At 68.9% G+C, this 56,118-nt stretch carries 52 protein-coding genes (2 of these 52 running past the window's edge); 33 read left to right on the forward strand and 19 right to left on the reverse strand.

The features are described 5' to 3' along the window. Window positions 1-427, forward strand: partial view of an MFS transporter gene (locus tag OSC27_RS03925; RefSeq protein ID WP_267180095.1) — the 3' end only. The gene continues 1,391 nt to the left of window position 1, outside the view; the window shows 427 of its 1,818 coding nt (coding positions 1,392-1,818); its start codon lies beyond the left edge, outside the window; the stop codon is at window positions 425-427. 10 nt (window positions 428-437) lie between these two features. Here OSC27_RS03925 and OSC27_RS03930 read toward each other — a convergent pair whose 3' ends face one another. Beyond that, window positions 438-743: a hypothetical protein gene (locus OSC27_RS03930; RefSeq protein ID WP_267180096.1), complete on the reverse strand. Its 306-nt coding sequence runs from the start codon at window positions 741-743 to the stop codon at window positions 438-440. 26 nt (window positions 744-769) lie between these two features. Further along, a complete protein-coding gene (locus OSC27_RS03935) occupies window positions 770-1,282 on the reverse strand; it encodes a hypothetical protein (RefSeq protein WP_267180097.1) in 513 nt (170 codons plus the stop codon). Between the two features lie 94 nt (window positions 1,283-1,376). Between OSC27_RS03935 and OSC27_RS03940 the strand changes: the two genes are divergently transcribed. Then, window positions 1,377-2,324 (forward strand): quinone oxidoreductase family protein, encoded by a 948-nt coding sequence (locus OSC27_RS03940; protein ID WP_267180098.1) that lies wholly within the window; start codon window positions 1,377-1,379, stop codon window positions 2,322-2,324. A 136-nt stretch (window positions 2,325-2,460) separates the two neighbouring features. On the opposite strand, the gene OSC27_RS03945 is transcribed toward OSC27_RS03940, so the two are convergent. The 4 genes from OSC27_RS03945 to OSC27_RS03960 all read right to left on the reverse strand — a co-directional run bounded on the left by OSC27_RS03945 (window position 2,461) and on the right by OSC27_RS03960 (window position 6,156). Continuing rightward, window positions 2,461-3,477: a glycine betaine ABC transporter substrate-binding protein gene (locus tag OSC27_RS03945; protein ID WP_267180099.1), complete on the reverse strand. Its 1,017-nt coding sequence runs from the start codon at window positions 3,475-3,477 to the stop codon at window positions 2,461-2,463. Beyond that, complete coding sequence (locus tag OSC27_RS03950; protein WP_416348822.1) at window positions 3,478-4,182, reverse strand: ABC transporter permease; 705 nt, start codon at window positions 4,180-4,182, stop codon at window positions 3,478-3,480. Between the two features lie 104 nt (window positions 4,183-4,286). Next, entirely contained in the window at window positions 4,287-5,519 is a 1,233-nt protein-coding gene (locus OSC27_RS03955; RefSeq protein WP_267180100.1) for an ATP-binding cassette domain-containing protein, read from the reverse strand. Next, window positions 5,506-6,156 (reverse strand): ABC transporter permease, encoded by a 651-nt coding sequence (locus OSC27_RS03960; protein WP_416348807.1) that lies wholly within the window; start codon window positions 6,154-6,156, stop codon window positions 5,506-5,508. The genes OSC27_RS03955 and OSC27_RS03960 overlap by 14 nt, the downstream gene beginning before the upstream one ends. A 270-nt stretch (window positions 6,157-6,426) precedes the next feature. Here OSC27_RS03960 and OSC27_RS03965 point away from each other — a divergent pair, with 270 nt between their 5' ends. The 12 genes from OSC27_RS03965 (at window position 6,427) to ligD (ending at window position 19,859) form a co-directional block, all read left to right on the forward strand. Beyond that, window positions 6,427-6,747 (forward strand): DUF3311 domain-containing protein, encoded by a 321-nt coding sequence (locus OSC27_RS03965; RefSeq protein ID WP_267180101.1) that lies wholly within the window; start codon window positions 6,427-6,429, stop codon window positions 6,745-6,747. Beyond that, window positions 6,744-8,492, forward strand: a complete 1,749-nt coding sequence (gene mctP / locus OSC27_RS03970; RefSeq protein ID WP_267180102.1) for a monocarboxylate uptake permease MctP — start codon at window positions 6,744-6,746, stop codon at window positions 8,490-8,492. Before OSC27_RS03965 ends, mctP begins: the two co-directional genes overlap by 4 nt. A 389-nt stretch (window positions 8,493-8,881) precedes the next feature. After that, a complete protein-coding gene (locus tag OSC27_RS03975; RefSeq protein WP_267180103.1) occupies window positions 8,882-10,417 on the forward strand; it encodes an acyl-CoA dehydrogenase family protein in 1,536 nt (511 codons plus the stop codon). Next, on the forward strand, window positions 10,414-12,084 hold the full coding sequence (locus OSC27_RS03980; protein WP_267180104.1) for an ABC transporter substrate-binding protein: 1,671 nt from the start codon (window positions 10,414-10,416) through the stop codon (window positions 12,082-12,084). The genes OSC27_RS03975 and OSC27_RS03980 overlap by 4 nt, the downstream gene beginning before the upstream one ends. Continuing rightward, window positions 12,074-13,039, forward strand: a complete 966-nt coding sequence (locus OSC27_RS03985) for an ABC transporter permease (RefSeq protein ID WP_267180105.1) — start codon at window positions 12,074-12,076, stop codon at window positions 13,037-13,039. The genes OSC27_RS03980 and OSC27_RS03985 overlap by 11 nt, the downstream gene beginning before the upstream one ends. Next, complete coding sequence (locus tag OSC27_RS03990; protein ID WP_267180106.1) at window positions 13,036-13,854, forward strand: ABC transporter permease; 819 nt, start codon at window positions 13,036-13,038, stop codon at window positions 13,852-13,854. Before OSC27_RS03985 ends, OSC27_RS03990 begins: the two co-directional genes overlap by 4 nt. Continuing rightward, window positions 13,851-15,758 carry a dipeptide ABC transporter ATP-binding protein gene (locus tag OSC27_RS03995; RefSeq protein WP_267180107.1) on the forward strand — a complete coding sequence of 636 codons (1,908 nt, stop codon included), beginning with the start codon at window positions 13,851-13,853 and terminating at the stop codon, window positions 15,756-15,758. Before OSC27_RS03990 ends, OSC27_RS03995 begins: the two co-directional genes overlap by 4 nt. Next, window positions 15,724-16,548, forward strand: coding sequence for an MBL fold metallo-hydrolase (locus tag OSC27_RS04000; RefSeq protein ID WP_267180108.1), 825 nt, complete (start codon window positions 15,724-15,726; stop codon window positions 16,546-16,548). The genes OSC27_RS03995 and OSC27_RS04000 overlap by 35 nt, the downstream gene beginning before the upstream one ends. A 121-nt stretch (window positions 16,549-16,669) precedes the next feature. Beyond that, window positions 16,670-17,638, forward strand: a complete 969-nt coding sequence (locus tag OSC27_RS04005) for a hypothetical protein (RefSeq protein ID WP_267180109.1) — start codon at window positions 16,670-16,672, stop codon at window positions 17,636-17,638. A 45-nt stretch (window positions 17,639-17,683) separates the two neighbouring features. Next, a complete protein-coding gene (locus tag OSC27_RS04010) occupies window positions 17,684-18,472 on the forward strand; it encodes a formate/nitrite transporter family protein (protein WP_267180110.1) in 789 nt (262 codons plus the stop codon). Window positions 18,473-18,576: 104 nt separating this feature from the next. After that, window positions 18,577-18,759, forward strand: coding sequence for a hypothetical protein (locus OSC27_RS04015; protein ID WP_267180111.1), 183 nt, complete (start codon window positions 18,577-18,579; stop codon window positions 18,757-18,759). A 68-nt stretch (window positions 18,760-18,827) separates the two neighbouring features. Next, entirely contained in the window at window positions 18,828-19,859 is a 1,032-nt protein-coding gene (gene ligD, locus OSC27_RS04020) for a non-homologous end-joining DNA ligase (protein WP_267180112.1), read from the forward strand. Window positions 19,860-19,892: 33 nt separating this feature from the next. Here the strand turns inward: ligD and OSC27_RS04025 are convergent, their stop codons facing one another. Continuing rightward, window positions 19,893-21,068, reverse strand: coding sequence for an alcohol dehydrogenase catalytic domain-containing protein (locus tag OSC27_RS04025; protein ID WP_267180113.1), 1,176 nt, complete (start codon window positions 21,066-21,068; stop codon window positions 19,893-19,895). 152 nt (window positions 21,069-21,220) lie between these two features. Between OSC27_RS04025 and OSC27_RS04030 the strand changes: the two genes are divergently transcribed. After that, window positions 21,221-21,835 carry a hypothetical protein gene (locus tag OSC27_RS04030; protein ID WP_267180114.1) on the forward strand — a complete coding sequence of 205 codons (615 nt, stop codon included), beginning with the start codon at window positions 21,221-21,223 and terminating at the stop codon, window positions 21,833-21,835. A gap of 38 nt (window positions 21,836-21,873) precedes the next feature. Here OSC27_RS04030 and OSC27_RS04035 read toward each other — a convergent pair whose 3' ends face one another. Together OSC27_RS04035 and OSC27_RS04040 are read right to left on the reverse strand one after the other, a co-directional pair. Then, window positions 21,874-22,338: a hypothetical protein gene (locus OSC27_RS04035; protein ID WP_267180115.1), complete on the reverse strand. Its 465-nt coding sequence runs from the start codon at window positions 22,336-22,338 to the stop codon at window positions 21,874-21,876. Then, window positions 22,335-22,574 carry a DUF2249 domain-containing protein gene (locus OSC27_RS04040; RefSeq protein WP_267180116.1) on the reverse strand — a complete coding sequence of 80 codons (240 nt, stop codon included), beginning with the start codon at window positions 22,572-22,574 and terminating at the stop codon, window positions 22,335-22,337. The genes OSC27_RS04035 and OSC27_RS04040 overlap by 4 nt, the downstream gene beginning before the upstream one ends. 105 nt (window positions 22,575-22,679) lie before the next feature. Here OSC27_RS04040 and OSC27_RS04045 point away from each other — a divergent pair, with 105 nt between their 5' ends. The 7 genes from OSC27_RS04045 (at window position 22,680) to OSC27_RS04075 (ending at window position 31,175) form a co-directional block, all read left to right on the forward strand. Continuing rightward, window positions 22,680-23,867 (forward strand): hypothetical protein, encoded by a 1,188-nt coding sequence (locus OSC27_RS04045; RefSeq protein ID WP_267180117.1) that lies wholly within the window; start codon window positions 22,680-22,682, stop codon window positions 23,865-23,867. Then, window positions 23,864-26,650 carry a multicopper oxidase domain-containing protein gene (locus tag OSC27_RS04050; protein ID WP_267180118.1) on the forward strand — a complete coding sequence of 929 codons (2,787 nt, stop codon included), beginning with the start codon at window positions 23,864-23,866 and terminating at the stop codon, window positions 26,648-26,650. Before OSC27_RS04045 ends, OSC27_RS04050 begins: the two co-directional genes overlap by 4 nt. Before the next feature lie 112 nt (window positions 26,651-26,762). After that, on the forward strand, window positions 26,763-27,155 hold the full coding sequence (locus OSC27_RS04055) for a ChaB family protein (RefSeq protein WP_267180119.1): 393 nt from the start codon (window positions 26,763-26,765) through the stop codon (window positions 27,153-27,155). A gap of 77 nt (window positions 27,156-27,232) precedes the next feature. Further along, entirely contained in the window at window positions 27,233-27,685 is a 453-nt protein-coding gene (locus OSC27_RS04060) for a PPC domain-containing DNA-binding protein (RefSeq protein WP_267180120.1), read from the forward strand. A 3-nt stretch (window positions 27,686-27,688) separates the two neighbouring features. Then, window positions 27,689-29,158, forward strand: a complete 1,470-nt coding sequence (locus OSC27_RS04065; protein WP_267180121.1) for a phytoene desaturase family protein — start codon at window positions 27,689-27,691, stop codon at window positions 29,156-29,158. Then, window positions 29,155-29,610 (forward strand): SRPBCC family protein, encoded by a 456-nt coding sequence (locus tag OSC27_RS04070; protein ID WP_267180122.1) that lies wholly within the window; start codon window positions 29,155-29,157, stop codon window positions 29,608-29,610. Before OSC27_RS04065 ends, OSC27_RS04070 begins: the two co-directional genes overlap by 4 nt. Beyond that, on the forward strand, window positions 29,607-31,175 hold the full coding sequence (locus OSC27_RS04075) for an alpha-amylase family glycosyl hydrolase (RefSeq protein ID WP_267180123.1): 1,569 nt from the start codon (window positions 29,607-29,609) through the stop codon (window positions 31,173-31,175). Before OSC27_RS04070 ends, OSC27_RS04075 begins: the two co-directional genes overlap by 4 nt. An 18-nt stretch (window positions 31,176-31,193) precedes the next feature. Here OSC27_RS04075 and OSC27_RS04080 read toward each other — a convergent pair whose 3' ends face one another. The 3 genes from OSC27_RS04080 to OSC27_RS04090 all read right to left on the reverse strand — a co-directional run bounded on the left by OSC27_RS04080 (window position 31,194) and on the right by OSC27_RS04090 (window position 35,131). Next, on the reverse strand, window positions 31,194-32,714 hold the full coding sequence (locus OSC27_RS04080) for a SulP family inorganic anion transporter (protein WP_267180124.1): 1,521 nt from the start codon (window positions 32,712-32,714) through the stop codon (window positions 31,194-31,196). A gap of 72 nt (window positions 32,715-32,786) precedes the next feature. Beyond that, on the reverse strand, window positions 32,787-33,836 hold the full coding sequence (locus OSC27_RS04085) for an ATP-dependent DNA ligase (protein ID WP_267180125.1): 1,050 nt from the start codon (window positions 33,834-33,836) through the stop codon (window positions 32,787-32,789). Continuing rightward, on the reverse strand, window positions 33,833-35,131 hold the full coding sequence (locus tag OSC27_RS04090; RefSeq protein WP_267180126.1) for a cytochrome P450: 1,299 nt from the start codon (window positions 35,129-35,131) through the stop codon (window positions 33,833-33,835). Before OSC27_RS04090 ends, OSC27_RS04085 begins: the two co-directional genes overlap by 4 nt. 98 nt (window positions 35,132-35,229) lie before the next feature. Between OSC27_RS04090 and OSC27_RS04095 the strand changes: the two genes are divergently transcribed. The 3 genes from OSC27_RS04095 (at window position 35,230) to OSC27_RS04105 (ending at window position 38,394) form a co-directional block, all read left to right on the forward strand. Further along, the gene (locus OSC27_RS04095) at window positions 35,230-36,042 is read left to right on the forward strand and encodes an SDR family oxidoreductase (protein ID WP_267180127.1); all 813 of its coding nucleotides are present in this window, start codon (window positions 35,230-35,232) and stop codon (window positions 36,040-36,042) included. Between the two features lie 172 nt (window positions 36,043-36,214). Next, window positions 36,215-37,981 carry a cytochrome c oxidase subunit I gene (gene ctaD / locus OSC27_RS04100; RefSeq protein WP_267180128.1) on the forward strand — a complete coding sequence of 589 codons (1,767 nt, stop codon included), beginning with the start codon at window positions 36,215-36,217 and terminating at the stop codon, window positions 37,979-37,981. Further along, window positions 37,978-38,394 (forward strand): cytochrome c oxidase subunit 4, encoded by a 417-nt coding sequence (locus OSC27_RS04105; protein ID WP_267180129.1) that lies wholly within the window; start codon window positions 37,978-37,980, stop codon window positions 38,392-38,394. Before ctaD ends, OSC27_RS04105 begins: the two co-directional genes overlap by 4 nt. 60 nt (window positions 38,395-38,454) lie before the next feature. Here OSC27_RS04105 and OSC27_RS04110 read toward each other — a convergent pair whose 3' ends face one another. After that, on the reverse strand, window positions 38,455-39,477 hold the full coding sequence (locus OSC27_RS04110) for an LLM class flavin-dependent oxidoreductase (RefSeq protein WP_267180130.1): 1,023 nt from the start codon (window positions 39,475-39,477) through the stop codon (window positions 38,455-38,457). 88 nt (window positions 39,478-39,565) lie between these two features. Then, window positions 39,566-40,009 (reverse strand): hypothetical protein, encoded by a 444-nt coding sequence (locus OSC27_RS04115; RefSeq protein ID WP_267180131.1) that lies wholly within the window; start codon window positions 40,007-40,009, stop codon window positions 39,566-39,568. 129 nt (window positions 40,010-40,138) lie between these two features. Here OSC27_RS04115 and OSC27_RS04120 point away from each other — a divergent pair, with 129 nt between their 5' ends. Continuing rightward, window positions 40,139-41,560 (forward strand): MFS transporter, encoded by a 1,422-nt coding sequence (locus OSC27_RS04120; protein WP_267180132.1) that lies wholly within the window; start codon window positions 40,139-40,141, stop codon window positions 41,558-41,560. Window positions 41,561-41,600: 40 nt separating this feature from the next. On the opposite strand, the gene OSC27_RS04125 is transcribed toward OSC27_RS04120, so the two are convergent. The 4 genes from OSC27_RS04125 to OSC27_RS04140 all read right to left on the reverse strand — a co-directional run bounded on the left by OSC27_RS04125 (window position 41,601) and on the right by OSC27_RS04140 (window position 48,462). After that, window positions 41,601-42,308: an endonuclease/exonuclease/phosphatase family protein gene (locus OSC27_RS04125; RefSeq protein WP_267180133.1), complete on the reverse strand. Its 708-nt coding sequence runs from the start codon at window positions 42,306-42,308 to the stop codon at window positions 41,601-41,603. A gap of 107 nt (window positions 42,309-42,415) precedes the next feature. Continuing rightward, window positions 42,416-45,949: an error-prone DNA polymerase gene (locus OSC27_RS04130; protein WP_267180134.1), complete on the reverse strand. Its 3,534-nt coding sequence runs from the start codon at window positions 45,947-45,949 to the stop codon at window positions 42,416-42,418. 38 nt (window positions 45,950-45,987) lie between these two features. After that, window positions 45,988-47,721: a DNA polymerase Y family protein gene (locus tag OSC27_RS04135; protein WP_267180135.1), complete on the reverse strand. Its 1,734-nt coding sequence runs from the start codon at window positions 47,719-47,721 to the stop codon at window positions 45,988-45,990. After that, window positions 47,722-48,462 carry a hypothetical protein gene (locus OSC27_RS04140; protein WP_267180136.1) on the reverse strand — a complete coding sequence of 247 codons (741 nt, stop codon included), beginning with the start codon at window positions 48,460-48,462 and terminating at the stop codon, window positions 47,722-47,724. It lies immediately after the preceding gene. A gap of 69 nt (window positions 48,463-48,531) precedes the next feature. On the opposite strand from OSC27_RS04140, the gene OSC27_RS04145 reads away from it, so the two are divergent. The 5 genes from OSC27_RS04145 (at window position 48,532) to OSC27_RS04165 (ending at window position 52,096) form a co-directional block, all read left to right on the forward strand. Beyond that, window positions 48,532-48,975, forward strand: a complete 444-nt coding sequence (locus tag OSC27_RS04145) for a helix-turn-helix transcriptional regulator (protein ID WP_267180423.1) — start codon at window positions 48,532-48,534, stop codon at window positions 48,973-48,975. Window positions 48,976-48,984: 9 nt separating this feature from the next. Continuing rightward, entirely contained in the window at window positions 48,985-49,389 is a 405-nt protein-coding gene (locus tag OSC27_RS04150) for a VOC family protein (protein ID WP_267180137.1), read from the forward strand. 85 nt (window positions 49,390-49,474) lie between these two features. Further along, complete coding sequence (locus OSC27_RS04155) at window positions 49,475-50,185, forward strand: SDR family NAD(P)-dependent oxidoreductase (RefSeq protein ID WP_267180138.1); 711 nt, start codon at window positions 49,475-49,477, stop codon at window positions 50,183-50,185. Window positions 50,186-50,269: 84 nt separating this feature from the next. Further along, on the forward strand, window positions 50,270-50,968 hold the full coding sequence (locus OSC27_RS04160; RefSeq protein ID WP_267180139.1) for an SOS response-associated peptidase: 699 nt from the start codon (window positions 50,270-50,272) through the stop codon (window positions 50,966-50,968). 156 nt (window positions 50,969-51,124) lie between these two features. Next, window positions 51,125-52,096: a J domain-containing protein gene (locus OSC27_RS04165; RefSeq protein ID WP_267180140.1), complete on the forward strand. Its 972-nt coding sequence runs from the start codon at window positions 51,125-51,127 to the stop codon at window positions 52,094-52,096. 149 nt (window positions 52,097-52,245) lie between these two features. Here OSC27_RS04165 and fdhA read toward each other — a convergent pair whose 3' ends face one another. Continuing rightward, on the reverse strand, window positions 52,246-53,463 hold the full coding sequence (gene fdhA / locus OSC27_RS04170; protein WP_267180141.1) for a formaldehyde dehydrogenase, glutathione-independent: 1,218 nt from the start codon (window positions 53,461-53,463) through the stop codon (window positions 52,246-52,248). A gap of 251 nt (window positions 53,464-53,714) precedes the next feature. Between fdhA and OSC27_RS04175 the strand changes: the two genes are divergently transcribed. Together OSC27_RS04175 and OSC27_RS04180 are read left to right on the forward strand one after the other, a co-directional pair. After that, window positions 53,715-54,821, forward strand: coding sequence for a hypothetical protein (locus OSC27_RS04175; RefSeq protein WP_267180142.1), 1,107 nt, complete (start codon window positions 53,715-53,717; stop codon window positions 54,819-54,821). Between the two features lie 57 nt (window positions 54,822-54,878). Further along, window positions 54,879-56,118, forward strand: the 5' portion of a protein-coding gene (locus OSC27_RS04180; RefSeq protein WP_267180143.1) for a hypothetical protein. The gene runs 326 nt beyond the window's last position; the window shows 1,240 of its 1,566 coding nt (coding positions 1-1,240); its start codon is at window positions 54,879-54,881; the stop codon falls past the right edge of the window.

Here is a 56,118-nt window from a genome sequence, read left to right on the forward strand (position 1 = left end):
GCTCTCGATCGGCATCTTCTTCTCGCTCATGATCGCCGGCCTCGCGCACTCCCTGCCGCACGCGCTGCAGACGGGCCTCGTCGCACAGGGCGTTCCCGCGGATGCCGCCGCGAAAGTCGCGGCTCTGCCACCCGTGAGTGTGCTGTTCGCGTCGCTTCTCGGCTACAACCCGGTTCAGACTCTGCTCGGCGCCCACGTTCTCGCCCAGCTGCCGGCGGCCAACGCGCACTACCTCACGGGGCGCGCGTTCTTCCCGTCGCTCATCTCGGGGCCCTTCGCCGACGGCCTCGGCGTGGCGTTCGGCTTCGCCATCGCCGCGTGCCTGATCGCCGCCATCGCGTCGGCCCTGCGCGGGGGCAAGTACGTGCACACCGAGACGGATGCCGCATCCGCTCCCGACCGGCAGAAGGAACCCGCGCGCCGCTGACCGCGCCCGCTCACTCCGCCCGAAGCTCTGCCGACGGCCTCGCGAACGTCACCTCGATCGAGCCTTCCACGCTGCCGGAGGCGATGAAGGCGATCTTGCCCTCGGCGGTAAGCGTGAGCTTCACCACGATGGACTCGAGCCGCATCGCGTCGGAGGTCTGGCCGGCGAATGCGGTGCCGAGGTCGCCGCTCAGCTCGGCCAGCTGCGCGGCGACGGATGCGGCATCCAGATGCGCGATCGACAGTGCACCGTGCGCCGTGACCGCTCGTGCTTCGGCGCCCGGATCCCGCGGAACCACTAGGGGAAACTCAGCCATACTCGCACTCCTTCGTCGTCGGGAAACTAGTGGTCTCCGGGCTTGCCCTTGCCATGTCCCGAATTCTGGCCGGGCGGGGTTCCGTTGTTGCCGCCGGGCTTGCCCGGCGCATCCGCCTTCGTATCGTCGTGCGTGTCGTTCGCGGCATTCTTCTCGCGCTGAAGCTGCTGGGCGAGCTGCTGCTGGGCCTCGGTGAGCTGCTGTTGCTGCTGGTTCAATGCGGTGAGCTTCTCGTCGAGAGTGGTCTGGCGAGCGGCCGCGATCGCGGAGTTGAGGTCGCCGCGCACGCGCTCGATCGAGGCGCTGATGCGCGCGCTCCGCTCGCTGGGGATGCGCCCGGACGCCTGCTCGCTCGCGAGCCGACCCTGCAGATCGTCGAGGGCGGCGAGCGCCTTCGAGAAGTCGCCAGCGGCGGCATCCGTGGTCACGACAAGCACGCCGTGCTCGAGAGACGCGGCGAGGGAGGACTCGTACGACGGGGTCGCCGCGCAGCCGGTGAGTCCGGCCGCCAGCAGCATCGGGAGAAGCGTGATTTTCATGTCTCTTGTGAGTGTCATCGCTTCCGGGAGAATTGCAATGGTGCCCCCGAGTGCGGCCTCGAACCATCGGGCAGTGGGGCGATAGCGTGGGGGCATGGCAAAAAGATGGGTAGCCGCGGATGTCGGCGGGCTGGATCGGTTGCGCATGATCGACGCCGAGGTGCCGCCGCCGGCCACCGGCAAGGTCACCATCGACGTTCGTGCGGTGGGCATGAACCCGGCCGATTTCAAGCACATCTCGGCCGCCCGCAACCCCATAGGCGCGAGCGCGACACCGCTTCCCATCGGCTATGAGGTCGCGGGCGTCGTCGCGGCACTCGGAGACGACACCGAGATTGCGTCAGGTGGTGGGGCCGTGGGGGATGAGGTGCTCGCCTTCCGCGTGACCGGCGGATACGCCACTCGGCTGAATGTTCCCGCTCGTGACGTGTTCGCCAAGCCCGCCTCGCTCGATTTCCCGCAGGCGGCGAACCTTCTGCTGGCGGGGGCGACTGCCGCCGACATGCTGCACACGGCCGAGGTGACGGCGGGGGAGACCATCGTTGTGCACGGGGCTTCCGGGGCGGTGGGGGTCAGCATCCTGCAGCAGGCTCACGAGATCGGGGCGCGTGTCGTCGGCACCGCCGGGCGAGGGAGCTTCGACGTCGTGCGGCGCTACGGTGGCGAGCCGGTTGAATACGGTGATGGCCTGCTCGATCGGCTGCGCGCCGCGCTGCCAGGCGGCACGGCCGCGGCCGCGCTCGACTGCGTCGGCACCGACGAGGCCGTCGACGCCTCGCTCGCGCTGGTAGGTGACCGGCGGCGCGTGATCACGATCGTCGCCTCGGGTCGAGCAGCCGACGAGGGGTTCGTCGCGCTGGGTGGCCGCGCACCCGATAGTGCCGCCTATCGCGATCGGGTTAGGCCGCAGCTCATTCGGCTGGCCGCGGAGGGCAGGCTCGAGGTGCCGATCGCCAGGACCTTCGGGTTCGACGAGGCGGTCGCCGCGCTTCAGCTGCTGTCGACCGGGCACCCCGGCGGAAAGCTTGCGCTGATCCCGTAGCCCATGGTCCCGTAGCCGAGGTCGGCGCCGGCTCAGCCGTGAGGTCAGGCGCCGCGCGACGTCGCCCACAGGTCGATGCCGAAGCTGTGCCGCAGACCGAGGGAGAGGAGTCTCGTCTCCACCCGGCCTCCCACGTTCACGGTTTCGTGATGAAGCCCTGCTTGACCATCCAGTCGAAGGCGACATCGGCCGGCTCCTCGCCGCCCACGTCGACGCGCAGATTCAGCGCGCGCAGCTGCGTGTCGGTGAGCTTCGGCGAGATCTGGTCGTAGACCGCCTTCAGGTGTGGGTACTCCTTCAGCGTCGCGGTCGAGAGCACGGGCGCCACGTTGTACGCGGGGAAGAACCCCTTGTCGTCCTTCAGTACCGTCAGGTCGAGCGAATTGATGCGCCCGTCTGTGGTGAACACCTCACCGAAGTTGCATTTGCCCCGATCGGTGGCCGTGTAGACCGTGCCCGTGTCGAGGATCTTCACATTGCTCGTGGGCACGCCATCCGCCGCCCCGAGAGTGAGTCCGTAGTGCTTCAGCATGGGCTTGAAGCCGTCGGCCCGCGAGTTGAACTCTGCTTCGACGCAGAAGGTGCGATCCTTCACCGGCAGGTCCTTCAGCTGAGAGAGGGACGTGATGCCGCCGAGCTTCGACACGGCCTCACTGCGCACCGCCATCGCGTACGTGTTGTTGAGCGGTGCCGGGTGCAGCCAGGTGAGCCCGTTCTTCGCGTCGGCGTCGCGCACCGCCTCGTACTGCTTCTCCTGATCGGGGATCCCCTGCTTGCGCCCGAGATAGGTCAGCCACGCCGTGCCCGTGTACTCGTACGTCATGTCGGCGCCGCCGTCGAGCATGAGACGGCGCACCGCCACGCTGCCGGGCACGTTCGTCATGTCGGTCACCTGGAACCCGGCGGCCTTCGCCGCGAGCACCGCGATCTTGCCGAGGATCAGCTGCTCGGTGAAGTTCTTTCCCGTCACGGTGATCGACGCGCCATCCGGCAGGTCGGCGCTGGGCTTGATCGTGCCGGGCTGGGCGGCGGGCACGAACGCCGTCGCCGGCTCAAGCCCGCAGCCCGCGAGCGGCAGCACACACACGAGCGCGGCACCGATCAGGGCGGCGCGGCGGGCGCCACGGCGACGGATGCGCGCATTCTTCAACATCTACAGTCCCTTCGGGCGGGCGAAGTGCTCGACGACGCGGCCGACCCAGTCGATGAGTAGCGCGAGCAGGGCGATGAGCAGGGCTCCCGTCACCAGCACGCGCGGCAGAAACAGGTTGACGCCGGTCGTGATCAGCAGCCCGAGACCGCCTGCCCCGATGAAGGTGGCGAGTGCGGCCGAGCCGACCAGGAGCACCAGGGCAGTACGGATGCCGGCGAGCATCACGGGCACGGCAAGGGGCAACTCGACCTTCATCAGCACCGAGAAGGCGCTCATGCCCATGCCTCTGCCCGATTCGACGAGCCGGGAGTCGACGCTCTGAATGCCGATCATCGTATTGCGCAGCACCGGCAGCGCGGCGTAGGCGACGAGCGCGACGACCGCGGCCCAGAATGAGAAGCCCAGCCAGAAAGCGAGCAGCACGACGAGGCCGATGGCCGGGGCGGCCTGGCCGAAGTTGGCGAGCGCGAGCACGACCCCACTGATGCGGTTGAACGGCCGGCGAGTCAGCAGCACGCCGAGGGGAATCGCGATCACCAGCACGATCGCGGCCGACACGAAGGTGAGCGCCAGGTGCTGGCCCGTGTATGCGAGAAGATCGGGCGGGTTCAGCGTCGAGCGCTCGGTGGGCGACAGGTCGGCCAGCATGAGCCACGCGACGAAGGCGGCGAGCACAACGAGCACGGCGATGGGCTGAACGAGCAGGCCCTTCCACGTGGTCGCTGCGCCGGCATCCTCGGTTCTCAGAATGTCCTGCTCTTCGTGCTCGGCGTCGCGCTCGGCGTGCTGCTCGGAGGCGGTTGCGGTGCTCACTGCGTGCCGCCCTGGACCGTCTCGATGACGCCCGTGTTCGTGCCAACGGGCGTGTACTCGGCCTCCTCGGCGGCGGCCGCGCGGGAATGTGTGATCGCGTCCATGACGACCTCGACGGTGATCACGCCGAGGAACGCGTCGCGGCGCCCGGTGACCAGGGCCGCGCCGGCACTGGAGACGAGCATGGTGTCGAGCGCGTCGTTGAGGGTGGCGCCGCGGCCGACGACCGGCAGGTTGGGGTCGACGGTCGCGGGGATTGACTCCATGCGTGAGAGCTGGCGGCGAGACGGCCAGCCGATGGGTCGGTTGCGTTCGTCGACGATGACGGCGTGACCGTCTCCGGCGGCCTTCACGCGGTCGAGCACGGCAGAGGCGCTCTCGCCCGGCACGGAGGTGACGGCAGGGGCCAGGTCGACGTCGTTCACCCGGTTCAGGGTGAGCTGTTTGAGCCCGGCGCCGGAGCCGATGAAGTTCTCGACGAACTCGTTGGCGGGCTCTGCCAGGATGCGCTCGGGTGTGTCGTACTGCACGATGTGCGCACCCTCGGAGAAGATGACGATCCAGTCGCCCAGCTTCACGGCCTCGTCGAAGTCGTGCGTGACGATGACGATGGTCTTCTGCAGCTCATCGTGGATCTTGATGAGCTCGTCCTGAAGGCGCTGGCGCGTGATGGGGTCGACGGCGCCGAACGGCTCGTCCATGAGAAGCACGGGCGGGTCGGCGGCGAGCGCGCGGGCGACGCCGACCCGCTGCTGCTGCCCGCCGGAGAGCTCCTTGGGGTAGCGGTCGCGGTACGTGTCGGGGTCGAGGGAGACGAGCTCGAGCAGTTCGTCGACGCGGGCGCTGATCTTCTCCTTCGACCAGCCCAGCATTTTTGGAACGATCGCGATGTTGGCTGCGACGGTCATGTGCGGAAAGAGGCCGCCCGCCTGGATGACGTAGCCGATGCGGCGGCGCAGCTCGTCTCCGTCGATCGAGGTGACGTCGTCGTCGCCGAGCACGATGCGACCCTCGCTTGGCTCGATCAGTCGGTTGATCATCTTGAGGGTGGTCGTCTTGCCGCAGCCGGAGGGGCCGACGAGCATGACGATCTTGCCCGCCGGGATCTCGAGTGTGATGCCGTCGACCGCGGGTTCGGCCTGGCCTGGGTAGCGCTTCGTGACCTGGTCGAGCAGGATGCTGCGGCCCGACTGCTCGGTGGCGATGGGGGTGGAGTTAGTTGCTGACACGGATACCTCGCGAGATAGTCAGGCGGCCGAGGCCGACAAGGAGCAGATCGAGAATGAAGGCGAGAATGATCACGCCGATGACGCCGACGGCGACGGAAGCGAGCGAGTTGGCCCCGCCCAGGCGGGAGAGTCCCGAGAAGATGAAGCCGCCGAGCCCCGGGCCGAGGCCGTACGCGGTGACGGCCGCGACTCCCATCACCATCTGTGCCGAGATGCGCACGCCCGTGAGGATGATGGGCCACGCGAGCGGCAGCTCGATGGTGAGGAACGTGCGGGTGCGGCTCATGCCGATTCCGCGTGCCGACTCGACGACCGAACTGCTGACCTCGTTCAGGCCGACGACCGCGTTGCGCAGAATCGGCAGCACCGCGAAGAACGTGACGACCACGACCGAGGGCGCGACGCCGAACCCCATGGGGGCGATCAGCAGGCCGATCAGTGCGAATGACGGGATCGTGAGCCCGACGGCAGAGACGCCGTTCGCCACCGAACTGAGCCTCGGGCTCCGGTAGACGATGAAGGCGATCACGAGCGAGATGGCGATGGCCAGAATCAGGCACTGCACCACCAGCGAGAAGTGTTGCCAGGAGGCGAACCAGATCTGATCCCACCGGTCACGCAGGAAGCTCCACAGCATCGACTCTCCTCATCGTCACGTCATTCACATCGGTTTCTTGGCACATCGCACTCGTCGACCCACGAAAGGTAAACGGCACCTACCCTAACGAGGTGTGCGGGCCGGTCGCACCCTCGGGTGGGCGGATGCGCGCATCCATGCATATGAATCGTTATCAAACAGCGAGCGGTGAAAAAGCCGGTCAGAAGACATAAGTAGGTGGCCTGTGGAAAGTTTTGATAACGATCTGGCGGCAGGGGAGTAATCTCACCCTCCGGAGAGGAATCGTCAATGTCGACACCTGCAAACCCTGCCCCGGCGGCCGACGCCAGGCCCACCAGAGGTCCGGCTCGCCCGGCGCCGTACGTGATCAGCGCGATCCTCATTCTGATCGCGATCGCCCTGCCCCTGATCCCGCCCATTTACGCGCGCGCCGAGCCTGCGCTGTTCGGCATCCCGTTCTTCTACTGGTACCAGATGCTCTGGGTGCTCATCGACGCTGGCTTGCTGTGGATCTGCTACGCGCTCATGACGCGTGAGGACCGACGGCGTCGCGAGGTGGTGCGCAGGGCAGCGGATGCGCCTGCCACGGGTGCGGAGGGGCAGCGATGAGCGGCGGGTACTTCGGGGCCTCGGCGACGACCGCAGTCTCGGCTGCCTCGCACCCCGTCGCGGCCTCGGCGACCTCGCACCCCATCGACGGGGTCGCCCTGACGGTCGTCATCGTCATCTTCGCGATTGTCGCGGTGATGGGTTTTGTTGCGGTTCGCTGGCGGGTCAAGCCGGAGGAGCGCGGGCTGAAGACGCTCGACCAGTGGGGGCTCGGGGGGCGCGGCTTCGGCAGCTGGATCACGTGGTTCCTGCTGGGCGGGGACCTGTATACGGCGTACACGTTCATCGCCGTGCCCGCGGCGATGTACAGCACCGGCGCGGTGAGCGGATTCTTCGCGGTGCCGTACACGGTCGTGCTGTACCCGATCGTGTTCCTGCTCATGGCGCGGCTGTGGTCGGTGTCGCACCGGCACGGTTACGTGACGCCGGCCGATTTCGTGGGCGGGCGCTATGGCAGCAAGACGCTCTCGACCGCCATCGCCGTGACGGGCATCGTGGCGACGATGCCGTACATCGCGCTGCAGCTCGTGGGCATCAAGGCGGTGCTCGCCACGCTCGGCCTGGGCAGCGGGGCGAACGCGTTCCTGGCCGACCTTCCGCTCATCATCGCGTTCGTCGTGCTCGCGGCGTACACGTACACAGCGGGCCTGCGGGCGCCTGCCGTGATCGCGGTGGTCAAAGATCTGCTCATCTACATCGCCGTGATCGTCGCGATCATCTGGCTGCCGTCACAGATCGGCGACTGGGGCAGCATCTTCGATGCGGCCGCCAAGAAGATGTCGGCCACGAATCCGGCCACCGGATCGCCGGTCGGCAGCATCATTCCCGGGGCATCGAGCTTCAACGCGTACTGGACGCTCGCGCTGGGAAGCGCCATGGCCCTGTTCATGTACCCGCACTCGGTGACGGGCGTGCTCTCGACCAGGAGCCGCAACACGATCCGGCGCAACGCCGTTGTGCTGCCGATCTACTCGCTCATGCTCGGCTTCCTCGCGCTGCTCGGGTACGTCGCGATCAAGGCGGGCACGAACCCCGTCGATCTGAACGGAAAGATCAACCCGCAGCTCGTGGTGCCGCAGCTGTTCCTCGATCACTTCCCGTCGTGGTTCGCGGGCGTGGCGTTGGCGGCGATCGCGGTAGGTGCCCTCGTTCCCGCGGCGATCATGTCGATCGCGGCATCCAATCTGTTCACCCGCAATATCTACCGTGACCTGTTCAAGCCGAAGGCGACGCCGCAGCAGGAGGCGAAGGTCTCGAAGCTGGTGTCGCTGTTGGTGAAGCTCGGCGCGCTGCTGTTCGTGCTCATCATGGACCAGTCGGCGGCGATCAACATGCAGCTGCTCGGCGGCGTCTGGATTCTGCAGACCTTCCCCGCGATCGTCGCCGGGCTGTACACCCGCTGGTTCCATCGGTGGGCGCTGCTCATCGGCTGGGCGGCGGGCATCGTCTACGGCACGGTCGCCGCGTACAACGTGGTCAACCCGGTGACGGGGGCGCACTTCGGTGGCTCCATCTCGGCGTTCCCGTTCACGAACGTGCCGGTGTACATCGCCGTGAGCGCGTTCGTGATCAACGCGGTCGTCTCGGTTGTGCTCACGCTGGTGTTCCGGGCGCTGAAGGTGCGTGACGGCCGCGACGCGACCACGGCGAGCGACTACGGCGCCGACGAGAACGACCCGAAGGTGCGCGTGGTCGAGGACGAGTCGGCGACGAACGAGCCGGGCCCGGCGGCACCCGTGGCGTGAGGCCGGCACTGTTGCGTGACGTGGCGCCTATGGCGTGAGGCCGGCGCGGTGGCGTACGGGTGCCGGCGTGGCCCTTCTCGCGCGCGCCGGTCGCCGAGAGTGGGTGTTCGCGACGAAATCGTGATGTGCACCACGCCAGTTCGTCGCGAACATGCGATCTCGACGCCCCGCCGCCGAGATCGCAGCCTGAGGGCGTGTGTTTCTGTGACGCCGCGTGGCGCTGTGTGACGAAGCGCGTCGCTCGGTTTCGGCGCGTGTCGCGCCTCGTTGCGCGGATGCCACGGCGGTCTTCAGTATGGCTCTGCGCCCCGGCGCGCCTCACCCGGCACCCGCTCTCTTCGCGAGATGCGCGTGCCGCCTCGGCCATCGCGAGAGACAGGAACCGCACCATGACGTTCGCGCCAGACACCGAAGCGCCAGACACCGCAGCGCCAGCCACCGAAGCGCCAGCCACAGCAGCGCCAGCCACGGCAGCCCTGTCCGCATCGCGCGCCGCGCCATCGACCGCCCAGATTCTTGCCCGGTTCCGCCCGATCATCGCGCGCATTGCCGAGGGCGCAGTCGAGCGCGAACGCGAGCGCGCCCTACCGTTCGCCGAGGTCGAATGGTTGCGCGAGGCCGGCTTCGGTGCCCTGCGCGTGCCGAGACAGCACGGCGGCGACGGCGTCTCGCTGCACACGCTCTTCGCGCTGCTCATCGAGCTGGCGTCAGCCGACTCGAACCTGCCGCAGTTGCTGCGCGGCCACCTGGGTTTCGTCGAGACGCAGCTCGGTCTCGACGACAGCCCGACCCGTACCGAGTGGTTCCGGCGCATCGTCTCGGACCGCATCCTGTTCGGCAATGCCCAGGCGGAGCGCGGCCCTGACACCCAGACCGTCGTCGAGGAGCGCGACGGCCGCTGGGTCATCGACGGCACCAAGTACTACAGCACGGGCACACTCTTCGCCGACTGGATCTGGTCGAGCGCCCGGCGCGGGGACGAGCCGGTCGCGCTCGCGGTGCCCGCAGACGCGGCCGGCGTCACTCGCGTCGACGACTGGGACGGGTTCGGCCAGCGCCTCACCGGCAGCGGCACCACCACGTTCGACGCGGTCGAGATCGACCCGCGTCACATCGTCTCGTTCATCGACGGCGAGCCGCGCCCGCACTCCTACGTCACGGGCTTCTACCAGCTCGTGCTCCTCGCCGCGCTTTCCGGCATAGCGGATGCCGCGCTGCGCGAAACCGCGGCCTTCGTGCGACCACGCCGGCGCACCTTCGGGATCCCCGGCGAATCCTCACCCCGGCACGACCCGCTCGTGCAGCGGGTGGTCGGGCGGGTCAGCGCGCTCGCGTTCAGCGCCCGATCGAACACGCTCGCCGCGGTCGGTGCCCTCGAGAGTGCCGATGCCCTTGAGCATGCGGATGCCCTTGAGCATGCGGATGCCCTTGAGAGTGCGGATGCCCTTGAGCATGCGGATGCCCTTGAGCGTGCGGCTGCCCTTGAGAGTGCGGCTGCGATCGATACCGCGGATGCGGCCGGTCTCGACGGCGAGAGCGAACACGAGCGGTACGGCGAAGCCGTCATCCGTGTCTTCCAGGCTCAGCAGATCGTGATCGGGCAGGTGCTCGAGGCGACAACGCTGCTGTTCGAAGTCGGGGGCGCATCGGCCACGAGCGACCGCATCAGGCTCGACCGACTCTGGCGCAATGCGAGGACGATCGCGTCGCATAATCCCGCCATCCATCGCGAGCAGGCGCTCGGCGACTACGTGCTCAACGACGTGCTGCCTCTGGCCTGGCACGACCGGGTGGCCGCTGGCGCCCCCGCCACCACCCCGCAGCACACCACCCCGCAGCACACCACCCCGCAGCACACCACCCCGCAGCACACCACCCCGCAGCACACCACCAGCGCTGGAACCGACACGAGGAGCAACCGATGACCGACGAGCGCGTACGTAACGTCACCCGACTCCGATCCCGCCACTCGTGGGCGATGGCCCTGGCGATCCCCGCGATTCTGGCCATGTCGGCGTGCGCGGGCACCGCATCCGCGGGCCAGGCCGAGAAGAGCGGCGCCATCGTCAGGAATGGATCGCTCACCCTCGGTACGAACGGGCAGGAGCCGCCATGCATCGCGCCCGCCGAGAATGCCGGGCTCAACGGCCCCGAGCTCTCCCGACCGCTGACCGACTCGGTCGTCTACGAGAACCCGAAGACGCACGAACTCGAGCCGTGGCTCGCCACCAAATGGGCAGTGTCGGCCGATGGGCTCACCTACACGTTCACCCTGCGCAAGGGCGTCACCTTCAGCGATGGCACGCCGTGGAACGCCGAGGCGTTCAAAGCGAATCTCGACTACATCGTCGACCCGGCGACGAAGTCGCCCATGTCTGCCTCGTACATTGCGCCGTACGAGAGCTCGACGGTCGTCGACCCGTACTCGCTGACGGTGAAGCTCAGCACGCCGTACTCGGCGTTCCTGCGCGTGCTCGCGCAGGGCTTCTTCGGCATGGTGTCGCCGAAGCAGATCGCCGACGCCCCCGCCGACATCTGCGCCGCGCCCATCGGTACCGGCCCGTTCACCCTCGTGAAGTGGACCAAGGGCCAGTCGGTGGAGTACGTGCGCAACGACGCATACAACTGGGGCCCGCCCGGAACCCACACGGGCGCCGCGTACCTGAAGCACTACACCGTGCTGTTCCTCGGCGAGGATTCCACCCGGTACAACGCGCTGGCCTCCGGGCAGGTCGACGTGGTCGACTGGGTTCCCGCCCAGAACATCCACGCGGCCAGGCAGGACCCTTCTCTCAGCGTCCTCAGCCTGACGACGCCGGGGCATCCGTTCAGCTGGTGGTTGAACACCGCCCGCGCACCGTTCAACGACCTCAAGGTTCGCCAGGCTCTCCTCACGGGCATCGACCGCGCCGAGATCGTGAACTCGGTGCTGTTCGGCGAGTACAAGACGGCGACCGGCTACCTCACGTCGTCGACCCTCGACTACTCGAAGAACACCATCGCGCACAGCGTGAAGAAGGCGAACGCGCTGCTCGATGAGGCAGGCTGGGGCACGCGTGACTCCGACGGCTATCGCACCAAGGACGGCAAGCGCCTCACGGCCCAGTTGCCGACCTCGAACGCCATCGCCTACCGCGTGCAGATCGCCGAGCAGGTGCAGGCGCAGGCCAAGAAGCTGGGGATCGACATCGAGATCAGCTACCCGACATCGCAGGAGCTGAGCCAGGATGCGCTCGACGGCAACTACGACATCAGTGCGGGCATCTGGGGCACGAACACCCCTGACATCCTGTGGCTGCGCTACTCATCGAAGAACATCACGACCGCCGACCGCATCGGCCTGAACGTCGCACGGCTGAGGGACGACACGGTCGACAGCCTTCTTCAGCAGGCACGAGAGACGACGGATGCGGCGCAGCAGGCCGCGCTGTACGGCAAGGCCCAGACGAGGCTGATCGACCTGGCGCCCGCCATTCCGTTCTTCGACGACCAGCGCGTGGTGGCATTCGACACGGCGAAGGTGCACGGGCTCTCGCTCGAGACGGCCTACCCGGCGCCCTACGTGTTCGACGCCTGGACCAGTGAGGGCTGACATGGCGGCGGCCCGGGTGCGCCGCGTGGCGGGAGCGATCGGCCTGCGGCTCGGCGGGGCGGTGCTCGTGGTGTGGGGCGCGGCGACGCTCGCGTTCCTCGCGATCTACCTGACGCCAGGCGACCCTGCGTACGCGGTGGTCGGCGGGACCGACGCCAACCCATCGCCCGCCGTGCTCGCCCAGATCCGCGCGGAGTACGGGTTCGATCAGCCGTGGTACGTGCAATACGGCAGCTACCTGTGGCGGCTGGCACACGGCGACCTCGGCACCTCATACCGGCTGCGCGAGCCGGTCGCGACGGCGATCGGTCAGCAACTCGGCGGAACGGTGCAGCTGGCGCTCGCCGCCGGCCTGCTCGCGGTGGTTCTCGCGATCGTCGTGGCGCTGCTGACCGCTCACCGGCGCCCCTGGATTCGCGGCGTGTCATCGTCGGCCGACCTGGTTCTCGCCTCCATGCCGTCGTTCTGGCTCGGCATCCTGTTGCTGAGCGCCTTCTCGTACGGGCTGCACCTCTTGCCTGCCATCGGCAATCGGGGCTGGCAGTCTCTTGTGCTGCCGGCCGTGACGCTGGCGCTGCCCCTCGCGGCGGTGCTCACGCAGGTGCTGCGCAACGCCCTGGAGGAGGTGCTCGAGGAGCCCTTCATCACGAGCGCCCGTGCGAGGGGCCTGTCAGACACGGCCGTGCGTCTCAGGCATGCCATGCGCCACGCTCTGATTCCCCTGGCGACCATGACCGGGTACCTGCTCGGCGGGCTCCTCGGCGGCACGGTGGTCACCGAGACGCTGTTCAGCCGGCAGGGCCTCGGCCGGTTGCTGTTGACGGCCGTGAACGGCAAGGACCTGCCTGTGGTGATTGCGATCGTCGTGCTCTCCGCCGTGGTCTACATGGTCGTGAATCTCGCCATCGACCTTGTCTATCCGTTGATCGATCCGCGGCTGAGGAGGCTCGCATGAGCGCCGCCGTCTCGCGTCGCCCGCCCGTCGCCGTGCTCGCCGCCCTCGTCTTTCTCGCCTTCCTCGCCGCGAGCGCGCTGGTGCCGCAGTGGATCGCGCCGCACGATCCGCTCGCGATCGGCCCGCACGTGCTCGCGGCGCCGAGCGCCGCGCATCCGCTCGGAACGGATGAGAACGGCCGCGACGTGCTCAGCCGCATCATTTACGGAACCCGGGAGGCGCTGCTGCTCGGCTTCGGTGCCGTCGCGCTCTCGCTCGTCGGGGGATCGGCTCTCGGGGTGCTCGCGGGGCTCGGCAACCGTTTCGTCGAGTCGGTCGTGATGCGCTTCGTCGACATCGGTCTCGCCTTTCCCGAGATGCTGCTGGCGCTTGTCGTGATCGCGGTGACGGGTGGCGGCACGACGAACGCGCTCATGGCGATCGGCATCGCCGGGATCCCGAGCTTCGCGCGGCTCGTGCGCGCCCAGACGCTCGGCATCCGGCGGGCGCCTTTCGTGGAGGCCGCTCGGGGTCTCGGCCTGAGCGAGCCGCAGATCGTGGTGCGGCACATTCTGCCCAACGCCATCAGGCCGATCCTGGTGCTCGCGACGATCGGTGTCGGCACGGCAACGGTGGCGGGCGCGGCGCTCAGCTTCATCGGCCTCGGCACGCCGCCACCTGCCCCGTCGTGGGGCGTCATGCTGTCGACGGCGCGCAACTTTCTCGACAGATCGTGGTGGTACGGGGTCATGCCGGGGCTTGCGATCACGCTCATGGTCGTGAGCGTGACGGTTGTCGGGCGATGGCTGCAGCGACGCACGGAGGCACGGCGATGACACGGAAGGGTGTGGGGGAGTTGAGCGGTGAGCTGACACGAGATGTGACGGATGAGCCGGGGCGCGAGTCGCCGGATGTGCTTCGCGATGCGCGACCGATCCTGGCGGTGCGCGACCTCGTCGTGGGCTTCGGAAACCAGGCCGAGCCGGTCGTGCGTGGGGTCTCGTTTCACGTCAACCGGGGCGAGGCTCTCGCCATTGTGGGTGAGTCCGGGTCGGGCAAGAGCGTGACGGCCAGAAGCGTGCTCGGGCTCGCCGGGGACAACGCCCGCGTGGCCGCCAGCGAGCTGAGCTTCGACGGCGTCGACCTGCGCAGGCTGCGTGAGCGGCAGTGGCGCGGCATCCGTTCCGGGCGCATCGGCCTGGTGCTGCAGGACGCCCTGGTCTCCCTCGACCCATTCCGCGAGGTAGGGCGGGAGGTGGAGGAGGTCCTTGCGCTGCACTCGAACGCGCGCGGCCCCGAGCGGCGGCGGCGGGCGATCGACGCCCTGACACGGGCCGGCATCCCGGACGCCGAGCGGCGTGCCAGGCAGATTCCTGCGGAGCTGTCGGGCGGGCTCCGACAGCGCGCGCTCATCGCCACCGCCATCGCCGCCGATCCCGAGCTGATCATCGCCGACGAGCCGACGACGGCGCTCGACGTCACGGTGCAGGCTCAGGTGCTCGCCCTGCTGCGCGGGCTCGTTGACCGTGGCAGGTCGCTGCTGCTGATCAGCCATGACCTCGCCGTCGTGGCGAGCGTCGCCGACCGCGTGCTCGTCGTGCGCCACGGCGAGGTCGTGGAAGAGGGGGATGCCGCCGACGTGCTGGCGCGGCCGCGGCATCCGTACACGAAGCAACTGCTCGCGGCGGTTCCCTCGGCGGCCTCGCGGGGGCGCCGGCTGTCGGGCGAGCCGCCGAGCGCCTACATCGAACGGGTTCGTGACGCATCGCACGGCGGTGACGGCCGCCAGCTCGCCGGCGAAAGGCGTTCCCACGATGGCGGGGATCACCCCATCGTGCTGGAGGCGGACGGGCTCGCGAAGTCGTTCGGCACGGCCGGCGGGGCCCGCCTCGCCGTCGATGACGTCTCATTCGCGCTGCGCCGAGGAGAGACGCTCGGGATCGTCGGCGAATCGGGCTCGGGCAAGTCGACGACGGCGCGCCTCGCCCTCGGCATCGAGAAGCCGGACAGCGGCAGCGTGCGGCTCGACGGGCGCGACTGGAACGAGCTGGGCGGGCGCGCTCTTCGAGCGGCGCGGCTGTCCATCCAGGCCGTGCACCAGGACGCGCTCAGCACGTTCGATCCACGCCACACGGTCGGCGCCATCCTCACCGAGGCGCTTGCCGCCTCGGGCGTGCGCGGCGGCGCCGAGCTGCGGGCGCGCTCGGCCGAACTGCTCGCGCTCGTCGGGCTCGACGATGGCGTTCTCGATCGCAGGCCACTGCGCATGTCGGGCGGCCAGCGGCAGCGCGTCTCGATCGCGCGGGCTCTCGCTCCCCGGCCCGACGTGCTGGTCTGCGACGAGCCCGTCTCCGCGCTCGACGTGTCGATCCAGGCGCAGGTGCTCGACCTGCTCGTCGACGTGCAGCGGGCCACCGGCGTCGCCTACCTCTTCATCTCTCACGACCTCGGCGTCATCAGCCACATCGCCGACCGCGTGCTCGTCATGAAAGACGGCCGCGTCGTCGAGCATGGAGAGGTGCGGCAGATCTTCGAGCGACCCGAGCACCCGTACACGAGACGGCTGCTCGACGCCGTGCCGCGGCTTGAGGCGGCGCTCGAGGCAGCGCCCGAGAGTGCGCCCGAGAGCGTGCCCGAGAGTGCGTCCGAGACTGCGCCCGGCCCTGAGCTCGATGCCGCTGGTACCGTCGAGGCGGAGGCATCACATGACCGTCTGGATCTGCAAAGCGTGCGGCGTTGAACGAGACGACACGGATGCGCCCCCGCTCACCTGCCCCATCTGTCTCGACGAGCGGCAGTACGTTCCCAAGACGGGGCAGGAATGGCTCTCGCTTGACGAGCTGAGGAGCGCCGGAACGCGCGTGAACATCGCCGAGCTCGAACCGGGCTTGTTCGGCATCACCAGCACGCCCGCGGTCGGCATCGGCCAGACGGCGCTGCTCGTGACCACTCCGGCGGGCAACCTGCTCTGGGATCCGACCGGGTACATCGACGACGAGGGCGCGCGCCGCGTGCGCGAGCTCGGGGGAGTCGCGGCGATCATCGCGAGCCACCCGCACATGTACGGGGTGCAGGTGGAATGGTCGCGCGCATTCGATGACGCGCCCGTCTACGTTGCGGAGGTCGATCGGGACTGGGTGCAGAGGGAGTCCGACGGCATCCGCTCGATAACGGATGCCGCACAGGTGCTGCCCGGCGTCACGGTTCACCGGATCGGCGGCCACTTCGCGGGAAGTCTCGTCGCACACTGGCCCGCGGGAGCGGACGGTCGCGGCGTGCTGCTCGCGGGCGACGCGATCTTCCCGGGGCCGGATGGCCGTACGGTGTCGTTCCTGCGCAGCTATCCGAACAGGCTGCCGCTGTCGGCGGCCGTCGTCGATCGGCTGGCGCGCAGCGTCGAACCGCTCGCCTTCGACCGCCTCTACAACAACTTCGCCAGCGTCGTCGAGCGCGATGCGAAGGCCGTCGTGCGCGGCTCTGCGGACCGCTACATGGCATGGGTGCGCGGCGACTTCGACCACCTCACCTGACGCAGGCCCGCTGCGACCCACCTTGCCTCGTACTCGACTCGCTGCGTTCTCGACAGGAGGAGGGAAGGGATGCGCCCGGGCGGCATGCGTGCCGGCCGGGTTCGCGCGTAGGCTCTCGCGCATGGGGCTCACCGAGGTCGCCCGCGAGCTGTACCGGCTGCCACCCGGCGAGTTCATCGTGCAGCGCACGGCCCGCGTCACCGAGGTGAAGGCCGACAAGGAGCTGGCGAAGGCGGTGCGACGCCTGCGCAAGCCTTCGGCCGGCGCGTGGGCCGTGAACCAGCTGGCCGACGACGATCGCCTCGACGCGCTCGCCGACCTCGGCGATGAGTTTCGGCACGCGCAGGAGCAAGGAGACGGCCCTGCGCTGCGTGAGCTCTCCGACCGGCGCCGCGAGACGATCGCCTCGCTCATCGAGGCAGCGAACGACAGAGCGGATGCCGCGGGCCAGCCCCTCAGCCGCGCCGCCGCCGACGAGCTCGAACAGACGCTCGCCGCGGCGGTTGCCGATGAGGGTGCGTTCGCCGCGGCGCGCAGCGGCCTGCTCGTTCGGGGCCTGCGCAGCAGCGGGTTCGGCCCCGTGGATCTCGAGGGAGCCGTCGCGACGGGCGAGGCCCCCGCCGCGCCGAAGCGGGCAGCGGCGGCACGACCCCGAGGCACAGGCACAGGTACCGGTGCAGGCACAGGTACCGGTGCAGGCACGGGCACACGTACAGCCACACGTTCAGGTGCAGGCGAAGCCGACCACGCGGGCCGGCAACGCTCGAGTAGCGGCACGGAACGAGGCGCGGATGCGGCATCCGATAAGGCTCGAAAACTCGCCGAGCGACGCGTTGAGGAGGCGAGCCGCCGCACCGAGAAGGCTGAGGCTGAACTGCAGCGGCTGCAGGGCGAGCACGACGAGATCGAGAACGAGGCACGCGTGCTCGAACGCGAGGAGCGCGAGCTGCGCAGGAGACTCGAGCGCATCGCCGACGAGAAGGACACTCTGGAACGCAGGAAGGCGGATACGCAGCGCCGCGAGAAGCGGGCACGCGGCATCGCCGTCAAGGCTAGGCGCGAGCTCGATAAGAGACGGGAGCGACTCTGATGGACAACCGGGAGCGACTCTGATGGACAACCGGGAGCGGCCCTGATGCAGCAGCAGGAGGGTGGCGAGGGGCCGGTCGAGGAAGACCTGGAGACCTCGTTCGACAGCATCATCTCCGAGGGTGCCGAGCGCCTGCACCGCAGCCTGCGCTCCGTGGCGATCACCGGATTCTTCGGCGGCCTCGAGGTCGGCCTCGGCGTCATCGCCTACCTGGCGGTCATGCACGAGACGGGCAGCCATCTGCTGGCGGGCCTCGCGTTCGCCATCGGCTTCATCGCGCTGCTCCTGGCGCACAGCGAGCTGTTCACCGAGAACTTCCTCATGCCGATCGCGGCGCTCGTGGCGAAGGAGGGCACGCCATGGCAACTCGTTCGCCTCTGGGGCGCCACGCTGGTCGCCAACCTCATCGGCGGCTGGCTCATCATGGCCCTGGTGATGCTCGCGTTTCCCATGTGGCACGGCACCGTGGCAGAGGCGGCGCACCAATTCGTCGATCCGGCGTTCTCCTGGAGCACCATCGCGCTCGCCACACTCGGCGGCAGCACCATCACCCTCATGACGCGCATGCAGCACGGCACCGATTCCGACGTCGCCAAGATCATCGCTGCCATGATCGGCGGTTTTCTGCTGGCCGGCCTGCCCCTGTTCCACTCGATTCTCGACTCGCTCGTCATCTTCGGCGCGATCCAGTCGGGAGCCGACATCAGCTACCTCAACTGGCTCGGCTGGTTCGGCTACACACTTCTGTTCAACATTCTCGGCGGCCTGGTGCTCGTGACCGCCCTCCGGCTCGTGCGAACCAAGGAGCTCGTGCGCGAGCGGCGACGAACCTGACCGCACACCCGCTGCCGAACCCGACCACACACTGCTGCCGAACCCGGCCGCCCCTTGTGCATCCCCGCCACGCTCTTAGCATGTGGGCAACGAGAGGAACACGAATGTCGAACAACGACGAGCGCGAAAACGACGATCCGCAGAACTCTGCCCCGCAAAACAGCACGGACGATCAGTCGCAGAGCGCGGGCCCCCAGGACAACCCGCAGAACCACGACGACGTCGACATGCACGTCGACAAGCCCTCCCAGGCCGAGGGCGACGTGGGTGACAGCGACGCCGGCTGAGAAGACGGTCGACGTTCGCATGAACGAGCGGATGCCGCGGCACGCTCCCGCCCCCACGAAATCCTGCCGTGGCCGCTGACGCCGAGATTCTCGAGGTCCCCTCGGGCGGCCAGACGCGCGACGTGCGCATCTCTAGCCCGTCGCGCGTTCTCTGGCCGGAGCTCGGCATCACCAAGCTCGACCTCGCCCGCTACATTGCCAGGGTCGGCGACGCGTTCGTCGCGGCGAACGGAGATCGGCCGGTTTCGTTGCAGCGCTACCCCGACGGGGTCGACGGCGAACACTTCTTCTCCAAGAATCCGCCTCGGGGAGCGCCGGACTACGCCCGCTCTGTGGTGGTGACCTACCCGAGCGCCCGCGCGCATCCGCAGCTCGTGATCGATGAGGCGGCAACCGCCGTGTGGGCCGTGCAGATGAACACGGTCGTGTTCCACCCGTGGGCCTCGCGCGCCGAGAACAGCGACAACCCCGACCAGCTGCGCATCGACCTCGACCCGCAGCCGGGCACCGACTTCGACGACGCGGTGCCCGCCGCCATCGAACTGCGCCGCGTGCTCGTCGAGGCCGGGCTGAACGCGTTCGTGAAGACCTCCGGCAATCGGGGGCTGCACGTATACGCGCCCATCGAGCCGACGCACGAGTTTCTCGACGTGCGGCACGCGGTCATCGCCGCGGCCCGCGAGCTGGAGAGACGGATGCCGCACGCCGTCACGAGCGCCTGGTGGAAGGAGGAGCGTGGCCGGCGTGTCTTCGTGGACTTCAACCAGGCGAATCGGGATCGCACGATCGCCGGCGCGTACAGCCCGCGGGCGCTACCCGGCGCATCCGTGTCGTGCCCGGTGGAATGGGACGAACTCGAGCGCGTGGCGCCCGGCGACTTCACGATCGAGAGTGTTCCGACTCGGCTGCTCGAACGCGGCGATCCGTGGGCGGCGATGCACGAGGGGCCGGGGCGCATCGACACCCTTCTCGCCTGGTGGCAGCGTGACCTCGATGACGGGCTGGGGGAGCTGCCGTTCCCACCCGACTACCCCAAGATGCCGGGGGAGCCGCCGCGCGTGCAGCCGAGCAGGGCCCGCGAGCACCCCGCAGAGCCGTGAGAGGGCGCGCTCGCTGGGCGCGCTCGCCGCGCGCTACGGCGTGAGCACCACCTTGATGCAGCCGTCGGCCTTGTCGCGGAACATCTCGTAGAGGCGGGGCGCGTCCTCGAGCGAGCCGCGGTGCGTGACGAGGTCTTCGATACCCAGGGGGTCCCGCTCGCTCTCGACAAGCGGCATGAGCTCGCTGACCCAGCGCTGCACGTTGCCCTGGCCCATGCGCAGGGTGAGCTGCTTGTCGAACAGCGTCATCATCGGCATGGGGTCGGCGTTGCCCGCGTAGACGCCGCTGAGTGAGACGGTGCCGCCGCGGCGCACCGCGTCGATCGCGAGTTGAACGGCTGAGAGCCGGTCGATGCCCGCCTTCCGCATTGCGGGCTTTGCCACCGCGTCGGGCAGCAGGCCCGCGGCGTTCTGCGCGAGCGCGGCGACCGGGTGGCCGTGGGCTTCCATGCCGACGGCGTCGAGAACCGCATCCGGCCCTCTGCCCTCGGTCGCCTCGCGCAGGCGTTCGAGCACGTCATCCGTGAGATCGAAGGTCTCCACGTCGTGCCGCTCGGCCATGGCTCGCCGCTCGGGAACGGGGTCGACTGCGAGCACCCGGTGTCCGAGATGCCGGCCGATGCGACTGGCGAGCTGGCCGACCGGGCCGAGCCCGAGCACGGTGAGCACGCCGCCGACGGGCAGGTCCGCGTACTGCACTCCCTGCCAGGCCGTCGGCAGAATGTCGCTGAGGAAAAGGTAGCGTTCGTCGGGCAGCTCGGTTCCGACCATAATGGCGTTGAAGTCGGCAAGCGGCATGCGGATGCGCTGCGCCTGCCCGCCGGGAATCGAACCATACAGCTCGGTGTAGCCGTAGAGCGCGGCGCCCGTCCCCTTCTCGCGCTGCTGGGTCGTCTCGCATTGCGTGGTGAGCCCACGACGGCACATGAAGCACTCGCCGCACGCGATGACGAAGGGGATCACGATCCGGTCGCCGGGCGAGATGCGCGTGACGGCGTCGCCCACCTGCTCCACCACGCCCATGGCCTCGTGCCCGAGAACGTCGCCCTTGCTCAGGAACGGGCCGAGCACGTCGTAGAGGTGCAGGTCGGAACCGCAGATCGCTGTCGAGGTGACACGCACGACCGCGTCGGTGTCGTTGATGATCTCGGGGTCTGCGACGTCGGCAACGGCGACGGTTCGCGGTGCCTGCCAGGTGAGTGCTCTCATCCTCTGACGTGTACGCCGGGTAGGTCTCGCCGGCAAGGGGTTGCCTTGCTGTGAGCTGTCGCGCAACCCCTTACGAGATGCGACAACCGTCTCTACCGTGGAGACGAAGTGGCAACGGCGAGGGGAGGGGTTGCGAGATGGGTGTGACAGGCATGACGCGCGCAGCCGAGGCGTGGGCTGCCAAGGGCGTGGCCGTTCTGATGCCCGCCGATTCGAGTGCCGAGGTGGCGGTGATCCTGCAGGTTGAGGATGCGCCGGCCGGGATCGTTCTCGAGATCTTCGGCAGCGAACAGCTTTACGTACGCATGCGCAACGGCGCCCTGGTCTTCGGGCTCGTTGAGCCGTACCGGCAGCGAGAGTCGTCGAGCCGGCTCGAGCGCGGCCCGGCGGTGCTGACCACCGACGACCACTACGTGGCGCGCTTCGCCGACTCGACCACGCTCTTCGGCGCGCAGGACACCGTCGTGGTGATGCCGTACGACGAGAGCGGCCGACCGCATCCGCTGGTGTCGATCCCCATGGCGTCGCTGCAGCGGCCGCGGCGCGCCGTCTTCCGCCTTGACGAGAATGGCGGAGCCGACGAGCGCGTCTACACCGTCGTGGGCGAGAGCGAACTCGACGAGGGCTACACGTGCCCGGTGTGCGGGAAATATTGCGAGAAGCCCGAGCCCCACACCTCGGCGCACGGGGTGCCGGGCCACTACTCGGCCGGCGCACGGCCTGGCCGGGTTGAAGACGACGTGCGAAGCCGGCCGTACGCGGTCTGAGTACCCCAGGTGGTTGACCCCCGGCCGGTCGAGCACCCTCAGGCGGTCGACGCGATCACGGCCAGCACCAGCACCGCGAGACTCAGCACGCCGATTCCTGCCCTCAGCACGAGCGCCCAGCGCGCTCCACGGCGGATGCGCGTGGCGAACCCGTCGTCGAGCGGCGCCGACGCGGCGGCGCGGCGCAGCCGCGTCATCCGTCTCGCCTGAATGACCCCGACGCCGAGCCCGACCGTGAGAACGGCGCACAGCACGACCATCGCGGTCGACAGGGCACTCCAAGGCGCGCCGAGGAGCAGCGCGAGGCCGGAAGCGAACGCCACGAGAAGGGCGATGGTCGCGACGATGCCGTACCTCCGGCCGAAGTGGCGGAAGAAGGCGACGCGTGCTTCGCGGCTGAGGGTTGCCGTGGTGCTGCGGGCGATGACGACGAGGCTCACCCAGCCGCCGATCCACACGCAGGCGGCCACGACGAGCAGGCCGAGGAGGATCGCCTGCGTCACTGGGCGGCGGGGCGACCGATGTCGACGCGCCAGACCTCGGGGCCCTGCTCGAGGTACTCCCAGGTGAACTCGCCCGCGTGCTCGGCCGCGAACTGGTAGTACAGCGGCTTGGGGTCGTGGTCGTTGACCAGCACGTACCCTTCGCCGGGCTGGAGGGCGTTGTATCGCTCGAAGATCAGCTCGTGGCGACGCCACGGCTCCTCGGTACGCACATCGAGATCAGGGCGCTCGCTCATGTCTTCCTTTCGTGGTGGGAACGCGCTCGCATTCCCGCCATGAAACTAACACGAAAAGTCTAATAAAAAGTAATAAAATGAGAGCAACGGCGCACGGGAACAGAGGTGGGGGACGAGATCGAACACGACGACCGAGTGACGGCATCCCCCCAGCCGGCACCCGCCTCTGCGACGAAAGTGTCGGGCACATCGGGATACGTGGCCCGGCCCCGTGCGCCGCTTACCCGCACCGGCGTGCGCCTCGCGTTCCTGATTCCCGGAGGTATCGCCCTTCTCGCCGGGCTGGACGCCGCGCTGCTGCTGCTCGGGCTGCCCGCGCCGGTCACGACCGACCGCCTGCCCGACGTGCACGGGCCGCTCATGGTCTTCGGCTTCGTCGCAACCGTGATCGCGCTCGAGCGCGCCGTCGCGGTTCGCCGCTGGTGGGCATTCGCGTCGCCCTCCGCCTTCGGGCTGGGCGGCATCGCCCTGCTCTCGCCCGCCCCGATCGCGGTCGGCCAGGCTTTGCTCGCCGTGGGCGCCGTCATGCTGCTGGCCATCTACCTTGCCATCTGGCGGCGTCAGGCAATGCTGGCGGCGGCGATCCAGGCGCTCGGTGCGTTCATGGCGCTGGCCGGCTGCATGCTGTGGCTTGGCGGCGCGGCGGCATCCGCTCTTGTGCCATCCATGGCGGCGTTCATGGTGCTGACCATCGCGGGGGAGCGCGTGGAGCTCGCCCGGCTTGTCGTTCTCAGCAGGGGCAGTGAGCGCGTCGCCTTCGGCGTGTGCTGCTCGCTCGGAGCGGGAGTGCTCGCGGCCATGCTGTGGCCCGCCGTCGGCTACCCGCTCCTGGGCCTCGCTCTGCTCGCCGTGGTCGCCTGGCTCGCCTTCTTCGATGTGGCGACTCGGCTCGTGACGACGCACGGCCTGCCGCGATACATCGCCATGTGCCTGCTTGCCGGCTATGTGTGGCTCGTGGTAGCCGGGCTCATCTGGATCGTCGCCGGTCCCGTCACGAGCGGCCCGTGGTACGACGGTGCGGTGCACGCGGTGTTCCTGGGCTTCACGCTCGCCATGATCATGGCGCACGCACCGGTCATCTTCCCGGCGGTGCTGCGACGACCGCTGCCGTACTCACCCGTGTTCTACGTGCCCGTCGCGCTGCTCACCGCCTCGCTCATCATGCGTATCCTCATCGGCGACCTCAAGCAGATCCCGTCTCTCGTGCAGTGGGGCGGCGTCGTCAACATCGTCTCCGTTCTGCTGTTTGTGGTGCTGGCCGTGACGGCCGTCGTTCGAGGGAAGCAGCGGTGAGCCCGGCGATCGGCTCTGCCCCTGACGCCAACGAGCACGCGGCCGGGCGTCGTCGGGGCCGCCGCGCCTGGTACGCGGTGGCCAACGCCCTCGTCGCGCTCTGGGGCGTGGCCGCCGCCGTCGTCGGCGCCGTCGAGGCACATATTCCCGCGGCGGAATGGCTGGTCGTGCATCTCCTTCTGCTCGGCGCCGTGACGTCGGCGATCCTCGTCTGGAGCCAGCACTTCGCCGACACGCTCACCCGTCGAGGGGCGCCCGGCGGCCGCCGTGCCCTCGCAACCCGGCTCGGCCTGCACACCGTGGGCGCGGTCGTCGTCGTGCTCGCCGTGAGCCTTGGCGTATGGCCGGCCGTGATCGTCGGTGGTGCAGCGGTCGCGGTCGCCGCCGCCTGGCACGTCGTCTCGCTGACCCTCCAGCTGCGCGGCGCCCTGCCGTCCCGCTTCGCCCCGCTCGTGAGGTACTACATCGTCGCGGCCCTGTTCCTCATCATGGGCGTCGCCGTCGGCGTGCTCATGGCGGGGCAGCCCGCCGCCGGCGACATCCGTGACCGCCTGTTCGTCGCGCACATCGCCGCGAACCTCGGCGGCTGGGTCGGCCTCACCGTCATCGGCACCGTCATTCTCCTGTGGCCCACAGTTCTGCACGCACGCATTCTTCCCACAGCGGATGCCGCGGGCCGGCGTTCCCTGCCGCTCGCCTCGGCCGGGCTCATCGTGGCGGGTGCGGGGTGTCTCATCGATGTGCGTGTACTCGTGCCGCTCGGGCTGGCGGCCTTCGCCGCCGCCGTGATCCTCGTGCTCGTCGAGACAGCACGGCAGGCGAGGCAGGCGCCGCCGACGTCGTATGCCGCGTGGAGCATGGGCGCATCCCTCGTGTGGTTCCTCGGCAGTGTGCTCGCCCTTCTCGCGCTCACCGCGCTGGCTCCCGGCTGGGCGGCGATCGCCGCGGGGCTGCCCGTTCTGCTGTTGCCATTCGTTCTCGGTTTCGTCGCCCAGCTCGTGGTCGCGGCGCTGAGCCACCTGATTCCGGTGGTGTTCGGAGGAGGGCCGGCGCGCGCCCGTCGCATGTACGCGGAACTCGAGAGGCTCGGCGCCTTCCGCGCCATTGTCGTCAACGGCGCCCTGCTGCTCTGCCTGCTGCCGCTGCCGGCGGTCACGCGCGTCGTGCTGCTTGCCGTCGCGACGCTCGCGCTTCTGTCGATCGTTCCCCTCGGCGTGCGCGCCATCGTCGGTCGTGACGGCGCGACGCCCCGAGGCAGTCGTGAGGCGACGCCGCCAGGCGGTCGTGCGGCTCCACCGGCGCACCAGCCGCCTGCCACCGGCCCGCGCGCCGGCGCCACCCTGCACGAGCTGAGCGGCAGCATGATGGCTGCGGCGGGAACCCTGGTTCTCGCCGTCGCCCTGAGCGTCTCGCTCGCACCCGTGGGCATCGCCTCGGGTCTGCCGGGCGCCGTGGTGCCCGGCGCATCCGCTGGGCAGAACGGCTCTGCCGACGAGGTCGCCGCAACGGGGCACACGACGACGGTGGCCATGACGATGAAGAACATGCGCTTCTCGCCGGCGACGGTGCGGGTTCCTGCGGGGGATCGTCTCGTGATCCACCTGGTGAACCGCGACGACCAGGTGCACGACCTCACGCTGGCAGACGGCACGACCTCTGGCAGGCTCGTAGGCGGTGCACGAGCGACCGTGGATGCGGGCGTCATCCGTTCGAACATCGACGGCTGGTGCTCCATCACGGGCCACCGGCAGATGGGCATGGTGATGCGCATCGTCGCGGTCGGTGCGCCGAGCGAGAACGCCGCGGCCGTCAGCGGAGCGCAGGCGGGCAGCCACGATGGCATGCACATGGGCGGCGGCGCAGGCGGCGCCGATGCGACCGGTTCGGCCGGCTCGGCAGCCGACGACATCGACCTGGCGAAATCCCCGCCGGCGAGCTTCTCGGCCCGCGATGCGACGGTGCCGCCGGTGGGGGCCGGCACCACGCACCGCCTCACGCTCACGGTGCGCGACACGCTCACCGAGGTGTCGCCCGGCGTGTGGCAGACGCTCTGGACGTACAACGGCACCGCGCCCGGCCCCACCCTGCACGGGCGCGTCGGTGACACGTTCGTCATCACCCTCGTGAATCGCGCCCCAATGGGCCACTCGATCGACTTCCATGCCGGCGCCCTCGCGCCGAACAAGCCGATGCGAACCATCGAGCCCGGGCAGAGGCTGACCTACACGTTCACGGCCACGCGGGCCGGGATCTGGCTGTACCACTGCTCGACCATGCCCATGTCGGTGCATATCGCAAACGGCATGTTCGGCGCGGTCATCATCGACCCGCCCGGTCTCGACCCCGTCGACCGCGAATTCGTGTTCGTGCAGTCCGAGTACTATCTGGGGGCGCAGAAGGGCATCGCTGATGCCGCGAAGGTGGCGGCGAAGACCCCAGACCTCGTTACGTTCAACGGCTACGCCGACCAGTACCGTGCCAGGCCCATTGCTGTTTCGGCCGGCGACCGCGTGCGCGTGTGGGTTCTCGACGCCGGGCCGAACCTGCCGAGCGCGTTCCACGTCGTGGGCGCCCAGTTCGACACCGTCTTCGAGGAGGGCGACTACCTGCTGCGCGCCGGCGGTTCCACGGGCGTCGGCGGCTCCCAGGTGCTTGGCATGCAGCCGGCGCAGGGAGGGTTCGTCGAGTTCACGCTGGCGCAGCCTGGCGACTATTCCTTCGTCACCCACATCATGTCGGACGCCGAGCGCGGCGCATCCGGCGTCTTCCATGTGAGCGGATGATGCACCGCCCGACCACCCGCTCCTCCTGACGCACGGCGCTCGCTCCCGGGTGGGCGAGCGTCGGTGCCCGGCGTACCGTGAGGGGCAATCGGAAGGTCCGTGAGGAGGCACCATGCCCGCATCGAAGGAAATGCCCTCGACCATCGAGCGTTCCCCTAAGCATGCCCAGGAGATCTGGTCGGCCGCACACGACTCCGCGGTCGAGAGCTATGGCGAGGGCGAGCGGGCGCATCGCACGGCGTTCGCGGCGCTGAAGCATGAGTACGAGAAGGTGGGCGACCACTGGGAGAAGAAGGAGAAGTCCGGTCCGTCTGACCAGAAGGCTGAGGGCACGCGCGGCTCGAAGGGCGAGACGGCCGGCGGAGTGGACGCCAACGCGTCGAAGGAGCATCTTCTCGACATCGCGAAGCGCCTGGACATCTCGGGACGCTCGACGATGAACAAGGACGAACTGGTCGAGGCGATCGAGAAGGCCAACGACCGAGAGAGCCGGAAGAGCCGCTGAGGCGCGCGCGTCGCCCGGTGTTCATCACAGCCGGGTTCATCACAGCCGGTACCCATGACAGACAGGAGTGAGACCGCATGCAGTTCAAGCGCATCGATGGCGACCAGCAGGGCGCCGGGGCCACGTACGTTGTGGTGCTTTCCGAGGGCGACGAGGCGTTCGCCACGCTCAGCACGTTCGTGAAGGAGCACGACCTCACGGCGGCGCAGATCACCGCCGTCGGAGCGTTCGAGCGGGCGGTGGTCGGCTGGTACGACCGAAGCACGAAGGAGTACAGAAAGAACCCGGTCGATGAGCAGTGCGAGGTGCTCTCGCTCGTCGGCGACGCCGCCGGAAGCGACAAGGGCCCCCAGTTGCACCTGCACGCCGTGCTCGGCCTCGCCGACGGCACGACGCGCGGCGGCCACCTGCTGGAAGGGCACGTGTGGCCGACCCTCGAGGTCATCATTCGGGAGTCACCGGCCTCCCTGCGCAAGACGATGCGCCCCGACGTGGGACTCGCCCTGATCGACCTCGAGAAGACCGCCTGACGCATGATCGAAGACGTCGTCGTCGTGGGCTCCGGCCCGAACGGGTTGGCCGCCGCGGTCACGCTCGCCCGCGCGGGCCTGAAGGTGGTCGTACTCGAGCGCTCTGACTATGCCGGCGGGGGCGCGAGCACGCGCGAGCTGGTGATGCCCGGGGTGCGCAACGACGTCTGCTCGGCCGTGCATCCCATGGCGATCTCGAGCGACTTCTTTCGGCGGTTCGCCCTCGCCGAGCGCGTCGAGATGCTCGTGCCCGAGATCTCGTACGGTCAGCCGATCCGCGCCGCCGAAGCCGCCATCGCCTACCAGGATCTGGAGCGCACGGCCGAGGGGCTTGGGGCGGATGCAGACGCCTGGCGGCGCCTGTTCACGCCGTTCGAGCGGCATCCGGAGCGACTGGCCGACATCATCGGCAGGCCCATGCTGCGCGTGCCGACCGAGCCGCTCAGCCTGCTGCAGTTCGGGCTGCGCGCGCTCGTCCAGGGAACCCCCGCCTGGAACCTGCCGTTCTCCGGCAGCGACGCACCGGCGCTGCTCGCGGGTGTGTTCGCTCACACGATTCGCCGCCAGCCCAGCCTCGGAACCTCGGCGGCAGGCCTGGCCCTCGCCGCCTTCGCGCATTCGGTCGGCTGGCCGATCCCACGCGGGGGCAGCGGCGCGATCTCTGACGCCATGATCGCCGACCTTGAGGCGCATGGCGGCCGCGTGGAGACCGGCACCGAGGTACGCAGCCTCGACGAGTTGGCGGGAACGCGCATCGTCATGCTCGACATCACGCCGCATGCGCTCCTGCAGCTCGCCGGCCACCGGATGCCCGAATGGTTCGCCGCCAGCATGCGCCGCTTCCGCTATGGCAACGGCGTGGCGAAGGCCGACTTCGTGCTCTCCGAGCCGGTGCCGTGGGCGAATGAGGAGCTGAGGCGGGCCGTCACGGTGCACGTCGGCGGCACGAGGGCGCAGGTGGCGCGTGCCGAGAACCAGGTGGCGGCGGGCATGCATGCGGATGAGCCGTACGTGCTCACCTGCCAGCCCACCGTGATCGACCAGTCGAGGGCCGACGACGGCCAGCATGTGCTGTGGGCGTACACGCACGTGCCGGCTGGCAGCGACGTCGACGAGACCGAGGCGATGGTGCGCCGCATCGAGCAGTTCGCCCCTGGGTTCCGCGACACCATCATCGCCAGCACGGCGCGCACGGGCCGGCAGATGCATGCGGAGAACCCCAACTACATCGGCGGCGATATCGCCTCCGGCGCGGCATCCGCTTGGCAACTCGTGGCGCGACCGAGGCTGACGACCGAACCCTGGAGCACTCCGCTGCCGGGCACCTACCTGTGCTCCGCCTCCACCGTTCCCGGGCCGGGCGTGCACGGCCAGGCCGGCTGGCTCGCCGCGTGCCGCGCGCTCGAGCACGAGTACGGCATCTCCACGCCGCCCGACCTGTCTCCCGATTCGACAACTGAGGGAAAGCAATGAGCGTCAATCACCGCATCATCCACGCCTCTGCCGAGCAGATCTTCGAGGTACTCGCCGACGCCTGGTCGTACCCTTCCTGGGTGGTCGGCGCCTCCCGCGCCCGCGCCGTCAGCCCGGACTGGCCGGCCGTCGGCGCCGAGTTGCACCACTCCTTCGGCATCTGGCCGCTCGTCATCAACGACACCACGAGCATCGAGGAATGGGACCCACCCCGCAGGCTGGTGTTACGTGCGCGGGGAGGCATGCTCGGCTCCGCTCACGTGAGCCTGGAGGTCCAGACCCATCGGCGCGAATGCGTGATCCGCATGACCGAACACGCGGCCTCGGGGCCGAGCACCCTCATTCCGTCGTTCATCGTGAACATCGTCGGACACACTCGCAACCGCGAGGCACTGCGCAGGCTCGCGTACCAGGTCGAGAAGCCGCACCGCGCGCCGGATACCTCTGAATGAGTGAGCCCGACCGCCGCTGGGCAGCGGAGACGGTGTTCTACGGCATCGACATCACGCGCTTCCACGATGCGAACGGCGACGGCATCGGCGACGTCTCCGGGCTCGTCGAGAAGCTCGACTATGTCGCAGATCTCGGCGTGACGTGTCTCTGGCTCCTGCCGTTCTTCCCCAGCGACCGCATGGACAACGGGTACGACATCACCAACTACTTCGACGTCGACCCCGAACTCGGCACCCTCGACGACTTCCGCGCCCTGGCCGACGAGGCCCACGCGCGCGGCATCCGCATCATGGTCGACCTCGTCGTGCACCACACCGCGTCGAAGCACCCCTGGTTCCGCGCCGCCCAGGCTGACCCCGATTCGCGCTTCTACGACTACTACATCTGGCGCGAAGACGAGCCGGCAGACAGTGCCGACAAGAGCGCGTTTCCCGAGGAGGAGGACGGCATCTGGGACTACTCGCCCCGCGCCAAGCGCTACTACCGGCACACCTTCTATGAGTTCCAGCCTGACTTGCGCATCGCCGACGACCAGCTGTGGGAGACGATCAAGAGCATCGTCGACTTCTGGGTGGCAACGGGAGCCGACGCCTTCCGCGTCGATGCCGCCTCGAAGCTCTTCACGCCGGATGCGCTCGAGGGCACGCAGATCACCGGGCAAGAGCGTCTGGACGACCTGAGGCGCTACCTCAGCCGCCGCGCGCCCGGCGTCGCCCTCATCGGTGAGGTCGACATGCCGCGCGACGACATCGAAGACTTCCTCGGCGATCGCTTCGATCTGCTCTACAACTTCCTCGGCAACAACGCGCTCTACCTCGCTCTGGCCCGCCAGGAGGCGGAGCCCCTGCGCGAGACGTTCCGCCAGCAGCAGCGCTCGGCCGGCACGTCCCCGTGGCTGAACTTCATGCGCAACCTCGACGAGCTCGACCTCGAGCAGCTGAGCGACGACGAACGGCAGCGCGTCTTCGACGTCTTCGCCTCGAGGCAGGACATGCGCATCTACGGGCGGGGCGTGCGCCGCGGCTGGGCACCCATGATGAAGACCCACGAGCAGCGGCGCATGTGCCTGAGCCTGCTCTTCGCCTCACCCGGTGCACCGCTGCTCGTCTACGGCCAGGAGCTCGGCATGGGGGACGAGCTCTCGCTGAGCGGCCGGGAGGCCGTGCGCATCCCCATGCAATGGGACAGTTCGCGCTCGGGCGGGTTCTCCGCGCGCGCGCCGGCCCGAGACATCGCCCGAACCGCGAATCGCGCCGGCGAGTTCGGCTACCGCCGCGTCAACGTCGAGAAGGAGCGCGACAAGCCGGACAGCCTGCTCACCCTCACCAGGCAACTCGTTCGGCTGCGGTGCGAGCACCCGGGAATCGGCACGATCGCGCCGAAGTTCCCCGACGAGCCGTCTGACGCCATCCTCGCGCTCTCGTATGGCGAGCTGACCATCGTGCACAATCTCTCGGAGCAGGCTCAACCGACGACCATCGAGCACGGCAGGCGCGTGCTGCTCGGCGGCATCGACGGCACGACGCTGCCGCCGTTCGGCTTCGCCTGGCTCACCGACGAATAGCGGATGTCGGCCGGCCGCTTACAGCGCCCCGCCGAGTCGTCCCGCCAGGCGCCCGTGGAAGCGCGCGCTCGCCTCGTTCATGCCCTCGATCACGGCACTCTTGCCGTGGCCCTCGTATTTGTGCGCGATGGCGTCGAGCGCCGACACCGTCGAGGCGTCCCAGACGTGTGACGCGCTCATGTCGATGACCACCTCGGCGGGGTCGCCGGCGTAGTCGAACTGCGTCGTCAGGTCGTTACTCGAGGCGAAGAACAGCTCGCCGTTCACTCGATACCGGGCGAAGGCCGTGCCGTCGGGCCTTTCCACGAGTTCGCGCTGAACCGTTGCGAAGTGCGCGACCCGTTTGGCGAAGATCACCATGGCGATGATGACGCCGAGCACCACGCCGATGGCGAGGTTGTTCGTCACGACGACGACCGCGACCGTCGCCACCATGACGAGAGTCTCGCCCACCGGCATCCGCTTCAGGGTCGCCGGCCGCACGCTGTGCCAGTCGAATGTTCCCACCGAGACCATGACCATGACCGCCACGAGCGCCGCCATGGGGATCACGGCGACGGTGTCGCCGAGCACGACGATGAGTACGAGCAGGAACGCTCCCGCCAGGAAGGTCGAGATGCGTGTGCGAGCACCGGATGCGCGCACGTTGATCATGGTCTGACCGATCATGGCGCAGCCGCCCATGCCGCCGAACAGGCCGGAGGCGATGTTCGCGATGCCCTGCCCCCAGGATTCGCGGTTCTTGCGAGACGGAGTGTCGGTGATGTCGTCGACGAGTTTCGCCGTCATCAGCGACTCGAGCAGGCCCACCAGCGCCATCGCCAGCGCATACGGCGCGATGGTGACGAACGTGTTCCACGTCAGAGGCACATTCGGGATGAAGAGAGACGGCAGGCTGTGCGGCAGACGCCCCTGGTCGCCGACGGTCGGAACGTTCATTCCGCTCACCACCGTCACGAGCGTGATCATGATGATCGCGACGAGAGGAGCGGGCACGAGCTTCGTCAGACGGGGAAAGAAGACGATGACGGCGATTCCCGCCGCCACGAGCGGATACACGGCCCACGGCACGTCGATGAGGTTGTGCAACTGCGCGAGAAAGATGAGGATCGCCAGCGCGTTGACGAAGCCCACCATGACGCTGCGCGGCACGAACCGCATGAGTCGGGCGACGCCGAGCAACCCGAGAACGACCTGGAACAGTCCGGCGAGCAGCACGGTGGCGATGAAGAAGTCCATGCCATACTGCCGCGAGACGGGCGCGATGACGAGCGCGACCGAGCCCGTCGCCGCGCTGATCATGGCTGGCCGGCCTCCGACCACCGCGATCGTCATGGCCATGATGAACGAGGAGAAGAGCCCGACGGCCGGGTCGACGCCGGCGATGATGGAGAACGAGATGGCCTCGGGAATAAGCGCCAGTGCCACGACGAGGCCGGCGAGCACCTCGCGGGTCAGCAGGCGCGGGCTTCTCAGCGCGCCGAGCACGGTTGAGTCGCGGGGAATAGCGGGCAGAACGGATGCGGGTGCAGAAGTCACAAGGAGTGCAATGCTACCGGAGCATCACACCGGCATCCGCCGTGCCCGTCACACAGGCCTCACCCCCTCGCCTCACTCCAACACCTTTGTGAGGTCGTACGCGACGGGCCGCTCCAGCTGTTCGAACGTGCAGGAGCGCGGCTCGCGATCCGGCCGCCAGCGCTCGAACTGCACCGTATGCCGAAACCGGGAACCCTCCATCTGGTCATACCGCACCTCGGCCACGCGCTCGGGCCGCAGCCGCACGTACGAGGTGTCCTTGTTGGCCGAGAACCGGCTGCGCTCGGTCTCGCCGCGCACGACCTCGCCATCGTCATCACGCATGACGAGCGGCTCGAGCTCGTCGACGAGCTCCTTGCGTTTGCGATCGGTGAATGCAGACGCGCCGCCGACGTTGCGCAGCTCGCCCTCGGCGTCGTACAGCCCGAGCAGCAGCGAGCCGACGCCAGACCCGCTGCGGTGCACGCGGTAGCCGAGCAGCACTACGTCGGCCGTGCGGTGGTGCTTGACCTTCAGCATCACACGCTTGCCCGGGGTGTACGCCGCGGCGAGCGGCTTGGCGACGATCCCGTCGAGCCCGGCGCCCTCGAACTCGGCCAGCCACCGTCGCGCCTCGTCGACATCTCTGGTCGTCTGGCTCAGATGCAGCGGATGGCCGAGCCCCCGCACCAGCCGCTCCAGCCGGGCACGCCGCACTTCGAACGGCTCATCCAGCAGGCTCTCGCCGCCGACCGCGAGAAGGTCGAACGCCACGAACATCGTGGGGGTCTCCTTCGCCAGGCGTCGCACGCGGCTTGCCGCGGGGTGGATGCGCTCGCTCAGCGCATCCCAGTCGAGCCGCGCCTCGCCCTCGGGTCCGCTCTGCAGCACGATCTCCCCGTCGAGAACGCAGGGTTCGGGCAGAAGGCGAGCGAACGCATCCGTCAATTCGGGAAAGTAGCGGGTGAGCATCTTCGAGCCGCGGCTGCCGATCTCGACGCGATCGCCGTCGAACGAGACGATGCCGCGAAAGCCGTCCCATTTCGGTTCGTACAGCAGGCCGCCCGGCACGCTGTCGGCTTCAGGCACGGCATCGACCGCCTTCGCCAGCATCGGCGCGACGGGGAAGACGGTCGTGCTCATGCGGCGAGCCTGATGTCGCTCATGATGAAGCCGTCCTTCGGCCCGCTCGGAAAGCGCCGCAGGCTGACCCGCAGGTCCTGCGCGGGAACCTCGTAGCGCATGTCGCGCGCCAGCAGGCGTACGCTCTCGGCCATGAGGGCGCGGGTGATGCCCTCGCCGGGGCAGTGGTGGGTGGTCTCGATCTCGCCGAGGCCCTGCGCGACCACGAGCGAATCACCCGCCTCGCGGAAGCGCTGCGGGCGGAAGCGCATCGGCTGCGGCCAGACCGCGGGGTCGTGATCGGTGGCATAGAGGTCGAGTACGACGAGGCTGTGCTTGGGCAGAGCAAGCCCCCGCCAGTGCAGGTCGTTCTGTGCACGACCCGCGATGATCGGGAAGAACGGGTAGAAGCGGCGCACCTCGTCGACAAACCCCATGAGGTCGCCCTCGTCGCCTTCCTCGAACGCGTGCCGCCACCGCGCGCGTCGGTGCAGTGACAGCGCCGCGTACACGATGAAGCGGCCGACCGCGACCACCGGTCGCAGCAGATTGACCAGCTCAGTGGCGGCCGTGTCGACGCTGAGCAGCTGGCCGCTCCTGTTGCGGTGATGCGCGAGACGGGCCAGGGGTGTCTGCCGTGTATCGCGTGAGCGGCGGGCCTCGCGGATCAGAGACCGCGCCCACGCTTCGGTGCGCAGCCGGCGAGCTCGTGCCGCCCAGTTCACAGGCCCCACGGTTCCCGAGTACTGAACCATGGATGCGAGCTCGCCGGGTCTGCCGCGATCGCGTGAGCGCACCGGCACCCCGGCCCAGTCCATCGCGGCCTCAGCGAGAACCGGCACGATCTCCTGCTGCAGCACGATGCGCTGCGCCATGCTCCAGTGGCGAGCCGCCTGATCCCAGCGACGGCGAAAGCATTCGAGCAGCCATGCGTCGTCGTCCAGCAGGCTGACGAGCATGGCCTTGCGTTCCCGGTGCGCCTCGCCCTCGAGCCCCTGCACACTGAGGGAGCCCTGCAGCAGACTGGTCGTCGAGGCCGGCATCGCACCGTGCCGGGCGAAGTGCCCGCCCTCGTAGAAGAAGCGGGCCGCGTCGAGACCGCGCATGAAGACGGCCTCGGTCGTGAGGACACGGGCACGAAAGTAGTCCGTCTGCAACTGCTCGAAGCGTTTCGACCCGTACCCGTAGCCCTCGTGCAGCAGGCGCAGGCCGCCGGCGAACTCCGGCAGGGCGGGGGCGACCACAGGCGCCGGCGCATGCGAATCATCGACGCAGTCCCAGTGGCGCATGCTGCTCATGCTGCTCATGCTGCTCATGCCTCGCACGGTAGGCGCGACCGTATCCGGCGGCAAGGGTTCCGCACGCTGCCCTCGCGGGCTTGCAGGCGAGGCGCGCGACGACGAGCATGTGGCGCATGAGCAACACACGCACGGATTTCACTCCGAAAACGGCCATCGTGACGGGCTCGGACTCCGGGATCGGGCGCTCTACCGCCGTCGCGCTCGCGCACATGGGCGTCGACGTGGGCGTCACCTGGCATTCCGACGAGGAGGGCGCTGAAAAGACGGCAGGGCTGGTGCGCGATGCGGGGGCGCGAGCCGTCGTGGCACAGCTCGACACCACCACGGCGCCCGAATGCGGCGACGTCATCGATGCGATGGCCGAGCAGCTGGGCGGCGTCGATGTGTTCGTCAACAACGCGGGCATCAATGGCGGCCCGCGCTTCTTCGACACTGATTGGGAGACGTGGCGCACGACGGTCTGCGCCGACCTCGACGGCGCGTTCGTGTGCATCCAGAGGGCGGCGAGGCGCATGGTGGATGCCGGGCGCGGCGGCCGCATCATCGCCGTGACGAGTGTGCACGAGCACCAGCCGAGGGTCGGATCCGCCGCGTACGACGCGGCCAAGCATGGCCTCGGCGGCCTCATCAAGACCATCGCTCTCGAGCTGGGGGAGTACGGCATCACTGCAAACGCGGTCGCACCCGGCGAGATCGCGACCCCGATGAACGACGAGACCGATGTGGACCCCATGGGCATCCATCGACCCGGAATCCCGCTCGGCAGGCCAGGCGACGCGCGCGAGATCGCGGACGTGATCGCCTTCCTCGCCTCGTCGAAGTCGAGCTATGTGACGGGTGCGTCGTGGGTCGTCGACGGCGGCATGCTGCAGATGGGACCGCAGGGCGGGTCGCATCTGACGGCGGACGACTGGCGGCGCGGCTGAGCGGAGCGCGGCACCTGATCGAAACGGTGCGGCCTGCGGCATCCGCTGATGGGTAGCGCGTTTGGCAGTAGCGCGTGTGACAGTAGCGCGTTTGACAGCAGCGCCCTTGACAGTGGCGGCGCTCGGCGTAGCGTGAGAGGCGGGGATGCTGCAACAAGTCTGGAAGTGATGCATGACCACGGAGTTGGTGCACCCCACTGCGGCACAACAGCTGAATGACGAGCAGGCGCATGATCTGAGGATCCGCAGCGGCAACCTGCTGGTGCACTGGCTCACCTCGACCGATCACAAGGTGATCGGCAACCTGTACCTCATCACGTCGTTCCTCTATTTCTGTCTCGGCGGCGTCCTCGCCCTCATCATGAGGGCGCAGCTGTTCGAGCCGGGGCTCGCCCTCGTTCAGACCAAGGAGCAGTACAACCAGCTCTTCACGATCCACGGCACGATCATGCTGCTGCTGTTCGCCACGCCGCTGTTCGCCGGGTTCGCCAACGCCATCATGCCCCTGCAGATCGGCGCGCCGGATGTGGCGTTCCCGCGCCTCAACGCGCTCTCGTTCTGGCTCTACGCGTTCGGCGCCCTCATGGTGGTGGCGGGGTTCCTCACCCCGCAGGGGCCGGCAGGGTTCGGCTGGTTCGCATACACGCCGCTCTCGTCAGAGACGTTCTCGCCCGGCGTCGGGGGCACCCTGTGGGTGTTCGGCCTCGCCCTGAGCGGCTTTGGCACCATTCTGGGCTCCGTCAACTTCATCACCACCATCATCACCATGCGCGCGCCGGGCATGACGATGTTCCGGCTGCCCATCTTCACCTGGAACGTCATGATCACGGGCGTGCTCGTGCTCATGGCGTTCCCCGTGCTCGCCGCCGCGCTCTTCGGCCTGGGCGCCGATCGCGTCTTCGGCGCCCATCTCTTCGACGCCGAGAACGGGGGGCCCCTTCTGTGGCAGCACCTCTTCTGGTTCTTCGGGCATCCGGAGGTCTACATCATCGCGTTGCCGTTCTTCGGCATCGTCTCTGAGGTGTTCCCGGTCTTCAGTCGCAAGCCCGTGTTCGGCTACAAGTCGCTCATCTTCGCGACCATCGCCATTGCGGCGCTCTCCACGACCGTGTGGGCGCACCACATGTTCGTGACGGGCTCCGTGCTGTTGCCGTTCTTTTCGCTCATGTCGATGTTCATCGCCGTGCCGACAGGCCTGAAGATCTTCAACTGGATCGGGACCATGTGGCGGGGATCGATCACGTTCGAATCGGCGCTGTTGTGGGCGGTCGGTTTTCTCATCACGTTCACGTTCGGCGGGCTCACGGGCGTGATCCTCGCGTCGCCGCCGCTGGACTTCCAGGTCTCCGACACGTACTTCGTGGTGGCGCACTTCCACTACGTGGTGTTCGGAACCGTCGTGTTCGCCATGTTCAGCGGCTTCTACTTCTGGTGGCCGAAGCTCACGGGCACCATGCTGAACGAGCGGCTGGGCAAGTGGCACTTCTGGTTGCTCTTCATCGGGTTCCACATGACGTTCCTGATCCAGCACTGGCTGGGGGTGATGGGGATGCCGCGCCGCTACGCCACCTATTCGGCCGCGGACAACTTCACGTGGATGAACCAGCTGTCGACCGTGGGCGCCATGCTGCTGGGAGTGTCGATGATCCCGTTCCTCGCGAACGTGTACCTCACGGCCAGGCATGCGCCGAAGGTCACCGTGAACGATCCGTGGGGCTACGGCCGTTCGCTGGAGTGGGCGACGAGCTGCCCGCCGCCGAGGCACAACTTCACGTCGATCCCGCGCATCCGCAGTGAATCGCCGGCGTTCGACCAGAACCACCCGGAGGCGGGGCCGCCGACCGACAGCGCGACCCAGGCGCATGCGGTTCGTGCGGGCGAATCGGGCGCCGGGGGAGACGCGCCCTCCTCATCGGCGCCCGGCGGTGGTCGGCGATGAAGTTCAACGCGTGGATGTTCTGGGCGCTTGCCGCGTTCTTCTTCGTCGAAGGCATCCTCTACATCTGGTGGAACGCGGTCGACAACCACAGTGTGGAGTGGGCGGGATCGATCGCGCTCCTCCTCTGCGTCGTGCTGTGGGGGCTGATCGCCTTCTACCTGACCGTGCACGCCCGCGCGCAGACGGAACCGCTGCAGCAGGATCGCCGCGACGGTGAGATCGACGACGACGACCCCGAGATGGGCTTCTTCAGCCCGTGGAGCTGGTGGCCGTTCATGATCGGGGCCAGCGGGTTCATCTTCTTCCTCGGACTCGCGATCGGCATCTGGATCGTGCCGATCGGCCTCGCCCTGTTCCTCGTAAGCATCGTCGGCTGGACCTACGAGTACTACCGCGGCTACTTCGCCAGGTAACACGCGCCAGTCAGTCAGTCAGTCAGTAGTCAGTCAGTCAGCCAGCCAGTCAGGCGTCAGTCAGTCGCGCCAGCCGAGCGCGGGTGCGATGTCGCGCGCGATCGTCTCGAGCAGCCGCGCGTTGTAGTCCACGCCCAGTTGGTTCGGCACGGTGACGAGAAGCGTGTCGGCGTCACGCACCGCGGTGTCCTCGGCCAGCTCGGCGACGATCTCATCCGGCTCGCCCACGTAGCTTTTGCCGAAGCGCGCGAGGCCGCCGTCCAGATGCCCCACCTGGTCGCGCCGCTCGCCCGCGCCCCGGCCGCCGAAGTAGTCGCGATCGGCGTCACTGACCACGGGCAGGATGCTGCGGCTCACCGATACGCGCGGCTCGCGTTCCCACCCGGCCGCTCTCCACGCGTCGCGGTATCGGGCGATCTGCTCGGCCTGCAACTCGTGGAACGGCACGCCCGTGTCTTCGGTGAGCAGCGTCGAGCTCATGAGGTTCATGCCCTGCTCGGCCGCCCATTCGGCGGTCTTGCGCGTGCCGGAGCCCCACCAGATGCGGTCGGCGAGCCCGGGGGACTGAGGCTGGATGGCGAGCGCGCCGCTCGTGCCGGTCATCGCAGGGTCGGCGTGCGCGACGCCGGCGCCCTGGATGGCGGCCCGGAAGAGGTCGGTGTGCGCGCGGGCCAGGTCCGCATCCGTCGTGCCCTCTGCAGGGACGAACCCGAACGATTCCGACCCCTTCAGGGCCGGTTCGGGTGAACCGCGGCTCACCCCGAGCTGCAGGCGGCCGCCGCTGATGAGGTCGGCGGACGCGGCATCCTCTGCCATATAGAGGGGGTTCTCGTAGCGCATGTCGATGACGGCGGTGCCGATCTCGATGCGGCTCGTGCGCGCGCCGATGGCGGCGAGCAGCGGGAACGGCGAGGCGAGCTGCGGCGCGAAATGGTGCACGCGAACGTATGCGCCGTCGATGCCGAGCTCTTCGGCCGCGACAGCGAGCTCGATGGTCTGCACGAGCGCCTCGCGTGCGGTCGGCGTGCGCGAGCCCGGAACGCGCTGCCAGTGGCCGAAGGAGAGAAAGCCGATGCGCTTCATGACTTCCTCAGCGTTCGAGCCGCATCGGGAATTCCCCTTGCCTGTTCGAGAGCCCGATGCACCGTACCGACGCCCCGGGGCAATACACCTAGAAGCGCGGCATCTTCGTGTACTTGACTGCCTCGAGCGCGATCACGACGCCGATGACCATGACCGTGACGCTGACGGCCTGCAGCAGCCCCGCGGCGATCGGCACGAGCGGGAGGATCGAGATCCACAGCCAGGCGGCCGCCCCGATGAGGGCGATCACGTAGCTGAACGTTCGGCGCGCGTAGATGGCGGTCAGCGAGACGACGGTGCCGGCCACGAAGGTCGCGAACAGCGGCAGGCCGTTGTGGGGCGTGCCACTCCACGTGGCGATGAGGCTCCAGATGGTGAGGCCGAGCGAGACGATCACGACGAGCGTGGCGAGCAGCGGGCCGAGCGGGCCGGGCAGTTCGCCGCCGACGGCGCGAATGAGGGGCTCGTCGCTTGCCGGTTCGTTCTGATGGGCGTGGGTCTCGCTGGTCTGCGTCGAATGCACGTTGCTCACGGTCGTCATCTTACGCGCTCGTCGCCCGCACGCCGGGCGGTTGGCGTGCCGGTGCTTTTCGCATGGCCCGCATTGGGTAGGGTCGTCTCGCGCGTCGAATAGGGCGCGACGGATGCCGGGAGGAGCGCCATGTCGACAGCGTCGCCCTCGGCCGACACCACCAGCCGCGGCCAGCGCGCGATCACGCTGCTCGTTGCCGGCACGTTCTTCATGGAGAACCTGGACGGCACCATCCTGACGACCGCCGCCCCACCGATCGCGAATGCGTTCGGCGTCAGCTCGGCCGAGGTCGGCGTCGCCATCACCGCCTACCTGCTCACGCTCGCCGTGCTCATTCCGCTCAGCGGATGGCTCACGCAGCGCCTCGGCGCCAGGCTCGTGTTCACGAGCGCGATCGTCGTGTTCACACTCGCTTCCGTGCTCTGCGCGGCGAGCGCGAGCCTGCCGATGCTGGTCGCGGCGCGCGTGCTGCAGGGTATCGGCGGCGCCATGATGGTGCCCGTCGGCAGGCTCACCGTGCTGCGGGTGACCGAGAAGAAGGACCTGATCCACGCGATCGCCTGGCTCACATGGCCCGCCCTGGCCGCTCCCGTCGTGGCGCCGCTCGTGGGCGGCATTCTCGTCACCTCGCTCTCGTGGCACTGGATCTTCCTCATCAACGTGCCGCTCGGAGTCGTGGCGCTCGTCGCGGCGCTTCGCCTCGTGCCCGCCGGCTCTCGCGAGCACCCGGCGCGACTCGACTGGCCGGGCCTGATCCTCACGTGCGGCGGTCTCGGCGCCCTGGTGTGGTTGGGGTCGCTGCTCTCCTCGGCCGTGCAGTCGTGGGCGTGGGTGGCGCTGTTCGCGGCGCTCGGGGTGTGCCTCAGCGCGGCGGCGATCCTGCATCTCGGGCGGGCCGCGCATCCGCTGCTCGATCTTCGCTCGCTGCGCATCGCGACGTTCCGGCTCACGCACGCGGGTGGGTCACTCTTCCGGCTCGCGGTGAACGCGGTGCCGTTCCTGGTGCCGCTTCTGCTGCAAGACGGCTTCGGCTGGTCTCCCGTGGTGTCGGGCGCGCTCGTGTTGTTCATCTTCGTCGGCAATCTCGCGATCAAGCCGGCCACGACGCCGCTTCTGGTGCTCTTCGGCTTTCGCACCGTGATCGCCGGCTCGACGCTGGGGGTCGCGCTCAGCATGGCGGCCGTCGCGCTGATCACCCCGGCCACGCCGGTCGCGCTCATCGCGGCGCTGCTCGTCTTCGGCGGGGCGATGCGCTCGATCGGCTTCACCGCGTACAACACCATCGCGTTCGCCGACGTGCCGCATGAGCGAATGACCGAGGCGAACACGCTGTCCTCGACGGTGCAGCAGCTCGCGGCGGGCTTCGGGGTCACGGTGGGCGCGCTTGCCCTGCGGGCGGGACAGCTGACGGATGCCGGTGCCGGCACCCTTGCGCCATACCGCGTCGCGTTCGTGGCCATCGCCGTGATCACGCTCGCCGCGACGCTCGAGGCGCTGCTCGTCGACCGTGGCGCGGGGGAGAACATCAGGCCCGCCCGCGTTCGCCGCTGATCGAGTAGCGCGAAGCGCGTATCGAGATCCCCGCGCCCGCTCAGCGGCTGTAGTCGGCGCTCACCAGGATCGGCCGGTGGTCGGAGTCCCCGCCGGGCAGCGTCTCGACGCTGCCCACATCCAGCCCCACTGAGGTGACGAAGTCGAAGTGGCCTCGAAAGATCTTGTAGCGGGTGTAGGTGCGCTTGTCGCTGAGCGAGAGGTCGTAGCCCGACTCGGAGACGTGCGCGACGAGCTTGTTCTTGAAGATGGGGTAGTTGTAGTCGCCGACCATGAGGGTGGGGGCGCCGTGGCCGAGTTCGCTCAACTGGGCGTACGCGGCCGTGATCTGCTTGCGGCGCAGCGAGTTGAGTGCCGTGAGGGGGGCCGCGTGGAACGACGCCACGACCAGGTGCTCGTCTGTGCCGTTCTCGATGAGGCAGGTGCCGATGAGCCGCTCATGCGCCGGGGTCAGAACGCGGTCATGCAGCGACTTCTTCAGCTCGTACGCTCGCGTCTCGTGGGCGGTGAACCGTTCACGGTTGTAGTAGACGGCGAGCCCCAGGCGGTTGCGTTTCGTGGAGTCGGCGAGGTGCAGCGTGTCGATGTCGGCGGGCATGCTCGTGGTGTCGCACTCCTGCAGGCAGAGCACATCGGCCTTGAACCGCTCGGCGAGGGCGACGAGTTCGCCGCTCGCATGGTTCTTGCGCAGGTTGTAGCTGATGACCCGTAACAGTGTGATCACTTCATCCCGACGGGGGTTCGGCATCCGTCACGGCGCCATTCTAATCCGCGGGCATCCGATCGCCATGGGCGCGGGGTCCTGCCTCCGCCTTCCCGGTGCGCGAGATGCGCAATGCTGCGTCGAGACCCGTCTCACTGGAAGTCCCGGGAACTCACTGGCGCCCTCAGCGGCAGTGTCTCGAGGCGGTCGGCGATGAGGTTGGTGATGCCCTCGGGGGAGCGTTCCAGGATGCCGCGCACGATCATGGCGGGTGCGTCACGGGCGACACGGCGGTAACGGTTCCAGACGCCGACGCCGACGATCACGTTGAGAATGCCGGTCTCGTCTTCGAGGTTGAGGAACGTGACGCCACCCGCCGTCATGGGCCGCTGCCGGTGGGTGACGGCACCGCCCACCTCGATGCGCCTGCCGGGCTCGGCGGTGGCGGTCGCCTCGATGCTGAGCGCCCCGCGGCCGGTGAGCATGTCGCGCACATGCCGGATCGGGTGGTCGTTCGGGGAAATGCCGGTGGCCCAGAGGTCGTAGACGGTCTGCTCGGCCGGGCTCAGCATGGGCAGCAGCGGCGGCTGCACCGAGATGGCGCTGCCGATGAGCTGGTCGGCGCGCTCGTCCGCGGCCCAGCCGGCGTTCCACATGGCCTGGCGGCGCCCGATGCCGAGGGAATCGAAGGCGCCCGCGGCGGCGAGCGACTCGAGCTGCGGGGTGGTCAGGCCCACGCGTCGGGCGATGTCGGCCATGTCACGGTACGGGCCGTTGCCCTCACGCTCGGCAACGATGCGCCGGGCGAGCTTCTCGCCGATGAGGTTCACCCCGGCCAGCCCGAGCCTGACCGAGTAGTTGCCATCGCGACGGTGCTCGCCCGAGGCATCCGGTGCCTGAATGTCGAAGGGGCCGACGGGCGGCTGCTCGGCGTCGAGACAGCGGCCGAGGCCTGTGGAGCCTGGAGCGTCGCCCGCCGCGTCGCCTGCCGCCGCGTCACTCACCGTCGCATCGTCCACAGCTCCGCCCGGCTCCAGCCCCGCGTCGACCCCCGAGAGCAGAACGTCGACGTGGCGCACCTCGACGCCGTGTCTTCGTGCATCGGCGACCAGGGTGTGCGGCGCGTAGAACCCCATGGGTTGCGCCCGCAGCAGCGCGGCGAGGAACGCGGCGGGGTAGTGCAGCTTGAGCCAGGAGCTGGCGTAGACGAGCAGGGCGAAGGCCAGCGAGTGGCTCTCGGCGAAGCCGAAGTTGGCGAAGGCCTCGATCTTCTCGTAGATGATGTCGGCGTCGGCGGCCGAGATGCCCTTGGCCGCCATGCCGTCGTACAGTTTGCGCCGAAGAGTCGAGATGTGTTCGCGGCCTCGCTTGGAGCCCATGGCGCGGCGCAGCAGGTCGGCGTCTTCGGCACTGCACCCGCCGACGGCCATGGCCATCTGCATGAGCTGTTCCTGGAACAGCGGCACTCCCAGCGTGCGTTCGAGCACCGGCTCGAGATCCGGATGCAGGTACGTGACCGCCTCCTCACCCGTGCGCCGGCGAATATAGGGGTGCACCGCGCCGCCTTGAATGGGCCCGGGGCGGATGAGCGCCACCTCGATCACCAGATCGTAGAAGCGCCGCGGCTTCAGCCGGGGCAGCGTGCCCATCTGCGCCCGGCTCTCCACCTGGAACACCCCGACCGCGTCGGCCCGGCACAGCATGTCGTACACGGCCGGCTCTTCGCGGGGCAGCGTGGCGAGGCTCCACCTCTCGCCCAGATGCGCCTCGACGAGGTCGAACACGTACTGCAACGCGGCGAGCATGCCCAGACCGAGCAGGTCGAACTTGACGAGGCCCATCCATTCGCAGTCGTCTTTGTCCCATTGCAGCACGGTGCGGTTCTCCATGCGGGCGTGCTCGATGGGGCAGACCTCGCCGACCGGACGTTCGGTGAGCACCATGCCACCCGAGTGGATGCCGAGGTGCCGCGGCGTCTTCAGCAGCTCGGTGGCCAGCTCGATCACGGGCTGCGGGATCGTGTGCTCCTGGCTCGTGACCTCGCTGCCGTAGCCTTCCACCTGCTTCGACCAGGCGTCCTGCTGGCCGGGGCTGTGGCCGAGGGCCTTCGCCATGTCGCGTACCGCGAACTTGGGCCGGTATGCGATCACGTTCGCCACCTGCGCTGCGTTGCGCCGCCCGTACTTCTCGTACACGTACTGGATCACCTCCTCGCGCCGGTCGGAGTCGAAGTCGACGTCGATGTCTGGCTCTTCGTCGCGGATGCTGGAGAGGAACCTCTCGAACGGCAGGTTGTAATAGATGGAGTCGACGGCCGTGATGCCGATCGCGTAGCAGACGGCGGAGTTCGCGGCCGAGCCGCGGCCCTGGCAGAGGATTCCGCGGCTGCGGGCGAAGCGCACGATGTCGTGCACGATCAGGAAGTAGCCGGGGAAGTCCTTGGCCTCGATGACGGCGAGCTCGTTCTCGAGGCGCCGCCACGTGGCATCCGTCGCCGCGGCTTTCGCGATGGTCTCGGGTGCGGCATCCGGCAGCGCGGCGGCGCTCGGGTACTTCTCGGCCACGCCCGCGCGCACGAGCTCACGCAGCCAGCTCATGGGGGTGCGCCCGGCAGGCACCTCCTGCTTCGGCAGCCTGGGCCGCGCGCTGCGCAGCTCGAACGCACTCTCGTCGGCTAGTGCGACGGTGCGCTCGACGGCTCCGGGGTAGCGGGCGAAGAGTGCCGCCATCTCGGCACCGCTGCGCAGGTGCGCCGTGCCGGATGCCGGCAGCCAGCCATCCAGTTCGTCGAGGCTGCGCCGTGCGCGCACCGCCGCGACCGCAGCAGCGAGCCGACGGTCGCGGGGAGCGGCGTAGTGCACGTTGTTGGTTGCCAGCGTGGGCAGGTGGGCCTTCGCGGCGATGGCGGCCAGGGCGTCGTTGCGCTCGTCGTCGAGTGGATCGCCGTGGCTGAACAGTTCGATGAAGACGTTGTCTGTGCCGAACAGTGCCACCAGCCGCTCGACCTCGCGCGCTGCCGCCGTGACCCCGCCGCGCTCCAGGGCCTGACGCACCCGGCCCTTGCGGCATCCGGTGAGAACGGCCCAGTGGCCGGCGGCCTGCTCGGCCAGGGCGTCGATGTCGTAGAGTGGGCGGCCTTTCTCGGCGCCGTCGGCGAGCTGGGCGTTGGTAAGCGCACCGGCGAGGCGGTGGTAGCCCTCCTGACCGCGGGCGAGCACCACGAGATGGCTGCCCTCGGGGTCGGCCTCGCCGTTCTGCGGCTTGCCGAGCTCGAACGAGAGCTCGGCGCCGAACACGGTCTTCACCGGTGCCGAACCGGTCTCGCGGGCGAGCCGGTTGTGCGCCTCGGCCGCCTCGGCCATGCGCACAATGCCGTACAGGCCGTCGTGGTCGGTGAGCGCGAGCGCGCTCAGTCGCAGCCGGGACGCCTCGGCCACCAGCTCTTCCGGGGAGCTTGCCCCGTCGAGAAAGCTGTAGTGCGAGTGCGCGTGCAGCTCGGCGTACGGCACGAGCGGGTCGCCGTCGGCCGGTGGCGTTGGCGCAGGCCGGTATGGATGCCGCTTGCGGCTGATCGCTCCGTCGGTTTGCGGCTCGTCCCTGCCAGACGTGCCCGCGCCCTGCGCACCCCGGCCGGAGAGCTTGCGCTCCAGCTCCGACCACGGGATCGGCGGGTTATTCCAGCCCATCGGTTCGCCTCCTGTCTGTGAGGCCGACCGCAGTGCCCTCAGTCATAGCGCGCCTCCGCAAGCCAGCGGTCGCCCTCCTGCAGCAGCAGCCAGGCCTCGCCGGTGTCGTCGACCACCTGGAAGCGGTGCAGCCGCCGTGCCGAGGCGCGATCCCACCACCGCTCGTCGACCGACCACGGGCCGGCCCAGGCCGTGACGGCGCGCAGCTGCGGCACGAGCAGCGCGGGTGGCTCCGCGTCGGCGGCCTGCCCTGTGTTGGGTCGCCCTGCGTTGGGCCGCCCCGCGTTGGGCCGCACATCGGCGGCCTGCCCGTCGACCCCGACCTGCGCGAGCGGCGCGGATACCCGTCCGCGCTCATCCACGGTGACGCTCTCGCCGGCGGGGCTTCTCACCACCGCCGGCCGCGGCGGCGAGAACACGCGAGCCGGCAGCGGGGGAGGCAGCTGCCCGGGCCACGGGCGACGGCGTGATGCGGCAGCATCCGCTGGCTCTCGGTCGCCCCAGGCCACCAGCACGGCGCGTTCGGCGAGCATGCGACCGCCGCCGAGAACGGGAGTCACCACCGCGTCGTGACCGAGCAGCCCCTGCACGCGGGAGAGCCCGTGGTGGATGCGCTCGTCGGGCGCCGAACCCCAGAGGCCCTCTTCGTGGTTGCTCGCCGCATCCCTGCTGCCGGGGCTGACCGCAACTCGGCAGATGGCCGAGCTCAGGGCACCCGCCGCGCTTCCCGAGCCCTGCAGCTGCCAGCGCACGCGATCGAGCACGTCGGAGGCGGTGAACCAGCGCGGGTGCTGCCATTCCCTCTCGGAGACCTGCCCCGATTCGCTCCGAATGCTCACCCGCACCGCTGTGCAGACCTCGTGCATGGCGCTGACCTGCGCGATGAAGCGCTCCGCCGCCGTGCGGAACGCGAAGGTCACCTGGTCGATGCGCTCAAGCGGGGGTTCGAGATCGATGCCGACATCGAGATCTCTCTGCGGAGCGCGCGGCGTGATGCCGCTGGTCGTGTCGCCGCCGGCCAACGCATGCGCGTGCGCGCCGACTTCGCCGAAGCGCTGGCGCACCTGCGCGGCGTCGAGCGCGGCGAAGTCGCCGAGGCTACGCAGACCGAGCCGCACCAGCAGCGTCGTCAACCCCGGATCTCCCAGGATGCCGACCGGAAGCGGGGCGAGAAAGCGCGCAGCCTCGCCCATCGGCACGATGTGTATCGACTCAGCGCCCGAGATCGACTCAGTGCCCGAGATCGACTCGGCGCCCGAGATCGACTCCGGATGCCGCGCGGCCTGCTCGGCTGCGAAGATGCCGTCGGCGATGCCGATGCGGCACCCCCTCAGCCCGAATGCCGCCAACTCGCCCAGCAGCCGCTGCACCGCCTCCCGCTCGCCGCCATAGAAGCGAGCGGGCCCCCGGGCGCGGATCGCACACAGGCCGGGCCGGATGGGCTGCACCCCCGGCATGAGCGCTTCCACGAGAGCCAGTACCGGTTCGAAGGCGCGGGCGTCGAGAACCGGGTCGTAGGCGATCGTGCGGAGTTCGGGGCAGCGGGCCTGGGCCTCCCGCACGCGCAGCCCGCGGCGCACGGCGCTCGTGCGGGCGCTCGCGGAGCACGCGTAGACGCGCCCGCGGTCGATGACGGCGACCGGCGCACCATCGTCGATGTCGTCGCCCGCGCGGGCGAGGGCGGCGGCGTGAGCGGTCTGCAGGGCGGCGACGACCGGCCAGTCTGGCACCCAGAGCACGATGGCGCGAGCGGAGGAGGAGGGGGCGGGCATCTAGACCACCGTCCTCAGCAGGGGCTCGTCAGTGCTGCCGGAGGCATCCCACGGCAGCGCGCCCTCCGGCCTGTCGACCGCGACCAGCCGCGGGGCCGCCTCAAGGCCCGCGTTCCCGCCGGGCAGCCACAGGCGCCCGCGTCGGCGCCGGCCCGTATCGGCACCGCTCGCCACGGTCACCGTCACGCTGCGCTGTCTCAGCCGGCCGAACCCCGCGCCGATGCCGCTCCACGAGCCGGTCTCGACGCTCAGCCTTGCCTCGCTCTGGGGCCATGGCCCGACGGCGATCAGGGTCGCGCCGCGCTGTCGCAGGCGGGCGGCGAGCCGCGCGGCATCCGCTTCATTGACACGCCCACGTGGCTGCGTGACGACGACGGGCAGAACGTCGACGAGCGCGGCCGTCACCGTGAGCCACTGGTCGCCCGGGTTCGGCACCAGCACCAGGCGCTGCAGGTCGATGCCGAACCCGGCGGCGGCCTCCACCCCGAAGTCGGGCACGCCCACGACGCCGCACCACGAGCCGGCCTCGCTCGGCCCCGCGAGCATGGCCATGACGAGCGCGTGGGATTCGATGACCGAGTACGCCGACCCCGCCCGCATGGCCCCGCCGGGCAGCAGTTCGGCGAGGGGAGGCAGGGTCGGCAGCGCGCGCTCATCGAGCGTGCGGCGCTGCATCTGCGTGATGCGCGCCTGCAACGCCTGTACGCGCTCAGAACCGGTCATGCCCTCATATTCGAACATATGTTCGACTATGTCAATTGCCACCGACACTGTGTTCATGCCCGGCCTCTCGGTGCTACCGTCATCTCCATGACCCCGCAGGAGATCGAGCGACTCACGCTCCTGCGCCGCGCCCGCGATCTCATCGATCGCGAGTACGCGCAGCCTCTCGACGTGCCCACGATCGCCCGGCGCGCTCACATGTCGCCCGCGCACTTCTCCCGGCAGTTCCGTGCGGCCTACGGCGAGACGCCGTACAGCTACCTCATGACCAGACGCATCGAGCGCGCCATGGAACTGCTACGGCAGGGCATGAGCGTCACCGATGCGTGCATGGCCGTCGGCTGTACGTCGCTGGGTTCATTCAGTGCTCGTTTCACCGAAATCGTCGGCCTGAACCCCCGTGAATATCGGATGCGCGAGTACACCGCCGTCGCCGGCATCCCCGGCTGCGTGGTCAAGGCCCATGCGCGGCCGGTCCGGCTCACCGCATCGAGCAGGATCCGAGAAGCATCCGCTTCACACGCTCAATAGCGTGGCGTCATGAGCATTTCACTTCAGTACACGAATATCACCGTCAACGATGTGGACGAGTCCCTGGGCTTCTATCGCGACGCCCTTGGCCTTGAGGTGCAGAACGACGTGGGGAACGGCGGATTCCGCTGGGTCACGCTCGGTACGCCCGGGCAGCCGGGCCTCGGCATCGTCATCTCCGAGCCGCACGCCGGCCGGCCGAAGGCGGATGGCGACGCCCTGCAGGAGCTGCTTGTCAAGGGCGTGCTGCCCATCATCGTCTTCAGCACGAGCGACCTCGATGCGACCTTCGAACAGGTGCGCGCCTCGGGGGCCGAGGTGTTGCAGGAACCCATCGATCAGTCGTGGGGCCCGCGCGATTGTGCGTTCCGAGACCCGTCGGGCAACACCGTGCGCATCTCCCAGGCCGGCTGATAACGCGGGGCAGCTAGCGCTCTTCTCTGCGCGTCTGATGTGCGTGCACTCCGTGAGGCCCGCGCCGTCCCGCTAGCGTTGAATCATGACGAACGAGACGAACACCGCATTGATCGTCGGCGCCTCCCGAGGCCTCGGCCTGGCTATCGTCGAGGAGCTTGCGAAGCGCGGATGGCGGGTGATCGGAACCGTGCGAGACCTCGCTGCCGCAACCCCTCTGCACGAGGCCGCCGCGCGCTCGGGCGGCCGGATCACCGTGGAGGAGCTCGACATCACGAAGCCAGAGCAGTTGCCTCCGCTTCACGAGAGGCTGGCGGGCGGGGTCGGCAGCGAGCTCGCAATCCTGTTCGTCAATGCGGGCACAACCAACAACGAGGAGACGCCGATCGGCAGCGTGCCCACCTCGGACTTCATTGACGTGATGGTCACGAACGCGCTCAGCCCGATGCGGGTCATCGAGGCGCTGCAGGACCTCGTGCCGAGTGACGGCCTCATCGGGGCGATGACCTCGGGCCAGGGCAGCATCACGAACAACACGAGGGGATCTCGGGAGGTGTATCGAGGAAGCAAGGCGGCCCTCAACCAGTTCATGCGCAGCTTCGCGGTGCGTCAGGCCGACACGGATCGCGCCATGCTCCTCATGGCGCCGGGCTGGATCAAGACCGCCCTCGGTGGCGACGACGCACCGTTCACGATCGACGAGAACGTTCCGAAGATCGTCGACGTCATGCTCGCCAAGCGCAGCGTGCCCGGCCTCGAGTACCTCGACTTCCGCGGAACGACCGTTCCCTGGTGAGGCGAGGGGCGCCGGCTCGTCGTGCGTTTCGGCGTGTGCTTGCCCGCCTGCTTGCTTGTCGGCGGTCCGTCGTAGGCTCGTCGCATGTGCGGACGCTTCGCAATGGACAAGGAGACCGACGAACTCATCGCCGAGTTCGTGGGGGAGCACGGGCTGGCGAACCTCGAGAATTGGCGGCCGACCTACAACATCAGGCCGACCGATCCGGTGCCCGTCGTCATCGAATCCGCGCGTGACGGCGAGGTCACCCGCCGTCTCGAGAGCGCCCGCTGGTCGCTCGTTCCCTCGTTCTCGAAAGAGCTGAAGACCAAGTACCCCACGTTCAACGCGAGGGCGGAGGAGGCGGCGAGCAAGGCGTCGTTCGCGCCATCCGTGCGTTCCCGGCGTGCGATCATCCCGGCCACCGGCTATTACGAGTGGCAGACCATAGGCAAGACGAAGACGCCATACTTCATCAGGCTGCCCGGCGACATCATGGGCCTCGCCGGGCTGTATTCGTGGTGGGCCGATCCTGCCCTCGCCAGGGACGACCCGGAACGGTGGCATCTGACCGCCACGATTCTCACCTCCGACGCGGTGCACACGCTCGAGCACATTCACGACCGCAATCCTGTGCCCCTGCCGCGTGAGCTGTGGGATCACTGGCTCGACCCCACGGTCGTCGGCGACCAGGCGCTTCTCGACGAGGCGGTGCGGGCGGCGGTCACGGTGGCCTCCTCGCTCGAGTTCTACGAGGTCGGGCCGGTCGTCGACGAGGGCCCGCACCTCATCGAGCCGCGCTGAACCGCGGCGCTTGCCGCGCGCATCCGCTCGGCTGTGCTGCCGCAACCGCGGCCGGTCGTACGCGCACCTCGGTGCCTGCCCCGCGCATCCGCTCAGCGGCGGCATCGGCTGGCTCGCTAAGCTGTCGTGCGCGCAGAAGAAGGAGACATGCGAGGGATGCCTGAGAGCCCGGCGACGCCGACACCGTATGAGGTGCTCGGCATGAGCGCTTCCGCGAGTCAGGACGAGCTGCGCAGGGCGTACCGCAGGCTGCTGCGGGAGACGCACCCCGACACGGGAGGCAGCGCCGAGCGGTTTCAGGCGGTGCAGCATGCGTGGGAGCGGGTGGGCGACCCCGCCAGGCGAGCGGCGTACGATCGCGGCTCATCGAGCGGTACCGGGTCTGATTTCGATGCGGATTCGCCAGGGTACAGCCAGGGCACGGATGCCGCGGCCGGCGCCCGCCCGGCCGGTACCTCATCATCGGGCCACTCCCGGCCCCGCGGCTCGTCGTCGCCGCGCGCCCGCACCTATGGCCACCCCGGCGGACACGCCAGGGAGCGGTTCCTCGCGCTGATGCAGGAATGGTCGGGCCGGGGCAGCGATCTCGACGATCCGTACGATCCGGCGCTCGTGCGCTCGGCGCCGCTCGAGATCCGCAGGCTGCTCGCGAAGGCGCTCGCCGAGGAGGCGACGGCTCGGAGCGTCACAGCCCTCGGCATCGGGTACACGCTCTGGAGCGCCGTCGCCACCGATGATCCCGGTTACGTGATCGACCACATCGTGCTCGGCCCGGCCGGGTTGTTCGCCCTGCGTTCGGAGGATTGGGGCGCATCCGTTCGTCTCGTCAAGGGCGAAGTGGCGGGGGAGGGCCTGGCGCTCGACGACCCCATCAAGACGCTGGTGCGCGCGGCGAAGCGCCTCGCGCGTTCGCTCGGCGTGCGATTCACCGGCTATGGCATTGTGGTGCCGGATGAGGCGCTCGACGCGTCCATGGAGACCGTCGATCGCGGCCGCAACGCCGGCGCGGCGCTCGTCGGCCGGTCGCTTCTGCCGCTCGTGCTGCGCACCGGCGCGGGCGCCACGGTTGACATCGCCGACGTGTTCGAGGTGCGCACCCGGCTGCAGAACGGCCTGCGCCTGGTCTGACATGGCCTGGTGCAGCGCCGTCGCATCACGCTGTCGCGTCACGCCGTCGCACGCAATCGCAGCAACGGGTCGGGCCGAATCGCGGGTTCCCTTCCGAAACACCCGCGATTCGACCCGACCCGATTGCCTTACGGCCGCAGCCGCCCTCCTCAGGCGGCGTCGAGGTACCCGTTCGGGTTCAGCACATACTTCGTCGCGGCACCCTTGTCGAACTCCTCGTACCCGCGCGGCGCGTCGTCAAGGCTGATCGCCTTCGCGTTCACGTTCTTCGCAATGTGCACCTTGTCGGCGAGGATCGCGCGCATGAGCCCGAAGTTGTACTTCATCACTGGGCACTGCCCGGTCGTGAACGACAGCGACCGTGCCCATCCGGCCCCCAGGTTAAGGGAGAGCGAGCCCGTCTTCGCCGCCTCGTCAACGCCGCCCGGGTCACCCGTGACGTACAGTCCCGGAATGCCGAGTGCGCCGCCCGCCGCCGTCAGCGTCATCAGAGAGTTGAGCACGGTCGCCGGAGCCTCCTTGGCGCCCTCGCCGTGCCCTTTCGCCTCGAAGCCGACCGCGTCGACCGCGCAGTCCACTTCAGGAACGCCCAGAATCTGCTCGATCTGGTCGGCCGGGTCGCCCTTGGTCAGGTCGACGGTCTCGCATCCGAAGCTCGCCGCCTGCCGCAGCCTGCCCTCGTTCATGTCGCCGACGATCACGGTCGCCGCCCCCAACAGCAGAGCGGATGTCGCCGCCGCGAGGCCCACGGGCCCCGCGCCCGCGATGTACACGGTCGATCCCGTACCCACGCCGGCGCTGACCGCGCCGTGGTACCCGGTGGGGAAGATGTCCGAGAGCATCGCCAGATCGAGGATCTTCTCCATCGCCTGATCCTTGTCGGGGAATACGAGGAGGTTCCAGTCAGCGTAGGGCACGAGCACGTAGTTGGCCTGGCCGCCGACCCAGCCCCCCATGTCGACGTACCCGTATGCGCTGCCCGGTCGATCCGGGTTCACGTTGAGACAGACGCCGGTCTTGCGTTCCTTGCAGTTCTTGCAGCGTCCGCATGAGATGTTGAACGGCACCGACACGAGGTCGCCGACCTTGACGAACTCCACGTCAGGGCCGGTCTCGACCACCTCTCCTGTGATCTCGTGGCCGAGCACGAGATCGACCGGCGCCGTGGTGCGACCGCGCACCATGTGCTGATCCGAGCCGCAGATGTTCGTTGCGACGGTCTTGATGATGGCGCCGTGCGGAACCTTGCGGCCCACGTTGGCCGGGTTCACCCCCGGCCCATCCTTCAGTTCGAAGGTCGGGTAGTCGATGTCGATGACCTCGACCTTGCCCGGTCCCTTGTACGCCACAGCTCTGTTGTCTGACACGGTATTTCCTTCCACTCGCCCAGCTCCGCCCGGAGGGCGTGGTCTGTCGCGTGGAAGCCGTCCTCCTCGACGGCGCGTATCTCATGCGCAGGCACGCGCGCGTTGCGCACGTCGCCCTGAGCGGTATGGGATTTAGCCCCAGCCTAGGCTGCGCGCGTGGTAAAGGCCAGATGGCACGCATTCGGGGGTAGACGTTGTCTGGTTCGAGGGGTAGACCATGGGGAAACCGTGCTTCGCAGGGGGTGAAGAGCGTGGCTGAGAGCGACATGTCGCAACTGCGGATCCCGCGTGCGCTGCGTCTCGCACTCCTGGCGCTTGCGCTGGTCACCGCGTGGCTCGTGTGTTCGATGATGTTCGGCTCGGGAAGGGCGTCTGCCGCCGAGCCGTCGACCGATTCGCCCGCCGTCGGATCCGCTCTCGGGTCGCCCGCCGTCGCGTCGCCTGCCGTCGCGTCGCCCGCCGTCGCGTCGCCCGCAGGCGCGCCCTCCGCCGGATCGCAGGGTCTCGTCTCGTCGTTGGGTCTCTCCTCGCTGAACCACACCGTCTCGCAGGCGCTCGAGACGTTGCTCGCGACGCCGGCCTCGTTTGCATCGCCGGCTCCGGCCGCATCGACCGCCGCGATCCCAGCTCCCACCTCCACACCGAGTGCGGCGACGGTGCCGTCGTCGACATCGGCCACCGGTCCGGCGGCTGCTGAGGCTGCCGCCGCATCCGGTTCTCGGCCTCTGCATCCGGTCACCAGCGCTCTTGGGAGTGCCCTCGTCAGCCTCCAACCCGTGACGCGTCCCGTCGGGCACGCGCTCGGGGAGGCGATCGGCGTTCTGCCTGTTCTGCCGCAGCTCGGTGCGGTGTCGTCGCTTTCCGGCGTGCTGATCGGCGCCGTCGCAGAGCCGAGTTCGATCCTTGATCGCAGTGCCCACGTCCTTCGCCTCGGGCGGTTGGGTGTTTCAGGTGGTTCGGGCGTTTCAGACTCCGGATCGGTCGGAGGAGCGGAATCGGGTGCCGCTTCATCCGCCACACGCGCGGGAGCGCCGCGCTTTCTGCCGACAGATGCTGCACTGTTTCGACGTGCCCTGCCGGCGAGCGCGGCGCACGCGCGGCCCGACGTGACCACGGCGAGCGGGCAGGCGCCTCTTGCGCCGCCGCCCGTGCCCGGCGTGCCAGGCGGCTCGTTCGTCGCTGTCGCGGCCGTCAGCGGAGTGAGCGGAGGCTCCGCCGGGGGCGCATCGGCGAGCCCGGCGGCGATTCTCGACGGCGGCCGTTTCGACCATCGACTGGCGTGTGTCTTCGCGGTGGGGTCTGCCCGCGTCGTGGCTCATTCCACCGCGTTCTTCGACTTCGACATCACCCCTGATTGACGTTCGGCCCGGCCGTCACAGCGACGGCACGCAGGCCCAAGACTCCTTTCGAGGAGCATGCAACTCATCAATCAGGAGGAATCCCTCATGAATAAGTACGTGTCCAGAGGGTTGTGGTTCACCCTCTGCGTCGGCGGGCTCACGCTCGTCGGAGCAACGGCGGCGAACGCCGCTGAAACAAGCGGTGATGGTGCCGTGGCCTCGGGAACGCAGGCCGTCGCATCCGTCACCGCGCCCATTCAGGTGAACGGAACGGCACTCAGTGTGCTGGGCAACAGCTCGTCGACTGGTTCGATGCCGGCATTGTCGACGCCGGCATCGCCCGCGCCCGTGTCGCCCGCGCCTGTCGCATCCGGGACCAGCTCGTCGTCGAATCCGGCGGCGCCCACGACTTCAGGGTCGAACGGTATCGGCTCGGGCAGTCAGGCGCTTCTCGGTGTGCAATTGCCCATAACGGTCGGTGGCAATGCCGTCTCGGTTCTGGGTGACAGCAGCACGACGGATGCCGCGACCGCGCCCGGCGCACAGCCCGCCGTCGCGCCGAGCGACACTGCGCTTGGCGGCACTGCGCCGGGCGAGACGACGGGTGGTTCGATCGGTGCGCTCACATCGGGTGACGCCTCGGTCGCCTCGGGCACGCAGGTCGCGCCGGATGTCACCGCACCGATCTCAATCGGCGGAAACGCGATCAGTGTTCTCGGCGATTCGTCGAGTGGCACTGCGAGCGCGGGTGCAGCCAGCACGGGTTCAGCCAGCACGGGTTCAGACAGCACGGCCATGCCGATGATCACGAGCGGGGATGACTCCGTGCTCGGCGGTAGCCAGATCGCGCCGGATGTCACCGCACCGATCGTCATTGGCGGTAACGCCGTCGGCGTGCTCGGCGACGCAGCCACTGGCAGTGCGGCGACGCCGCCAGCGGGCGACTCGACGGGCACCGACATGCCAAGCAGCGACATGCCGAGTAGCGGCGCTGGTATGACCGATGGTTCAAGCTCGATTCTCGGGGGAACGCAGGTTCCTGCTGACGTATCGGCTCCGGTCGGCATCGGCGGCAATGCTGTCGCGATTGGCGGAGGCTCGTCCAACGGCATGCTGGGTGTCCTCGGTGATTCGACAGGTGATTCGGGAATCCTGCCGGGCGTCCTCGGTGATTCGTCAGGTGATTCGGGAATCCTGCCGGGCGTCCTTGGTGACACGTCGGATAACTCAGGGATTCTGCCGGGCCTTCTCGGTGACTCCACTGATGGCTCTGGCGTCGCGCCCGGCGTCGGCGACTCTACGGATGGCAGCAGGG

The sequence above is a fragment of the Microbacterium sp. STN6 genome, assembly GCF_026410545.1.
Classification (GTDB): Bacteria; Actinomycetota; Actinomycetes; order Actinomycetales; family Microbacteriaceae; genus Root112D2.

What these genes read in the sequence shown, in the direction of transcription:
- OSC27_RS03930 (WP_267180096.1), bottom strand. Translation starts at nt 743, where the DNA reads ATGGCTGAGTTTCCCCTAGTGGTTCCGCGGGATCCGGGCGCCGAAGCA.
- OSC27_RS03935 (WP_267180097.1), bottom strand. Translation starts at nt 1,282, where the DNA reads ATGAAAATCACGCTTCTCCCGATGCTGCTGGCGGCCGGACTCACCGGC.
- OSC27_RS03940 (WP_267180098.1), top strand. Translation starts at nt 1,377, where the DNA reads ATGGCAAAAAGATGGGTAGCCGCGGATGTCGGCGGGCTGGATCGGTTG.
- OSC27_RS03945 (WP_267180099.1), bottom strand. Translation starts at nt 3,477, where the DNA reads ATGTTGAAGAATGCGCGCATCCGTCGCCGTGGCGCCCGCCGCGCCGCC.
- OSC27_RS03960 (WP_416348807.1), bottom strand. Translation starts at nt 6,156, where the DNA reads ATGCTGTGGAGCTTCCTGCGTGACCGGTGGGATCAGATCTGGTTCGCC.
- OSC27_RS03965 (WP_267180101.1), top strand. Translation starts at nt 6,427, where the DNA reads ATGTCGACACCTGCAAACCCTGCCCCGGCGGCCGACGCCAGGCCCACC.
- mctP (WP_267180102.1), top strand. Translation starts at nt 6,744, where the DNA reads ATGAGCGGCGGGTACTTCGGGGCCTCGGCGACGACCGCAGTCTCGGCT.
- OSC27_RS03975 (WP_267180103.1), top strand. Translation starts at nt 8,882, where the DNA reads ATGACGTTCGCGCCAGACACCGAAGCGCCAGACACCGCAGCGCCAGCC.
- OSC27_RS03980 (WP_267180104.1), top strand. Translation starts at nt 10,414, where the DNA reads ATGACCGACGAGCGCGTACGTAACGTCACCCGACTCCGATCCCGCCAC.
- OSC27_RS03990 (WP_267180106.1), top strand. Translation starts at nt 13,036, where the DNA reads ATGAGCGCCGCCGTCTCGCGTCGCCCGCCCGTCGCCGTGCTCGCCGCC.
- OSC27_RS03995 (WP_267180107.1), top strand. Translation starts at nt 13,851, where the DNA reads ATGACACGGAAGGGTGTGGGGGAGTTGAGCGGTGAGCTGACACGAGAT.
- OSC27_RS04000 (WP_267180108.1), top strand. Translation starts at nt 15,724, where the DNA reads ATGACCGTCTGGATCTGCAAAGCGTGCGGCGTTGAACGAGACGACACG.
- OSC27_RS04005 (WP_267180109.1), top strand. Translation starts at nt 16,670, where the DNA reads ATGGGGCTCACCGAGGTCGCCCGCGAGCTGTACCGGCTGCCACCCGGC.
- OSC27_RS04010 (WP_267180110.1), top strand. Translation starts at nt 17,684, where the DNA reads ATGCAGCAGCAGGAGGGTGGCGAGGGGCCGGTCGAGGAAGACCTGGAG.
- OSC27_RS04015 (WP_267180111.1), top strand. Translation starts at nt 18,577, where the DNA reads ATGTCGAACAACGACGAGCGCGAAAACGACGATCCGCAGAACTCTGCC.
- OSC27_RS04025 (WP_267180113.1), bottom strand. Translation starts at nt 21,068, where the DNA reads ATGAGAGCACTCACCTGGCAGGCACCGCGAACCGTCGCCGTTGCCGAC.
- OSC27_RS04030 (WP_267180114.1), top strand. Translation starts at nt 21,221, where the DNA reads ATGACGCGCGCAGCCGAGGCGTGGGCTGCCAAGGGCGTGGCCGTTCTG.
- OSC27_RS04040 (WP_267180116.1), bottom strand. Translation starts at nt 22,574, where the DNA reads ATGAGCGAGCGCCCTGATCTCGATGTGCGTACCGAGGAGCCGTGGCGT.
- OSC27_RS04055 (WP_267180119.1), top strand. Translation starts at nt 26,763, where the DNA reads ATGCCCGCATCGAAGGAAATGCCCTCGACCATCGAGCGTTCCCCTAAG.
- OSC27_RS04060 (WP_267180120.1), top strand. Translation starts at nt 27,233, where the DNA reads ATGCAGTTCAAGCGCATCGATGGCGACCAGCAGGGCGCCGGGGCCACG.
- OSC27_RS04065 (WP_267180121.1), top strand. Translation starts at nt 27,689, where the DNA reads ATGATCGAAGACGTCGTCGTCGTGGGCTCCGGCCCGAACGGGTTGGCC.
- OSC27_RS04070 (WP_267180122.1), top strand. Translation starts at nt 29,155, where the DNA reads ATGAGCGTCAATCACCGCATCATCCACGCCTCTGCCGAGCAGATCTTC.
- OSC27_RS04075 (WP_267180123.1), top strand. Translation starts at nt 29,607, where the DNA reads ATGAGTGAGCCCGACCGCCGCTGGGCAGCGGAGACGGTGTTCTACGGC.
- OSC27_RS04085 (WP_267180125.1), bottom strand. Translation starts at nt 33,836, where the DNA reads ATGAGCACGACCGTCTTCCCCGTCGCGCCGATGCTGGCGAAGGCGGTC.
- OSC27_RS04090 (WP_267180126.1), bottom strand. Translation starts at nt 35,131, where the DNA reads ATGAGCAGCATGAGCAGCATGAGCAGCATGCGCCACTGGGACTGCGTC.
- OSC27_RS04095 (WP_267180127.1), top strand. Translation starts at nt 35,230, where the DNA reads ATGAGCAACACACGCACGGATTTCACTCCGAAAACGGCCATCGTGACG.
- ctaD (WP_267180128.1), top strand. Translation starts at nt 36,215, where the DNA reads ATGACCACGGAGTTGGTGCACCCCACTGCGGCACAACAGCTGAATGAC.
- OSC27_RS04105 (WP_267180129.1), top strand. Translation starts at nt 37,978, where the DNA reads ATGAAGTTCAACGCGTGGATGTTCTGGGCGCTTGCCGCGTTCTTCTTC.
- OSC27_RS04110 (WP_267180130.1), bottom strand. Translation starts at nt 39,477, where the DNA reads ATGAAGCGCATCGGCTTTCTCTCCTTCGGCCACTGGCAGCGCGTTCCG.
- OSC27_RS04120 (WP_267180132.1), top strand. Translation starts at nt 40,139, where the DNA reads ATGTCGACAGCGTCGCCCTCGGCCGACACCACCAGCCGCGGCCAGCGC.
- OSC27_RS04125 (WP_267180133.1), bottom strand. Translation starts at nt 42,308, where the DNA reads ATGCCGAACCCCCGTCGGGATGAAGTGATCACACTGTTACGGGTCATC.
- OSC27_RS04130 (WP_267180134.1), bottom strand. Translation starts at nt 45,949, where the DNA reads ATGGGCTGGAATAACCCGCCGATCCCGTGGTCGGAGCTGGAGCGCAAG.
- OSC27_RS04135 (WP_267180135.1), bottom strand. Translation starts at nt 47,721, where the DNA reads ATGCCCGCCCCCTCCTCCTCCGCTCGCGCCATCGTGCTCTGGGTGCCA.
- OSC27_RS04140 (WP_267180136.1), bottom strand. Translation starts at nt 48,462, where the DNA reads ATGTTCGAATATGAGGGCATGACCGGTTCTGAGCGCGTACAGGCGTTG.
- OSC27_RS04145 (WP_267180423.1), top strand. Translation starts at nt 48,532, where the DNA reads ATGACCCCGCAGGAGATCGAGCGACTCACGCTCCTGCGCCGCGCCCGC.
- OSC27_RS04150 (WP_267180137.1), top strand. Translation starts at nt 48,985, where the DNA reads ATGAGCATTTCACTTCAGTACACGAATATCACCGTCAACGATGTGGAC.
- OSC27_RS04155 (WP_267180138.1), top strand. Translation starts at nt 49,475, where the DNA reads ATGACGAACGAGACGAACACCGCATTGATCGTCGGCGCCTCCCGAGGC.
- OSC27_RS04160 (WP_267180139.1), top strand. Translation starts at nt 50,270, where the DNA reads ATGTGCGGACGCTTCGCAATGGACAAGGAGACCGACGAACTCATCGCC.
- OSC27_RS04165 (WP_267180140.1), top strand. Translation starts at nt 51,125, where the DNA reads ATGCCTGAGAGCCCGGCGACGCCGACACCGTATGAGGTGCTCGGCATG.